Source organism: Sphingobacterium haloxyli (genome assembly GCF_002980525.1).
In the GTDB taxonomy this organism is placed as follows: Bacteria; Bacteroidota; Bacteroidia; order Sphingobacteriales; family Sphingobacteriaceae; genus Sphingobacterium; species Sphingobacterium haloxyli.
The window spans coordinates 115,344-173,014 of the sequence record NZ_PVBQ01000008.1; the positions used below are offsets into that span (position 1 = coordinate 115,344).

The window sequence follows — 57,671 nt, forward strand, 5'->3', positions numbered from 1 at the left end:
TTCCGTATTTCGATTGAATAACGCATAACTCCGGTCAGAAGATGAGGTAGCGATCGTATAGGTATTCCCCTCGTTTGAAACATTTCCTTCTGATTTTATCTGGGCAAAAGCCACTTTTGTATTAAACTTTGCATCCACGGCATTGGGAATGGCTGGATACAGCTTACCGCTCGGCTGTTTTATCAATTTATGCGATATCAATGATCCAGACCAGTGCAACTCGTTATTGCTGTTTACCGTCTGTCCGGTAGAACACCATCCCGATAGGTAACGTGTGGTGCCGTTACTCGCCGTCTTTCCGGCATACAGGTATAATCCATCAAACGTCTCGTGGTGTCCATCCGCATCACGACAAATCCTCCACGGACCATCGGGCGAATCCGAAATCCGATAAAAGGTTTTACGATGCTCATCACGATTAATACGGGAAAACGTTAGGTACCATTGGTTATCCATTTTAAATATATCCGGGCATTCCAATATTTCCGAGTCCGTTTCTATTTCGTGCTTTCCGGGATGGTCAGACGTTGTTGCTACTAAAGGCTCGATGAGTGACCAGTTGCTCAAGTCCGGAGATGTAAAACGTGCAAGTGTCCCTTTACCATCTTTACGGGTCGTAACCAGCATCACATAGCTATTACGCGTTTCGTCCCAATAAACATGGGGATCTCGGAAGTTATTTTGATCATATCCGCCCGGTGCTTGGAAGGCGGCTGCCGGTTGTTTCGTCCAATTTAGCATATCCGATGACGTAGCCATCATCACTTTTTCAGCTGGATTCAGATGGGCATTATGCCCGGTATAAAAGCTATAGTACGTATTATCTTTTTTTATAAAACTCCCCGTGCCTATCCACTCTTCTTGACTTCCTATCGCTCCAGAAGGTATGATTTCTGTAAAACCTTCAAAAGATGCAAAGTCAGCAGATCTTGTCAGATAAATAGGATGATGATTTGCATTTTCATACAGATAGAACAAGTAAAATTTATTGTCATCCGCATTGAAATAAGGCATCGGATCACCCACAAAGCCCTGTTGTGGTTTATAAAACAGCTGATATCCGCCGGCTTCTTGCTTGTTACTGCATGTTATAGACATATCAACCGTGGGGTCGGGTTCTGGATCGGTCGGAGCAGGTATCTCATTGTTTTTGCACCCTGTCAGCAGGTGTACAAAGAATAAAAATGGAAATAGGCCTATCATTGCTTTCATATCGTTATTCTTTAGGAAGTGCTTTCAATTCGTCCCAATACATCTGCTGTGTTTCGAAAGCCAGAGGCGACCCGTTAGGGTGCTCATGCGGCATCACCAGGATATTATTAATGATGGCTGTGCGATTCGCAGGAATTTCAAAAATCAACTCCTGCCATTCACCGAGATGGTCTTCGGAATACCATGCTCTTAACCAATCCTTATTGTTTTCGCCATCAGATTGTATTTCAAGCTGCACATCTCCAGCCACCTGTTTAAGCATCATAATGGAGAAACGGTTATATTCAGCAGGATCGATGTTTACTTTGTTCTCGTTCCAAAGTGCTCCTCCATGCCATCCTTCTCCTGTAACTGCATTTCGCACCATGGAAACACATAAAGGTGAAGCATTGATTCCATCGGTTTTAGGGTTGTTACTTTGGTTTTCAACCGCCGTTCCCAAATCCGCCCATTGGGGGGCAATGTTTTCACCGTTGAAGATGATCAACGGCTGCTTCGGCTCATCTCCTATTATTGCCGTGGCTGTATAGCTGAACGTTTCTCCCATATACGACAACGTATAGGTTACCGGCGAACTGAAATCAACATAGTTTCCTTGTGCCGGAGATATTTCTGCCCCGTCGGTGTATTCTACCATCGGGCTAAGCTGGGTCAGATCGGTACCCTTGGGTAAATAAATGACAATACTGTTATCATTTTGGTTGATCATACCGGTACGGTTCCCGATACGGAAAGCTGTTATTTCGGCTTTGATTTCCTTAACTATTACGCGATACGTCTGGAATACATTTCCATTATACACACGGTATACTACTGGCGAACTAGCAGAAAACTGGAAATTCTGCGCAACTCCGGAAGCTGGCTTTATTGCTGCATTGGCAGGCAAATCGATAACAGGTGCGACAGCGGATAAATCGGTACCCGCTGGAACTAGAACCGTGATTGTTCCGGTTTCGTTATCTACGACGCCATTAACATGGGCTACTTTAAACGCCAGCACATGGACATCAGCATTCAAATCCAGCGAATCGGCTACTTCTTGCTTGCAGGCATTAAAAAGCCCGCCGAGTAGTAGAACCAGTCCTATATTGATGATTATTTTTAACGTGTTCATACGATTTTATTTTTCAAACCCTCTTTTTAATATCCAGGATTCTGTTGGTACAGATACTTACTTAACCTAATCTGTGCTTCGGGAATAGGCAGGTACTCGTGCTTATTCGCTGCAAACTGTGCAGAAGCATAATACGATCGGCGCGACCGTTCCGCATTGTAATAAGCGTTCATAGTCTGCTCGGCTACGCCCCAACGCACCAAATCAAAAAAACGTTCGTTTTCCATAGCCAATTCCAGCCGTCTCTCCCATCGTAGTGCTTCCCGGGCGACTGATTCACTCCAGTTAATATTCACACCGTCTCTATAAGTTTCAATAAGTGTCTTGTCGCTGGTGTAACCTGTGAACTGCATGCTACTTTTTGCACGGGCGCGTATCTCATTGATTAAAGGCAAAGCTTCTTGAGGACGATGTAGTTCGATAAGTGCCTCAGCCCGCATCAATAAGACATCAGCGAAACGAATCAGAATCCGATTTTTGGTATTGGCATAGAAAGGAACCATCGGTACAAAACAATCGCAGTCGGGGTCTACATTTTCTTTTAACGAAGCGTATACAGAATAATCTGCCGGGTTACGATTCCAACTTTCTTCATACAAACGGTCTGTATTGTATTTATAAGGTAAACCCGGGATGGCTACCGTATGGAAAAGTCTTGGATCGTATTTTTCTGTGTTACTATAGTTATCCAATGTATTGTAATTTTCTATTGGTAACCCATTGCCCGTTGTGCGGAAAGCGTTGACCAAACTCTGGCTTGGTTTTTTAAAATCACAACAACCTAACCCCATCGGTACCGAAAGGACATCCGACAGGTTTACCCGTCCGAATTTCGTTCCATCGTCCTTCGAATATTGTACGGAAAATATAGCTTCTTTACCATTTTCATAACTATCGGGCAAAAAATTGAAGGCAAAATCAGCTTCCAGGCTGTAGTCCGAAGACAACACAATTTGCGTGTTTTGCAGTACTTTTTCCAAGTCTGCCGCATCAATTCCTGTGACGGTATTTCGCTCCGGATCACCTTGCCTATATGCTTTATACAAATAAGCTTTTGCTAGGTATGCAGCAGCAGCCGTCTGATTAGCCCTCCCGATCTCCGTTTGTGTCGGAGGTAAATGATCTACAGCATATTGAAAGTCATCAACGATTTTCTGCCAAAGCTCATCGTTCGACAGTTCCCGATTGGACACTGTTTCATAGCTATCGATCGGTGTATTTTCGTCTATATAGGGTACATATTTGAACAGGATTTTAAGCATAAAGTAAAAATGCCCCCGCAAAAAACGGGCTTCTGCTAGTTTTACTTCTTTACCCTCAAAGTCACCAGCTTCGTGTATCGTACGGATTGTCGTATTCGCACGGGAGATGGAAAGGTAACATTGAAACCATAGACGATCCACCTCGCCAAAATTGGTCATGATATTATTGGATACTTCCAAGAAATGAAAAACCTGTATATCCTGCGGACCAGAGCCGCCTTTATAGGCGTCATCTGAGCGGACAGTACCGTAAGGCCATAAGCTAAAAGGTACATCGTAGTGATCGTTTCCCAAAGCCGAGTAGGTCGCCGTAAGCAGCCTATCCACGTCATTTACCTGATCTGAACTAAGCACCCCATTGGGTGTTTCGTCCAGGAAATCGGCACAACCTGTTAACAAACCGGTGGCCAACATCATCGTAACTATTTTATTAAGTGCTCTTTTCATGGTGTAATAATGATTAACGTTTGTCTTCTAAATGATTAAAATATAACATTCAATCCTGCCGTCCAGGTGGTTGGAATAGGGTAACCCCATCCCACGTTTTCAGGATCTACCCCTGTAAATGCTTTTGATTTTACCGTGAACAAATTTTGTCCGGTCACATAGAAGCGTAGACGACTCATGCGCAATCGCGAAACCATGTCAGTGGGAAGCGTATACCCAAAAGACAAATTGCGTAATTTTAAATACGAGCCATTTTCTATATAGTATGTAGAAAGACGGCCTTCGTCGTTGTTATTGGTCGTTTGCAAGGCAGGAATATCGGAACTGCTGTTTTGCGGTGTCCAGGCATTCAACAAGCGCCTTCCCTTATTTGAATTGACATCGTCCACACTCCAGAAATCGGTCTGTTTTTTTAACCAGTTTTCTACATCAATACCTTGTACACCTTGAAAATAAGCAGAGAGATCAAACCCTTTATATTTAAGCGTTGCATTCAAGCTGTACGAAAAATCAGGATGTGGATTCCCTATCCAGGTGCGGTCAAGATCGGTAATTTCGTTGTCCGTATCATACACATTCACATAACGTAAACGTCCGATACCTTTACCTGTCTGGTTAACATGTGCATTCACTTCATCTTGGTTTTGAAAAATACCATCTGTTACGAATCCGTAGAACGAACCCAATGGACGGCCAATAATGTTATCGCCTTGACGGCCACCATACGAGTTTTCCACCGCTTCCGGCAAATGCGTTATCTTATTTTTATAAGCAGAAATAACCCCCGTTAATTCATAGTCCAGGCCAAAAGCCGTCTTATTACGATAACCAGTCGTCACATCAATACCTTTGTTCTCCATGGAAGCACCGTTTGCCCAACGATACCCGCCTTCACCCACCACACCAATATAAGCCGGATTAATCAACATATCCTTGGTGGCTTTCACGTACCAATCAATCGAGCCGAACAGGTTCTGCCCGAAAAGTGAAAAATCAAGACCGATATTGGTTTGTGTGGTTGTCTCCCATTTCAAATCATCGTTTTGGGTCTGGATCTTACGGTATCCCGATGGTAAAATCCCCGATCCGTTTCCTGCCAAGTCATAAGCTGTTCCATTTACGATATCCCAGGTCGGGTCGGCGACACCATATTCCGGTACAAAGAGTGCATAGGTCGCTAAGTTATCGATACCTTGATTTCCGGTCTGACCCCAACCTACCCGTAGCTTTAAGTCAGAAATAAAGCTTTTAGTGCTTTCCATAAAACGCTCTTCTGAAATACGCCAACCTGCTGTTACCGCAGGGAAGGTTGCAAAACGGTTATTTTTTCCGAAGCGTGAAGACCCGTCGTGTCTAACAGTAAAAGAAGCTAGGTAACGATCATCAAATACGTAGTTTACTTTTCCGAAATAAGAAAGCAAAGAAAAACCTGTCGAACCGCCACCTACTGCAGCTGTTCCGGTACTGACGCCTGGCCACATATATTCCGGTGTTTCAATAACGAAAGCGCCTTCTCCGGCGGTATATGCATTAAAGGATATGTCCCGTTGCCTATTCATCTCCATACCACCTAATATATCGAAAACATGCTTCTCTATTGTTTTTCTATAATTCGCGGTATTTGACCAAGTCCATTTCATCCCATGGCTTTGTTCCATGTTGACGCCCGTTCTATTATTGTTCAAAAAACCGGATTGATAGGAAACTTCCATGTGACGTTTATAAAAGTTGCCATAGTCAACACCATAACTGGTTCTTACATGCAAGTCCTTGATAATCTCTAAATTTGCATAGACATTTCCGAAAAGCCGCCAATAATTGTAGGCGTTATTCCGATTGTCGTAAAGCAATCGCATAGGATTATGTCGGTCATTCATCCCTTGAGAAGGGCCTCCCCAACCGATACCATCCACGGTATGCAACGGAATAACGGGCAACGCTTTTAATGAAAGATCCAGTACGTCCCCCGGCACCTGAACTTCTCCCGTATTATTCACCGTGAAGTTTTCTCCTACGACCAGTTTCCCATCAAAAAACTTATAGTCGGTATTCAAACGAGCCGATATGCGTTTAAAATTCGTATGCTTCAGCGTTCCGTTATTATGAAAATACCCCAACGAGAAAAATGAACTGCTTTTGTCGGTTGCTGAACTAAATGAAGCATTATACGATTGAATCAACCCCGGTTTAGACACCTCATCGAACCAATCGGTATCAGAGGCACGCATCGTCTGTCTGCTGTCCAGAAATTTAGATACATAAATATGATCCAACTGCGGCTGACCGTCGGCACTGTTACTCCAATCAAACTGATAACCGATGTTATTACTATTCGGATTGGCTCCGCTGTTCATCATGGCCTGCCACATCGCTTGTCCGTATTCCTGTGCATTGAGTACCTCCATACGGTTATTGAAAAAGGTGCTTGTCGCGAAAGCATCAAAAGTGAGCTTCGGATCACCCGATTTTCCTCGCTTGGTCGTGATAATAATAACGCCATTTGCTGCCCGTGAACCGTAGATGCTCGCAGAAGAGGCATCCTTCAATACTTGTATACTCTCAATATCGTTCGAATTCAACTCATGCATTCCTCCCTGGGTAGGTACGCCGTCAATAACGTATAAAGGGTCTTGACTACTATTTAAGGAGCTAATTCCACGCATGCGTACCGTAGCGGCGCCACTGGGATTACCATCTGCTGTTACGGTCATCCCCGGAACACGTCCTTGTAAAGCTTTAATAGGATTGTTTTCGGGCGCTTTCATCATTTCCGTCACATTCACGACGGAAACCGCTCCGGTCAAATCTTTCTTGCGCTCAGTTTGATAACCCGTAACCACCACTTCTTCCAATCCCTGTTCAATACTGATCAGACGAATTTCCATAAATCTTGCGGCTCCTGTGGCTATGGTTTGCGATTCGTATCCCACATAGGAAACTTCCAGAGAAACGTTACTACCGGTTAGCAACAACGTAAATTCTCCTTTTTCATTCGTTTGTGTTGCCTGCTGCGTTCCCCTGACCACTAAAGATGCACCCACTATGGGCACTTCTGTGCTGCTGTCTGTCACCCTTCCTTGAAGTGTTACCTGCTGTGCAAAGCTGGTAACAGAAAAAAGAACCAAGTACAAAAGCAGGATTGCTCTCTTTTTTGTAAACATATAATCGGTTGCTTGTTAATGAATAAAATATTTAAGTTTATTGTGTGTTTAATATTTGGTATTGTCTAAAGAATTCAACCATACGAACCTATTGATCGTAGGCGCATCGTAACTTGGACATGCTCCTGTACTCTGCGTCACGAAGGCACTTAATGTTGTAGCAAACTCCAACATTTCTTCCGGTGTTACCTGTTTATCCTGGCGGCAGCGCTGCGTTAGAAAGGCGGCCAAAAAAGAATCACCACTACCAATAGTATCTTTCACTTCGACTCTTAATGCGGGAAAATGGTAGGAGAATTTTCCCAACCAGGAATGGTAGATAGCCCCCTTTGCCCCATAGGTTACGATAAGCTCATTAATGCTAAAGGTAGTCATAATGGCTTCTGCTTTTTTGGCGTCAGTATCCGTATCTGGTAATCCCAACCATGTCGCTACAAAACCCAGTTCCTCCTCGTTCATCTTCACCAAATCAGCATAATAGAGTAATTCAAAGATGCGTTCTCTTGTATAATGCGGCGCGCGTAAGTTCACATCCAACACTTTGTAATTCGCTACTTTTATTAAGGTTTGAAGCGTTTGATAACTGATATCATTACGTGTCGATAAGCTACCGAACACGAAAAAATCAGCTTGTCGTACGGCTTCTATTTCTTTTTCTCCTAGCGCAATGTAATCCCAGGCAACAGGAAATACGATTTCATAACGCACATCTCTGTTTTCATCGATATGGACTTCTACTGTCGATGTTGGATAGGTGCTATCTTTTTGGAAAAGCGTTAGGGGAATAGCTAATTCGGCACATAGCGCTATAATATCCTCTCCGTCTGCATCATCACCTACACGTGTAAGCATATGCGTATGGATACCTAGCTTATTTAAATGATAAGCTACATTGAGCGGCGCACCGCCTAGCTTTCGTCCGGTAGGCAAGTTATCCCAAAGCACTTCGCCGAAACAAATACCGTTGATATTTAATCTTTCGTTTTTCATTTATGCTTGCAGTTTATTACTAATGAAATGGCATGGTATTGCTCATATCTTCGAGCGATTTTCCTTTGGTTTCCGGCATCAGCTTCCATACGTATAAAAACTGGAGTACCATGCATCCGGCAAAAATCAAGAACGTATAACCTCCTCCTAGTAATTCGGTAAGTGCAGGAAAACAGAACGTAATGATCGCCGCCATGACCCAATGGGTTAAGCTTCCCAATGTCTGTCCTTTGGCTCGGACATCGTTCGGGAAAATTTCGGATATAAACACCCAAATTACCGCGCCTTGTGAAAAAGCAAAAAAGGCAATAAATAACATGAGATAGATGGTTACTGCCAAGCCCTCTATAACACCGGAGAAAAAAGCATACGATACCATCGATAGGGCCGCAACCATTCCAATAGAGCCGATAAACATCAACTTACGTCGTCCAACCTTATCGATAAAATTGATTGCTAGTAGCGTGAAAATAAAATTGACTAATCCGATTCCAACGGTAGACAACAATGAACTTTGCGCGCCCAATCCTGCCATTTCAAAAACGCGAGGTGCGTAATAAATAATGGCATTAATACCCGATACCTGATTAAATACCGCAAACAGAATCGCCAGTATCACGGGGAAGCGGTTGGCTTTCGAGAACAAACGGCTTTCTCCCTTACCTTGGTTCTTTTGCTGACTTCGTAGTATCAATTCAATATCGTTATCGGCCTGCTCGCCACTTACTTTCTGCATAATAGCCGTCGCTTCCACTTTTTTTCCGCGGTGCAACAATAACCAACGTGGGCTCTCCGGTACGAAGAAAATCAAGATAAAGAAAATAAGCGAGGGAAGTGCCTGTACACCGAGCATCCAACGCCAAGATTCTTCTCCCGTTTGCCCGATAAAATAATTCGACAAGTAAGCAATCAAAATCCCTAAAACGACGTTAAACTGAAATAATCCTACCAGCTTGCCACGTGATCTTGCGGGTGAAATCTCCGATATATAGATAGGTGCCGTTACGGACGACACACCTACACCAATACCACCCAAAAAGCGGAAAAGGATGAACGTATTCCAATCTTGTGCCAATGCGGTGCCAATAGCCGAAAAGAAATAGAGTGCAGCTACCAAAAACAAGGTTGTTTTACGCCCTAATTTATCGGATGGATAAGCGCCCATCGCCGCGCCAGCAACGGTACCTATTAAGGCTATCGCCATGGTCAACCCGTGTTGAAATTCGCTGAGCGACCAGAATAGCTGAACGGCTTTTTCTGCACCGGAAATTACGGCCGTATCAAAGCCAAATAGAAATCCGCCTAAGGCCACTACGAATGACCAGGCTAAAACTGTGTTTTTGTTCATGTTACTTTATTTACAACTGATTAATCCAAAATTAACATGGACTTCATCTTTGTTTAAATAATGGTCAACTTAATTATATCAAATTTGTATCAATAGCGATCTGTTTTCAAGTCGCTATATATCAATAGATTAAAATTCACAAGAATATTTAAGGCTATGAATTTTCTACCGTTTCTTTAGATTATGTTACCTATCTAAACGATCAACAAAGAGTGTATTTTAAACACTAAGATTTGTTCTTTTTGTTAAGAAAAAACAATTTCACGTATATTGTCAAGAAAATTCAAAAACACGGGGATGTCAAAGTTTTATCTTCTTTTTGCTTTCGTGACGCTTCTCGGCTGTCACGCCTGTCAGCCGAATGGAAATAATACGCAGTTCACTATCGCTTTTTCACAATGTATCGGTGACGACGCTTGGCGGGAAACCATGTTGGATGAGATGAAAAGGGAACTTTCTTTTTATCCGGATATCGAATTTATCTACCGCGATGCTGGCGGAGATAATCAAATGCAGATACAGCAAATCAAAGCACTGCTCGAACAGGACATCGATCTGCTCATTGTTTCTCCCAATGAAGCCGAACCATTGACGCCTATTGTCGATTCTGTTTTTCGAAGAAATATCCCTGTGATTGTTACCGACCGCAAAACTTCCTCCGGTTTATACAACGCGTATGTTGGGGCGGACAACCTCGCGATTGGCAAACTAGCCGGACAGTTTATTGTACATGCGCTCGGGGGGGAAGGACAAGTAGGTATCATCACCGGACTGAAAGGTACATCGGCATCCATCGAACGGAAGAGAGGATTACTTAATGCATTAGATAGTGCAGGCATGGTTCGGTTGGGTGTTGAAGTTCAAAGTGATTGGGAAAGACATAACGCCTATACCCAAGCTAAGCAGCATATTGAACAACTTCTTGAGCAAGATATTATTCTGGCTTTTAATGATCAGATGGCTTTTGGTGTCAGTCAGGCGCTTCAAGAAGCGGGTGAAAACAAGAAAAGAATTATCGGTATTGACGCCCTTCCCGGCGAAGGCAATGGATTATCGGAAATTGTTAAAGGAACATTATTCGCTTCGATGCTCTACCCCACTGGTGGTACGGAAGCTATTCGTACAGCGATGGCGATTTTGCAACGTAAACCCTATAAACGGGATAATATACTAGGAACCGTCGTCATCAATCAGGATAACGCAGAGCTCATGATGCTGCAATCTAACAAAATACAGGAACAACAAGAGGATATAGACAAAAGGCAAGAGCTTATTGTTGAACAGAATACAATATACCGAAACCAACAGACGACATTGAATGTCTTGATAGCAAGCTTGGTATTAGCAGTGGTGTTTGGGGGGATCTCGATTATCGTTATCAAAAGTAATTGGGAAAAAAACAAGCATCTCGAAAAACAAAACGAAGAGATACTTTCACAACAGCAACAGATTGTGGAGATGAATGAACAGATACAAGCTACTTCTGAAGCACAAAGCAAGTTCTTCACCAACGTCTCTCACGAGTTTAAAACACCGCTTACGCTTATTCTTGCCCCTATGGAAGAATTGGAAAAAGAAAAAAACTTGTCTTCTGAAGGCGTAGACCAACTGGCACGTATAAAACGGAATGCAAAGAAACTTCAAAACCTCGTTATCGATCTGATTGACATTCACCGTATTGACAAGGCAAAAAGAAAGCTGCAGGCTGCTCCGGTACAGATTGACGCTTTTATCCAACAGGTATTGGCTAGTTTTAAACCGCTGTCACAAAAAAAACGTATATCGTTAAGCTATAGCAGCAAAACGCCTGTCAAAGAAATCTGGATTGATGAATACCTAATGGAGCAAGCGTTTTCCAACCTATTATCAAATGCCTTTAAATTTACTGAAAAGGGCGGAAAAATAAGCGTCGTCGTCGAAGAAAACACCTTTGGGGACTATTTATACATCCGGGTAGTCGATAACGGAAGTGGTATATCGGTTACGGACATAGATTACATCTTTGATAATTTTTATCAAGGCGAGCAACATCTTTCTGGTTCAGGTATTGGATTGGCTTATGTAAAGGAGATTGTCGAACTGCATCACGGGCAAGTGACCGTCAGTAGCAAAGAAGGAATCGGTTCGTCGTTCACGTTACGTTTGCCAACGGGTCATCTACATTTATCAGAAGACGAAAAGAAAGGATTGTCGGACAATACTTCCACGCGACAAATGGAACGTGAGGAGTACATCATAAACATAGAGGAGCTAACGGAGGAAACCGTTTCTTTTTATTCCAGTAAAGCGGCTAATATTCTGGTTGTTGACGACCATCCGGATATTCGTCTATTCTTGAAGGATATTCTTGAAAAAGAATACAATTTGCTGTTCGCCAAAAGCTATGTGGACGCAATTGCAAAAATGGAGAAAAGTTATCCCGATTTGATTGTGAGTGACATTATGTTGCCCGATGGAAGTGGTTTAGAACTGTTAAAAATGATCAAGAATAGTCCGCGGTTTAATAAAACCCCGGTGCTATTGCTAAGTGCACTGGATACCGAAGAGAGTAAAATCGAGGGAATGCGCTTAATGGCGGATGCCTACCTTACCAAACCCTTTAATGTCGAACATCTAAAAGCAGTAATAACCAACCTCATTACCTCCCGACGACAGCTGAAGGATCATTATACCAGCATTTTAGAGCTGAGCGAAACGGCAACGGATATAAAACAACATACTGTACAGGATAAGCGGTTTATGCAAAGTTTAGATATGGTGATTGAGGAACATATCGGGGAAAAATCACTCAGCGTAGAAGATATAGCACATGCGCTGAATATCTCGCGTGTACAATTGTATCGCAAAACCAAGGGGCTATTGAACAGTAGTGTAAACGAATATCTTCTCCAACGTCGTTTAGCCAAATCTAAACATCTTTTATTGGAAGGATTGCATATCAACGAGGTGGCTGAAAAAGTAGGTTTCTCCTCAGCAGCCTATTTCGCAGCGGCTTTCAAAAAACAATTTGGTATTACGCCAACGGCATACAAAAAGGATAAGTTGAAATAATAATGGGTTGACCGCCGGTCAACCCATATTTTATTAAATCATTCCGACGCTACGTTTGATAAAGGAAGTTAAATCTGCACCTTTTAACAGACCACGAGATAACAAGGCCAAATCAAAAGCCTGTTTCGCCAGTTGTGTTCCCTCCTCTTCGGAGCTCTCTAAAATTCGTTTTATCAACGGATGATTTCCATTGACAGTTACCTTATAGTTATCCGGTAATGTGCCGTAGAAGCCCATTCCACCGCCTGTTTTCGCCATATCTTTCATCCGGCGCATAAACTCATCCTCCGTAACAGAAACCGGTAGGCCATCCGCGTGTAGCGCATCGACTTCCACTTTCATATCAGCTCTGGAAATCGCTTTCTCAAAGATTTCCGATGCTTTCTTTGATTCTTCTTCGGATAAAGATAAAGTCTGTGTTTCCTCTTTCTGGATCAATTTGTCCGCGACATCTGCATCTACACGTTTTGCCTGAATTTTTTCGCCGCTTTTTTGTTCCAAATAACCCACGAAATGATTGTCAAGTTGGCCATCCAAAGCCAATACATCATAACCTTTCTCTTTCAAGGACGCGATGAAACCGTCTTGTTGCGAAGGATCATTGGTGTACAAGTATACAATATTACCATCTTTGTCCACTTGAATATCTTTTACTTTTTCGTAGTATTCTTTCAGGGTGAAGGTTTCTCCATCTACATTCGACAGCAGGCAGAAATCGTTCGCTTTTTCCGCAAACTTTTCATCGCTCAGCATACCATATTTGATAAAGAGCGCTATATCGTTCCATTTTTGTTCAAAGTTTTTACGATCAGCCTTGAATATCTCATTCAACTTATCGGCAACTTTCTTCGTGATATAATTGTTAATCTTCTTCACGTTGCTGTCCGCCTGCAGGAAAGAACGGGATACGTTCAATGGGATATCCGGCGAGTCGATAACACCTTGTAGCAACATTAGAAATTCCGGTACAATGTCCTTCACCTCGTCTGTAATGAATACCTGGCGAGAATATAATTGAATTTTATTCCGCTGGATATCCATTTCGTTCTTTATTTTGGGGAAATACAGAATACCCGTTAAGTTAAACGGATAATCGACATTGAGATGTATCCAGAACAGAGGTTCGTCCATTGAATAGGGATACAACTCACGATAAAATGCCAAATAATCTTCATCTTTTAGTTCGGATGGTGCCTTCGTCCATGCCGGTGTTGTATTATTAATAATATTATCAACTTCTACCGATTTATATTTTGGCTTGCCTTCTTCGTCTTCCCCATCGGGCTGTGATTCTGTTTTTGTTCCAAACCGTACAGGAACGGGTAAGAAACGCGCATATTTATTCAAAATCTCGCTCAGACGACCTTCATTCAAAAACTCTTGTGATTCTTCATTGATATGGAGAATCACGTCGGTACCGCGTTCTGTGCGGGTGCCCTCGCTTATTTCGTAAGAGGTACTTCCGTCACACGTCCAGTGTGCTGGAGCAGCTCCCTCTTGATGAGATAACGACTGAATTTCGACTTTGTCCGCTACCATAAAAGCGGAATAGAACCCGAGACCGAAACGACCGATGATCTCGTTAGCATCGTTCGCCTCTTTAAATTTCTCCATAAACTCTGTAGCACCCGAAAATGCTATTTGGTTAATGTATTTCTTGATCTCCTCCGCTGTCATACCAATACCACGATCGGAGATGGTAATCGTTTTGGCGTTTTCGTCGAATTTCACGTCGATGGTCAGATCACCCAGCTCACCTTGAAACTGCCCTAAAGAGGATAATCTCTTTATTTTTTGAGAAGCATCAACGGCGTTGGAGACCAACTCGCGTAAAAAGATTTCATTATCGGAATAAAGAAACTTCTTAATCACCGGAAAAATATTCTCGGTGTGGATCGAAATACTACCTTTTTCTTGCATATATTACTTAGTTTTTGTCTATAAAAAATCAATTACAATCATATCAAGGAGCATTCCATTTGTCTTTTTTAGGACAGGATGACAGTTATCGAAAGAAAAAATGTAATTTAGACAGTCGAACGATATGGATACGCGAACAGTTGATAAAACGCCCCTTTATGAAGCTTCTATTTATTTCTTCTATTTTGATGACTATATTTGTCTTTAATAACCCTCAACAGTATAAACAAATGACGTACGATACAACCGGTAGCATAATACGCTATAACCCTGCCTTAGATACTATTATCGACAGCTCTGCAAGGGCAGAAATCATCGCCGAGGGCTTTGAATGGAGCGAAGGACCATTATGGGTAGAAAGTGAGCGAATGTTGTTGTTCTCGGACGTGCCCGCCAATACGATTTACAAGTGGACAGCTGAAAATGGAAGCGAAGTTTATTTAAAACCTAGCGGTGATACGGGTGATAATCCTAATCGACGTAAGGAGCCGGGCAGCAATGGGTTATTATTAGATGATTTCGGAAACCTGGTGTTGTGCCAACATGGTAACCGGCAACTTGCCCGGATGAACGCTCCATTGCGGCAACCCCAAGTTGCTTTCCAGACATTGGCAGATACATATAATGGTAAACGGTTGAGTAGTCCCAATGATGCGGTGTACAATAAGGAAGGTGTGTTATTTTTCACAGACCCGCCTTATGGATTGCCCACACAGCGTGATGATGACCCCGAAAAGGAAATCGCTTTTAACGGCGTATATAAAGTAAAACAAGGTGGTGAAATCATATTACTGACCGATAAGATTAGCAAACCCAATGGTATTGCCTTCTTCCCGGGCGAACAAAAGCTATTGATTGGTAATTCCGATCCGAGTGCGGCCGATTGGTATATATTGGATTTGGCTGATACTGTTGTAACGCCAAAATTATTTTACAGCGCTACCAATGAACGTGATGGTTTACCTGGATTGCCAGATGGATTAAAGATTGCCAGCAATGGAATTGTATATGCAAGTGGACCAGGTGGCGTGTGGATATTCGACAGCACGTCCAACGTACTTGGTAAAATAGCATTGGATGAGGCTGCTTCCAATGTAGCTTTGTCTTCTGATGAGAAAACACTGTATATAACGAATACTGGAAAGGTGTTACGTGTTAGACTAAAATAACACCTTTCTAGCGGTTTATTGACAGCTCTTAAAGGGTTAATATACCTCGAAAACCGCGTGCAGCATAATAAGATTCTGCGCCGTTATGGTAAATAAATACCTGACCGTATCGCCAATCTCCGAAAATAGCACCACCTTTTTCTCGGATGGCGGGTGGTGTCAATACCCAACTGGAAGTTTTCGCGTCAAACTTTCCAAGTGTCTGCAGTGCGCGGTACTGTTCCTCTGTTAAAAGATCGATACCCATCTCAGCAGCCATCCCAACGGCGCTATGTTTGGGTTTGTGTTCTTTTCTGGATTCCAATGCTTCTTGATCGTAGCAAACACTCCGCCGCCCTTTTGGACTCTCGGCAACGCAATCACAAAAAACATATTCGTCCGCTTCTTTCTTGTAATCTATTACATCTGGTTCGCCGCCCGTTTCTTCCATTTGATACAGCGACCATAGCTTTTTTGGACTTGCAACGAGTTTTTCCTGTATCTTTGCCCAATCCAAATCAGGATGGCGGTTTCTGTTTTCTTCAAATCGTGTTTTCAAGGCGTCAAGAAACTTGTCTGTTTGTTCCTGCGATAGTTTTGTCTTATTACTCATGGTGTAGCGCTGTTTGATTGAGAAAAACGAATATACAATAATTCTGTTTTTTGCTGAAATAGAAAAAGCCGGTCTTCGAAAAAACCGGCTTTATTTTCATTAGTCTTGTTTGAACTTAGAGCTGTTTGCTCAATTTCTCTACTAAAACAGATTTCGGCACAGCCCCGATCTGCTTGTCGACAATTTCACCGTTTTTGAAGAATAATAAAGCAGGGATATTGCGAATACCATACTTCACGGAAATGTCGGGGTTGTTATCGACATTTACTTTTCCGACTACAGCTTGTCCGTCATACTCTGAGGCGATTTCATCTACTATGGGGCCAACCATACGACAAGGGCCACACCATTCTGCCCAAAAATCGATTAAAACAGGTTTATCTGATTTAAGAACAAGCTCTTCAAAATTGCTGTCTGTAATTTCTAATGCCATAATATTTAATTTTTTGATTTCTCTAAGTAATTAAGCAAAGATAGAAATTTGACGAAAGATAATCGTCATTTGCTCTTCACAAAAATTTTTATAGGCTATCAATTTAATCTATAGTTTACCCCTTCGAATTTCTCTAAACCGTCTAAAAAGTCGTTTGTAAGATTTATTTTCAACGATTTGGCAGGCATCTCGATAGCTAGCTCGTCCTGCATATCCAAAATTTTAAATTTCAGCTGGCAATTACATTCCGTGCCTTCTACTTTTGTTGATTCAACTAAGGTATGCATTTGCTGCACAAACTGGTCATTCAAAAGATGAAGGGGACATTGTATGGTAAATGACTTGGCCATTTTGTCCCTTAAATCGGAAAGCAGCTGCATATTCTTTAATTCAAAACCCCAATTACCGGCCTGCCTAAAACGTTCTTGTACCAATCCCCTTATCTGCACAAAGAAACCTTCTTGCAGATATCCTCGGAACTTGACGTAATCTTCTCCAAACACCATAATCTCAAATGAATCGCTATAGTCCTCTATAATAAATGAGCCAAACGGCTTACCGGACTTCGCTACTCTATGGTTCGCTGCCGCAATAATGCCACCAACAACTACTTCCTTGTTTTTAATCCGATTAAACTCCAACAATACTTCGTCCTCTACTTCACTTGCTTTGACCTTGTTTATCAATTGGAGGTCTATCACCCTATTATGGCAAAAATGTTTTATTTCAAACTTATAATTATCCAATGGATGGCTGGTCAAGTAGATCCCGATAACGTCTTTTTCATATTTGAGTTTCTCGATAAGCCCCCAAGCTGGGCAAGGCGCCAATACCGGTTCAGGCAGTTCTGTTGCCGCCGATCCACCAAAGAGACTGGCTTGCGCCGAGTTTTCGTTTTCTTTTACCCGGTGGCCGTATTTGATGGCTTTCTCTAAACCCGTCGAGCTGTCACCGTCGACATGGAAATACTGTGCTCTATGGGTATTGGTAAAACTATCAAACCCTCCAGCATACGCTAAGCTCTCGAAAGCCTTCTTATTTGCCGCACGCAAATCCACACGTTTGGCGAGGTCAAATACGGATTTGTATTTACCATCTTTTTCACGGGTTTGAACGATAGTATCCACCGCTCCGGCTCCCACCCCTTTCACCGCTCCCATTCCGAAACGAATCGCGCCTTGGTCGTTCACCGTAAATTTATAATACGATTCGTTCACATCGGGACCTAGTACTTGAAGCCCCATTCGTCGGCATTCCTCCATGAAGAATGTCACCGTTTTAATATCATTCATGTTGTTGGACAACACTGCTGCCATATATTCTGCCGGATAGTGCGCTTTGAGATAAGCCGTTTGATAAGCCACCCAAGCGTAACAGGTAGAATGCGACTTATTGAAAGCATAAGACGCGAAGGCTTCCCAGTCTGTCCAGATTTTTTCCAATACCTTCGGATTATGCCCATTTGCAGCCGCTTGTTCGACAAACTTAGGCTTCATTTTATCCAACACCGCCCGTTGCTTCTTACCCATCGCCTTACGCAAAACATCGGCATCACCCTTAGAAAAGCCAGCTAGTTTTTGCGACAAAAGCATCACCTGCTCTTGATATACGGTGATACCGTATGTTTCTTTCAAGTATTCCTCACAGGCTTCCAAATCATAGGTAATGGGCTCTATTCCATGTTTTCGTTTGACGAATGACGGAATGTATTCCATCGGTCCCGGGCGATATAATGCATTCATGGCAATCAAGTCGGCAAATACTGTCGGCTTCAATTCTTTCATGTACTTCTGCATCCCCGGAGACTCGTATTGAAACACGCCTACCGTTTCTCCACGTTGAAATAGCTCGTACGTCAATAAATCGTCAATGGGGAATTTATCGGGATCGAGTTCAACACCATGACGTAATTTCACGTTGGCAACGGTATCCTTAATCAACGTAAGCGTCTTTAGCCCCAAGAAGTCCATCTTCAATAGACCGGCGCTCTCTACTACAGAGTTATCAAATTGGGTGACATACAGGTCGGAATCTTTTGCCAACGATACTGGTACAAATTTGGTGATATCATCCGGTGTAATGATTACCCCGCAAGCATGGATTCCCGTATTTCGCATAGACCCTTCTAGAACACGTGCCTGCTTAATGGTTTCTGCTTCTAACCCTGCACCGTCAGCCAACGATTTTAAACGATTGACCGCTTCCAATTCCTCCGAGCGCAACACCTCTTTCATCGCCTTCTCATCCATCGAGAAAATTTTATTCAACTTGAGGTTGGGTATGAGTTTTGCAATCTCGTTAGCATCTTGCAACGGTAAATCAAGCACGCGTGCGGTGTCCCGAATAGAAGACTTTGCTGCCATGGTACCATATGTGATGATCTGAGCGACCTGGGATGCGCCATACTTATCAATAACATATTGCATCACCCGGCTTCGGCCTTCATCATCAAAGTCGATATCAATATCGGGCATGGAAACGCGGTCTGGATTCAGGAAACGCTCGAAAAGCAAATCGTATTCGATCGGATCTAAATTGGTTATTTTCAAACAATAGGCAACAGCGGAACCCGCTGCTGAACCACGACCTGGCCCCACAGAAACGCCCATTTTTCGGGCAGCATCAATAAAATCATGTACAATAAGAAAATAACCCGGGTATCCTGTTCTTTCAATGGTTTCCAGCTCGAAATCAAGACGATCGCGAATACTGTCGGTAATCTCTCCATAACGCTCTTTCGCGCCTTCGTATGTCAAATGACGCAAATAGGCATTTTCACCTCGCTTACCACCATCCAAGTCGTCCTCAACGTGCTGAAACTTCTCTGGAATAACAAATTTTGGTAAAAGGACATCTCTATGCAAAGAATAAACTTCAATCTTATCTAAGACTTCCTGTATGTTGATGATGGCCTCGGGTACGTCTGCAAACGCCTGCTTCATTTCCGCTGCAGACTTAAAATAGTATTCCTGATTAGGCAGCCCGAATCGGAAACCGCGCCCTCTACCCTTTGGCGTTGACAATTTTTCTCCGTCTTTCACACATAGTAGAATATCATGGGCGTGTGCATTGTCTTTGCTGACATAATAGGTGTTATTTGTCGCGATCAGCTTGACATCGTGTTTCCGGGCAAGTTCAATAAGCGTTTGGTTCACCCTGTCTTCATCTTCTTGTCCATGTCGCATCAGTTCGATATAGAAATCGCCTCCAAACTGTTGTTTCCACCAAAGTAGAGCCTCTTCTGCCTGTGCTTCACCTATATTCAGCACTTTGCTCGGTATCTCTCCATAGAGATTACCCGAAAGCACCATCAGATCCTCTTTATATTGTTCAATGACCGATCGGTCTATACGCGGGACATAATAGAAGCCTTCCGTATAGGCAATCGACGCCATCTTTGCTAAGTTATGATAGCCTTTTAGATTCTTTGCTAAAACGACAATTTGATAGCCGTTATCTTTCCTTGATTTATCTGTTCGGTCTTCGCACACATAAAACTCGCAGCCCACGATTGGTTTAATCGTCCTACCAACTGGTACCTCTCCTCGTTCTAACGCCTCTGCATTTTTCGCTTCGATTTCTTTATTATATCCGAGCACCGTATTCACGAAGTGAAAGGCCCCCATCATATTACCGTTGTCCGTAAGGGCCACTGCTGGCATATTATCCTTCGCAGCAGCGTTTACCAAAGCTGGGATAGAAATGGTCGATTGTAATACAGAAAACTGCGAGTGATTATGTAGATGGGCAAACTCCGCCTGGTCCAGCGCTTTCTTAAGCTCCTCGTCAATAACAGTTGTAGGCTCATCTGTTTTTTGGGCGGCGCGAATAGCTTCCGATGCGGCTTTTAAGTTGATATGTTTTAACCCAAACGGCGTAATGGGATCGGGATTATATTGTTTAAATTCAACAAAATACCCCGTATCTACCTGTAGTTCTTCCGGAGTAAATACCTCCTGTCTAACGAGTTCAAAAAAACAACGCGTCGTTGCCTCCACATCGGCCGTTGCATTGTGTGCTTCAGCGAAAGGAACGCCGAATAGGTAGTTATGAAGCTCGGTAAGGTTCGGGAGTTTGTAGCGCCCGCCTCGGCCCCCCGGAAGTTTCAACAATTCTGCAGTGACCTCTGTACAGGTGTCCAACACCGGCATACTAGCTAAGGGAGAGTTGACCGCATAACGATAAAACTCGCTTCCCATAATATTGATATCAAAACCGACATTCTGTCCAACAACAAACTTTGCCTTCGCTAACGCCGCGTTAAATTTGGTCAATACGTCAACCAGCGGAACACCTTCTTTTTCAGCTAACTCCGTGGATATACCATGAATTTTTTCGGAATCGTAAGGGATATTAAAACCATCGGGTTTAATCAGATAATCCTGATGCTCAATAAGACTCCCCCTTTCATCATGCAACTGCCATGCTATCTGTATACACCGCGGCCAATTGTCCGTATCGGTGATGGGCGCATCCCAACGCTTCGGTAAACCTGTAGTTTCGGTATCAAAAATTATATACATCAAAATCCCTTTCTCTTCTCAACAAAATTATAAAATAAACGGATGGAATCACGTTGTTTGAAACAAAACATTTTGCGTATTTTGTTTGGAATATAATTTGACGAAGATAGATCATGAAGAAATTTTTGAAAATTCTACTGTTTATTAGCATACTCGTTATCGTTGGCTGGTTTTTAGTTGTACGGTACGGCGGTGGCCCGACATCAGAAAGCAAACATCAACTGCTCATTGAGCGTATCGAAGCTATGGGTAAGCTGGAGTTGGTAAAATATCGGTTCAGCGACGTATTGGAACATAAAAATGTTACGGCGTATCTGCCGGATGCAAGTGTCCTTCTGATCGTTAAAGCTGACGCGGTCGGCTGTATAGACCTGACAAAGCTCGCCTCTCACGATATCGAAGTTATTCGTGACTCCGTGTCTATCAGGTTGCCCGCCCCGGAGATCTGTTATGTTAAAATAGATCACGAGGCTTCGAAAGTATATGACACAAAAATGGCTTTCTTCCGTGAGGCAACCTTGGTGGATGAGGCTTTCAAAAGTGCTGAGAGGGAAATTTATAAAGAGGTACGAAATTCGGATATTTTACGACAGACAAAAAATAACGCGATTCATGTGTTCAGGCCTTTGCTTGAAGGACTAGGTTTTTCTAAGATAAACCTATCGTTTGAATAAAATAATACGCCACACGAATGTTAAAAAATGTTAAAGGATCTGTGATAAATAATAGTTTGTATTGTTCAACGTTATAAGAGTATAATTTCATAATTTAGGTTAATAATTGGTTTGGTAAAATCCTGAGGCTCCCCGCTTCAGGATTTTTTATTTTTAATTTATAGCTTTAGCAAACAAAAAGAAGACCTCCATCCGGGCGGATAGAGGTCTCACTAACCAATTATAACTTGCCGCCATGCTCTAGCGGACTGAATTATGAACTGCTAATATAGCAAGAAAATTCAACCATCCAAAATAATTCTCTACATATTTTGCGTGTATGAAACTAGCTTCGACAGATCACCCTTTAAAAATTACACTTTTTCGAATTTTTGTTGCCGGACCACTAAAACCAGCTCTTCATCCAATGCTAGATAACCATATTCATAGACAAAAAAATACACCTGCCCTTTGGCATTACTAAATTGATTGGTAAAGAAATCAAAATCGAATCCTTTAGAAAGAAGTTTTTCACGAGAGACTTTTTGCATCTTTTCTTTGCCTAGTATCTTACCGAGAACTTGCCGGTTACGCTTCAATGTGTCGTTAATTTTTCGCACAAAACTGTTCGGAAGACTATTTCGTCTATTGTTGTAAGCATTCCGACAGGCGTCATGGCAAAAGCGTTTATCCGACCGCCCAACGACAGGCTCGCCACAAGTCAAACACATACGTTTTTCCATATTTTACATAATTCTTTTATTGTACAAACGTTTGTAAACGCTTATAAACGTTTATAAACGCTTATAATTGGTTAACTACCGGCTAGTATAAACCAGCTTTCGCAACTTTGAATTGTCAACAGCGAATACCATTGACACTATAAATGTAAAATATCTAAAGTGGATTTACAACTAAAATTTCAATATTATGAGTACATTAATCAATGCAGTACAGCTTATCGGACGCTTGGGAGCCGATGTAGAGATGAAAACAACGACAAACGGGACCAAAGTTTCCAACGTGCGTTTGGCCACAAACGAGTATTCCAAAAACAGTCAAGGAGAGTGGGTAGAAACCACCTATTGGCATAGTTTGGTATTTTGGGGAAAACTCGCGGAGAAACTAGAAAGAAGAGGGAAAAAGGGTACCCGCTTATTGGTGCAAGGCTCGCTGTTATATCGTGACTACATCGATGTCAATAATATCAAAAGAGAAGTTACGGATATCCGCGTGCACCAATTTATTGTACTGGATAGTCAGGCAGCCAATACATCGTTGTTGGAAGTTTCTTCGGATGCCGAAGAGGATACTGACCACCTCCCTTAAAACGGTCGCGGGTGCCAACCATACGTGAAAGGCACCCGCGTCTATTTTTTGCCCACCCTTATGACAGATAAATCCCGAAATTAGAATCAGCTATTAAAGCCGACGTAGAAAAGGATTTCGTTAAAAATCCCAGCCCGCAGCTTTCGCTATTTTTTTGGGGATATCGGTGTTCTCCATCTTATGTGTAAATCGCTCAGCTCCTGCTCCAATAGCAAATATGGGGATATACGCTGCTGAATGTCCCCCTGATGCCCAGCTCACCGAACCTTTTTTGTTTAATATTTTAATCGCCTCACTTGCCAATTTATCATCGTTAGCATATAAACTTTTTGACTTTTCCGTTTCGTGGCGTACGAAGCTCTTCTCATATATTGCAACAAGCATGTTTTCCTCATCTTCGCTCACTGCTACATCGGCAAAAAGGCCTACATTTTCCATTAAGACATTTTTTACTTCGTCCCAACGCACATCTTTCTTAGCCGCTCTCAAATCAGCTAACAATTTAGACAACATGCCCTGCGATACCCGTTGATTTGCTAGTAGTTTTGTGTTCAGACGGCTCCCTCCATTGCCGACGGCGATGCCTCCCGTCTCGTGGTCAGCCGTTACGACGATTAGTGTTTCCTCTGGATACTTTTCGTAGAATGCATAAGCCCGCTTTACTGCTTCATTGAAATCCAATACCTCTCGTACGGTTGTCGTAGCGTCATTCGCATGCGAAGACCAGTCTATTTTCCCACCCTCAACCATCAAGAAGAATCCCTGGTCATTATTTTTCGTTAATGATTCTATAGCCGCGTCGGTTATCTGCGCCAAGTTTAAATCGTTGTCTTTCTGGTCTATTGCGTATTTCAACGATGAATGGTCGCCGTCTTCTACATTCATCAAAATTATCTTGTCGGCTGCTAGCTTGGCCTTGTTATAGCCCTCCCAGCCGTAAGCCAATGTATATCCAGCTTTTTCAAACTTCGGAAATAAAGAAGGAGCATCTTCTTTTTGCGAGTTTTTGTTCGGACTTAAGAAACCTGATCCTCCAAAAAAGTCGAAATCTGACTTTATCAGCTCTTCCGCTATTTCATAATACTGGTTACGACTAGGTTGATGGGCATAGAATGAGGCTGGCGTAGCATGATCTATACTCACAGACGTCGTAATTCCCACTTTAAGTCCTGCTTCTTTAGCCGTGTAAGCAATACTCTTATATGGTGTGTTCGCCGCACTGTCCATCCCCACTACGCCGTTTTTCGTTTTTTTGCCTACTGCCAATGCTGTACCTCCGGCAGCCGAATCGGTCACACCGTGCGATAAAGAATAAGAGGTAGCAAATGTAGCATAAGGAAAGGTGGAAAATACGAGTGGGAAAACGGTATTCCGATCTTCTTGCGCGGCTAGAAAAACCTCGGTTAGATTAATCTGGTTCAATCCCATTCCGTCGCCAATCATAAAAAAAATATACTTGGGCTTCTGTTGTGCTGACGCACCGAATACGACAAATAAAAAAAGGTAAAGTACGAAAGAAATTTTCTTCATTTTTCGGAGTTTAGACTAACAAAAATAAAACAATATAAAGTCTATATTAAAATTAAGTAAGTGATGAAATTAAAATAAATAATCAAATAATGCCAAATCCTATCCAACAAGTTACAAAGGTTTGCTGAAAACGTTATTTTTGCAGATATGACATTACAACAGAATGAAATGATTGTTCAGGATTTCGAAAAATACATGCGAGATACCTTACAGCGCAATATACCTTTCACACTAGAAAATTTTACGGCCTTTGCGACATCCTTAATTAATTTTTATGGTGGCAGCAATTTAATCTCAACATCCGAAAGAAGAGAAGCGGCTCTCGTCCTCGTTCGTTCTTTTAATGCAGGCGTAGGCAACCGTATCACCCAGGAGGATCTCGGGCAAATAGCTGATTTGATAATTTCGGATTCCACGATTGATTATTCGCTATTAAACCCGATTTTTTCACTATAATAGCGTTGGGGACTAGAAAGAAATTTGCACATAAAAATGATTTTACGTAGATTTGGCCAATCTCAAAGAAGGGGGATTAGCTCAGCTGGCTAGAGCGTTTGGCTGGCAGCCAAAAGGTCATCGGTTCGACTCCGATATTCTCCACATACAAAAAAGGACAAGGTCTAAAGCTTTGTCCTTTTTTATTCTTGAATCGTCCACACCAATTTATCAGTAGTATATCCTGAGCGCTTGGCGTAAGCTAGATATTTTTCTTTGATATCCTCAGGCATTGTCTTATCACGCGAGAGCATCCACATATAGTCAAGATTTTCACCGAAGACTAGAGCATAACGATAATCATCATCAACCATCACTACATTATATCCCGAGTAGAATGGCCCGAAAAAAGATACTTTCAAAGCCCCCTCTTCTTGACTTCTGACAAATTTTGCCTTGCCAATACTTTGCTTATATCGATCTTTTACCATATCATAACCTTGATTATTGACCCGAATACTGGCATCGTCGTTCAGCGCATAGGACGCTGAAACATTTTTAAGATTTTTCTCCCAGTGAAAATCCATCCGTGCAATCTCGAACCACTCTCCTAGATACTTTTCTTTTTGGAAGCCTTGCACTACGGCTACATTGGATTTTACGGGTTTTAACAAGTTATATAATGTTGTGCCCGCGGCTACGGCGGTTAGCAACAATAATGATTTTTTCCTGTCCATATACACTAAACCGGAAAACGCAATAAAAGTTTGGTTAATAATTAATAGTTTTGAAGAACTTTCATGAGATATCTATGGAGGTTTGTTAGCAAGCATTGGCAGTAACATTTTCAGCGAAAAATATTGTACTCAAAAGAAGAAGCAAAGAAACTAAAAGAGCAGTTTTGGACTAATTTCGGTCGATTTATGTCTTTGGTTCCAAATGAAGAGGGAATAAAAATAAATTGGGTTAATTATAAAACAACCATTAAACATCTTTATTTTCGGATGGAAGCGGACAATAAAACGGCAAGCATCTATATTGAAATCAGCCATCCGGACGAAGGGATAAGGGAGCTGATGCTTACACAGTTCCAGGAATACGAAAAGATACTGCATGCTGAACTCGAAGAAGAATGGATTTGGAACAAAAACCATTATGATGAATATGGCAAAAACACCGCTCGTATCGGAATAGAGCTCGACAAAAAGGTCTCTGTTTTTAAAACGGAAGACTGGCCTACTTTAATCCGTTTTTTCAAACCGCGTATGATCGCCTTGGACCGTTTTTGGAGCAATGCAAAATACGGCTTTGAGCTATTTAAATAGCATCCTTATTATGGTATCGTTGTGCGATCATGGTAACGATCAATATCTGAAGGGCGTGGAATATCATTAACGGTAGAAAATATAGACCTGCGCTAGGAGAATGAGCGAATAGAAATTTTCCGAATACAGAACCGTGGGTCAATGATTTTTTAGACCCGCAGAATAAAGCCGTTATCTGGTCTTCCCTATTGAACTTAAAGACGTATTTACTTAGTAAATAGATCATCCCATAAAGAAGCACAAATAACAAAACCACACCCACAAAAATCCATAGAAGATAAAGCTTTCCCGTGCTTTCAAACACGCCGCTTACAAATGATTCAGCAAAGCTGCTGTACACAATAAGCAGAATAATCGATTTATCAAAAATCCCTAACTGCCGGTTATATTTCGATGCCCATTTGCCAAAATAGCGCTGCAGTACCAATCCCCCGATAACCGGGATGATAATTTCCTTTATTAAACCCCAGTATACATCGCCGACGACATCAACCTGTTCAAAATTTAGAAAAAACTGCATCCATAATGGTGTTACGACCACACCAATTAACCCCGATATACTTGCGTTAAAGATGGCGGCAGGAATATTTCCTCGCGCAATAGAAACCATTACAACCGAAGAAGATACTGTAGACGGCAAGGCTGCCAAAAAGAAAAAAGAAAGCCAAAAATCATGCTGTAATTCGTTCTGAACCAAAGGATAAAAAGGTATTACAAGCAAAGGAAATAAGACAAATGTCGCACCTTGTATCAAAAGGTGAAGCTTCCAATTGCTCAATCCTGTTTTTAACTGCTGAAAGCTCAATTTTAGCCCGTAAAAGAAGAAAATAAGGGACACACCGACGCTCGTTATCCATTCTAGTATTTTCCCTTCCTGCCAGAGATACAGTTGGGGAAAGAAATAGGCAATAATAATAAAACAGAGCAGGGCAACGATAAAGCTGTCAAAATTCAATTTCATATAGGCTGGACATAAATGAAGCAGAGACGCAATGTACTGCGTCTCTACCGGTATTTCACTATATTTTCACGAAAAAGCCGCTATGAAGACAATTTACCCAAAGCCTCTTTTATGCGTCGCAAAGCTTCTTTCAAAGCCTCGTCTGAAGCTGCGTACGAAAGACGAATGTAATTGTTATTACCGAAAGAGTCGCCTCCAACAGTCGCCACATGTCCTTCATTTAGCAGATAGAGTGCCAAATCTGAAGAGTCTTTGATTACATTTCCGTTTGCATCTTTTTTCCCAAAAAACGAACTAATTTCAGGAAAGAAATAGAACGCGCCCTCCGGAAGATTCGTCTTCACTCCTGGAATATCATTTAATAAATCATACACCAATTGACGTCTGCGCAGAAATGCTTCTTTCATTTCATTTACACTTTCCAGTCCGTCATGGTAAGCAGTAATACCGGCGCGTTGCGCGATGGAACAAGTTCCTGAGGTCGTTTGGCCTTGTAGTTTATCGTTGGCAGCAGCAATTTCTTTATTAGCGGCTATATATCCTAAACGCCAGCCTGTCATGGCAAAGGCTTTGGAAAAGCCATTTACGATTATTACGCGTTCACGGACGGACTCAAACTGAGCGATGGATTCGTGTTTGTCGACGAAATTAATATGCTCATAAATCTCATCTGACAAAATGAAAATATTTGGGTATTTTTCGAAAACCTTCACCAATGCAGCTAATTCGTCCTTGCTATAAACGGAACCTGTTGGGTTACAAGGGGATGAAAACATAAACAACTTAGTTCTCGGCGTAATAGCTGCCTCCAACTGCTCGGGTGTAATTTTGAAGTCCGAGTCGATATCCGTATCAATAAATACGGACTTTCCTTCTGCCAACACGACCATTTCCGAATAAGAAACCCAATATGGTGTAGGGATAATAACCTCATCACCCGGATTAATTAAAGTTAAAATAACGTTAGATAATGATTGCTTAGCGCCGGTAGAGACCACAATCTGTGACGGCTCATATTCCAAACCGTTTTCATTTTTCAATTTATTAACAATAGCTTGGCGGAGTTCTGGATAACCCGGTACCGGAGAATAACGTGTATAATTCTCATCTAGCGCTTTTTTTGCCGCATCTTTTACGTTATCTGGTGTATTAAAGTCTGGTTCTCCTACACTTAAACTAATAACGTTGATTCCTTTAGAAGCTAATTCGCGCCCTAGTTTAGTCATTTTTAGGGTCGCTGATTCGGATAAATTATTAATCCTATTTGATAGATATGATGTCGTACTCATGATAGTACAAACGTAAATAAAATGCTTTGCATTCACGAATACCTAAATAGAAAATTTCATGAGTAATTCATTTTTATATACCGATTCGATTTATTGCATATAAAAATGAATTTATTTAGGTTTGTCTACATATGGATTCGCGTAGAAAGTTTTTAAAGAAGATAGGAGCCGGTTCACTCCTACTAGGCTTGCCTCCTATTTATGCCCAACAGATAAAAGTGCCTTCGAGAGAGGTAAACAAACCTATTGTTCTGTCTACCTGGGACTTTGGGTTGAAAGCGAACGCTGAAGCCTGGAAAGTTCTTTCTACAGCGGGGCGGGCTCTAGATGCCGTAGAACAAGGGGTACGTTACACGGAAGCCGATCCTACCGAGCGTAGCGTAGGCTATGGCGGACGTCCGGACAGAGACGGTAAGGTGACGTTGGATGCCTGTATTATGGATGAAAATGCGAATATTGGCTCAGTAGCTGCGCTCGAACAGATTAAACATCCCATATCTGTCGCTCGGGCGGTGATGGAGAGAACCCCGCACGTTATGTTAGTGGGTGATGGTGCGCTACAGTTTGCCCAGGAACAGGGATTCCCGCTTGAAAACCTGTTGACAGAAGCGTCAGAAAAGGAATGGCGCGAATGGCTCAAAACAGCGAAGTATGAACCGGTTGTCAATATAGAAAATCACGATACCATTGGTATGATTGCGTTAGACGAACAGGGCAATCTTTCAGGAGCTTGCACAACTAGTGGCATGGCTTTTAAAATGCATGGACGGGTTGGCGACTCTCCTATTATTGGAGCCGGATTATATGTCGACAACGAAGTGGGCGCTGCTACAGCCACCGGGCATGGCGAAGAGGTTATCCGTACAGTTGGATCGCATTTGGTCGTCGAGTTAATGCGTCAAGGGCATACACCTCAACAAGCTTGTGAAGAAGCAGTAAAACGAATCATCAAGTTTACAGAAAGTCGAAAAAAAACCTTAGCTAACATACAAGTTGGATTTATTGCACTGAATAAACAAGGGGAATATGGAGCGTATTGTATACATGGTGGTTTTAACTACGCGAAATGTGATAAGGCGGGAAACCAGCTTATTTCCTCTCCACATTATCTTATATAGAAATGCCAAAAATAGAAATTGCCTGTTTTAATTTAGAAGCAACCGGGATAGCCCAACAACACGGAGCTGACCGCGTAGAATTTTGTGCAGATATGTCACTAGGCGGAACAACCCCCAATTTGCGAGAAACAGAAATTGCTCGTCGCGCATTACACATCAACCTCCATGTGATGATACGACCTCGAGGCGGAAATTTTGTGTACACGGCACATGAATTTGCACAAATGAGAAAAGCCATAACCTTATATAACAACCTAGGTGTAGATGGTTTTGTGTTTGGGGTACTTGATGCCATGGGGAACATAGATAAACAGCGGAACAGTGCTTTAGTTGAATTAGCCGGAGAAAAACCCTGTACTTTTCACAGGGCGTTTGATGAAGTTACAGATAGCGTGCAGGCACTAGAAGATATTATTGCTTGCGGCTTTAATACCGTACTTACCTCGGGCTGCGCGTCGAATGTAGATTTGGGACAAGAGGAATTGAAGCGGCTGGTACAACAGGCTCGTGGTCGCATTGTCGTTATGCCCGGTGGAGGTTTGCGTTCCACCAATATCGGTCGCGTCTGGCAAGAGACGGGTGCCGAGTATTTTCATTCATCAGCTATTACTGATGGCTCAGAAACAGCGGTCGCTACAGAAGTACAGGCGTTAGTGAAAGCAGTTAAATTGTAGGTTCTACGCCTAGGAAATGTGGAAGCTACACAAGATATTGCAAGCCTATACGTAAGCCATAACCGATTGCGATCCCGGCAACAAAACTAGCTAAGGTACCTACGAGGATGTATTCGGTAAATTTTGTGTCCTTAGCATTTGTTAAATCACCGAAACGAAAGATGGATTTTGCTCCCAAAAGAAAGCCTATGCCCGATAGAAAGCCTACCTGTATAAAAAAGACGATTAGCAATCGTTCCATAATACCAATTAGCATTCCCGCATCTACAAGCGATTTTGTCGGTTTAGAGGCTACATCAACTTCAGAGGTCCACTTGCTGAAGAAAACGCGTAACATAATTGGACTAACAAACGCAGTAAGGACAAAAGCCAAAACGTATAATAGGTTTTTTGGAGAAAACAAAGTTCCCCAATCGATAGATAAACCATATTGATACAGTATAACGGCAACCAGTGAGAGGATATGCAACGTTTGATCAGCTATAAATAATAAAAACGCCCGTTTGGGAAACCTTTTCTCGAAATAAATCTTGCCACTATCAATCAATAGATGCGCACAGCTTATAAATAATATAACTTGCCATTGGTCAGGTAGTTCTGGTATGAAGAGCAATACCAGCAGCATTGTGTGCGTTGCAACATGTATCAGCAGATAACCGATGTGCTCTCTGCGTTTCTGCACCCAACTCTTAGGCTGTAGTACAAAATCACCTATAAAATGAGCCAACAATAGCTTTAAAAATAAAATGCTCATAACGCTAACATTTCTTTCGTACAGTGATCTAAGGCCCGTTGTATTTTAGTATAACTCGCTTTCTGCAATTCAGTGCTGACTTGACTTTGATATTTTTTGTCCAATATTTTAGCCAGTTCAGCTTGGTTGGCATCCTCATTTAGGAACGCTGCTTTCACTGTCTCTGCGATATTGGATGTCCAACGCGTCGTTAGTTCCGCTACTAACGGTAATATGACATTGCATACTGCGTCAAGCTTAGGATAAGCAGATTTAAAAGAAATGGTTTCTTTTTTCAGCTCCTCGAAAGCTTCTCCAGAATAAATAAGTGCAGAGCCAAAAGAGTTTTTGATATGCGGAGCATCATATTCTGTCGTTCCAATGCCAATTCCCATACGCACATCTAAATCAAGGGCCAACATCGCAGCCTTTATATATAACGCAGCCTTTAGCACATTTTGGATAGTTAGTTCCGCTTGAAAGCTATCTCCTCGGAAAATATCAAATTTATTAGCGTATAGACCTATAGCTTCTTCCAATGCTGGCATCCATATTTTCGGATCTGCAGAACGTGATTTAACTATATCACCCGATATTACTGCTATCATATAACGTCTTTTACCCAAAGATAAGTATCCGATACGATATCAGCAAAATTAGTGATAAATAAAATTATCATCAAAATCAATGATAATTTAAAATATCACCAAAAAGAGTGATATAGACAATTATACGACAATATTGATAATTTTGCCCTTTACAAAAATGAGCCTTTTTACTGCTTTTCCGTCCAAATACCGCTGTATATCTGCATTCGCCAGCACCGTTTCTTCAACAGCTTTAGGATCCAAATCTAAAGCCAATGGCAGGTTCATCTTCATTTTCCCATTAATAGAAACTGGATAAGCAAATTCCGATTCGATTAAATAATCAGGATTAAAAGTAGGATATGATGCATAGGAAATCATACCTGCTTCATTCCCCAACAATGCCCACAACTCTTCCGTGATATGCGGGGCATACGGGTGAAGCACAACGATGAGGTCCTGTAATATTTTTCGCTTGTTGCATTTCAAATCAGTCAACTCATTCACACAGATCATAGAAGCCGAAACAGACGTGTTAAACGAGAAGCGCTCAATATCTTCTTCTACCTTCTTGATGATTTTATGCAGTGCTTTATATTCCGCTTTGGTGGGTTCTTCTTCCGAGACTACAAAATTTCCTTGCGCATCGTGGAATAAACGCCATACCTTACGTAAAAATTTATATACACCCTCAATACCATTTGTATTCCAAGGCTTTGACTGCTCCAACGGACCTAAGAACATTTCATAAAGACGGAGCGTATCAGCACCGTAGGTCTCTATAATGTCGTCGGGATTAACAACGTTGAACTTAGATTTTGACATCTTCTCGACCTCCGTGCCGCAAACATATTTACCATTTTCCAAGACAAATTCAGCCGCTGCAAAATCCGGACGAAATGCCTTGAATTTCTCTGTATCAAGCACGTCGTTGTAAACGATATTAACATCAACGTGCAATGGAATGGTATTGTACTTATCTTTCAGACCGAGCGAAACAAAAACATTTGTTCCTTTACCTTCTTCATCAAGCACGCGATATACAAAGTTAGAACGTCCTTGAATCATCCCTTGGTTAATCAGTTTTTTAAACGGCTCTTCTTCCTGGTGAAACCCGAGATCTTTCAGTACCTTATTCCAAAACCTGGCGTAGAGCAAATGACCCGTAGCATGCTCGGATCCACCGATATATAAATCTACAGCCTTCCAATAATCTACAGCCTCCCTAGACGCAAATGATTCCTTATTAGTGGAATCCATATAACGGAACCAATACCAGGAAGAACCTGCCCAGCCCGGCATTGTACTCAACTCGTAGTCGTATTTTCCTTGATACTTCCATCCTTCGGCTCTGCCCAACGGAGGTTCGCCTGTTTCGGTAGGCAAGTATTTATCCACTTCTGGTAATAACAAGGGTAACTCCTTCTCCTCAATTAAATGAGGAAGACCATCTTTAAAGTAAACAGGTACAGGCTCACCCCAATAACGCTGGCGACCAAAGATAGCATCGCGCATCCGGTAGTTTATCTTTGCCCTACCTAATCCGAGCTCTTCCAAACGCTTGATCAAAGCTGGTACGGCTTCGTTGTAGGTCATACCGTTGATAAAATCAGAATGGATGTAGCGTCCTTCTTTTGTTGGATCAGCTTCTTCCTCGATATTCTGTGCATCGGAAATCGGAATAATCGGTAGATCAAAATGCCTCGCAAAAATATAATCCCGTTGATCTCCAGATGGCACAGCCATTACAGCTCCTGTCCCATACCCTGCCAAAACATAGTCCGCAATCCAAATCGGCACATTTTCTCCGGTCAATGGATGTGACGCATATGAACCTGTAAAAGCACCCGATACTGTTTTGGCATCCGCCATACGGTCTAATTCCGACTTTTTAGCAGTCTTCTCTTTATAGAATTCGATTTCAGAACGTTGTGGATCTGTAGTTAAAGCATCAACTAACTCATGTTCGGGTGCTAAAACGATAAAAGAGACGCCAAATATGGTGTCCACCCGCGTGGTGAATACATCGATATCTGTATCCAACTGGGGCAACGGGAATTTCACCGATGCTCCTACGGATTTACCTATCCAATTACGCTGCATCTCCACTAACGGTTCCGGCCAATCAACCGTATCCAATCCGCGTAGCAAACGATCGGCATACGCTGTTATACGCATCGACCACTGCATCATTTTTTTCTGTTCTACAGGGTATCCTCCTCGTTCTGATACACCATTGATGACTTCATCATTAGCTAATACAGTGCCTAGAGCGGCACACCAGTTCACCGTGCTCTCCCGCAAATAAGCCAATCTATATTTTAGCAATTCGCGTTGTTGTTTCGCCTCGGAAAAACCATTCCATTCGGCAGCAGAAAAGATCAATACATCCTCATCACTAACAGCATCAATACCTTCAGAACCTGAGGTTTGAAATAGCTCTATTAAACGATCAATGGACTCCGCTTTATCTGTTTCATTGTTATACCACGCATTGAACAACTGCATGAAAATCCACTGCGTCCATTTGTAATAATCGGGCTCCGATGTGCGTACCTCCCTAGACCAATCGTAGGAAAAACCAATGTTATCCAATTGCTCTCTATACCGCTTGATATTCGCTTCTGTCGTAACAGACGGATGTTGTCCTGTTTGGATAGCGTACTGTTCAGCAGGCAATCCAAACGAATCATAACCCATCGGATGCAACACATTAAAACCCTTTAATCTTTTATATCTGGAATAAATATCAGAAGCGATATAACCAAGCGGATGTCCTACGTGCAGCCCCGCACCGGAAGGGTACGGAAACATATCCAACACATAATATTTGGGCTTATCTGTCGTGTTAGCAGGCTTAAATGTACCATTTTCAGCCCAAAACTGTTGCCACTTTTTTTCTAGCGATTGATGATTGTATTCCATAATAATATGTTGCTAATCTGAAAGAGATGCGAAAATAGCTATTTTACGTCAATTTAGATATAAAAGTTTCAGAATAGACAATAAATTGTGCGTATCAGGTGTTAAATGTCTAGACGTTTAAGCAAATTATTCCAACGAATTGTTTCTTAAATGCACATTATTATTTACTTTCGCATCATATATTAGATTAAGAAGAGTGTATGTCGACTTACGAAGAAGGTTCACCTAGGAAGAAAACCAAGTCTGTTTATGTGTCAACGGTCATTAGTATCGCCTTAGTGCTACTCATGACAGGATTATTGGGTTTGATTCTGGTGCATGCTAAAAACCTATCAAAATACGTCAAAGAAAATATTGTCCTCAATATCATTGTAAACGATAATGTAAATGAGGGGGATGTCTTGGCGATGCAAAAGGATCTTGAAAAAGACCCCTACGTACTGCGCACCGAGTATATTAGCAAGGAGTTGGCTGCAAAAAACCTGAAAGAAGATCTGGGCGAGGATTTCGTGGAATATTTGGGACACAATCCGCTATTGCCCTCTATTGACGTATACTTGAAGGAACAATATGCTAACACAGACAGCATACAAACGTTTATTCAGAAATCCGCCAAAAACAGTCGGGTGAAAGAAGTGATCTATCAAGAATCGCTTATTGATATGGTCAATAAAAACATCCGTATTATCGGTATCGTGGTATTAGGGTTCACCATTGTTCTATTGATCATTGCAGTAGCACTTATCAATAACACCATTCGTTTAGCCATCTATTCACAAAGGTTCCTTATCAAGAGTATGCAACTTATCGGTGCGACAAAGAACTTCATACGTAAACCTTATCTCCTGTATGGTATATTTCACGGTTTACTAGGCGCTATGATAGCTATCCTATTATTGATATTTACCTTGCAATTCGCCCAAAAACAAATTCCTGATTTAGTATTTCTACGCAATTGGTACGAGTTTGGTGCGATTTTCCTTATCGTGGTCGCTTTGGGAATTGTGATTTCCGGTTTTAGTACTTACTTCGCCGTCACAAAATATCTAAGAGCTAAATCACATAGTCTGTACAGGTAGTCATGCATTATGTTATGAGTGATAAGAGCGTTAAACTGTAAATGTATATTAAATCACGAACAAAGAAATATGTCAGAAAAAAAACAACACCATACTTCACAGCCAAAATCCGGCTTTGTTTTTGAAAAAATAAACTATCAACTGTTTGCTGCTAGTGTCCTCGTGGTTGTGCTAGGTTTCATCCTCATGACAGGGACCGAAGATATTTACAGCTTTACCAAGATAACGTTAGCCCCCTTGGTGATTGTCCTTGGATTCGCCTTGGGCTTTGTTGCTATTTTATACAAACCAAAAAACAAAAAATAATTAAGAATGACCTATTTTCAGGCGATTGTCTTGGCAATCATTGAAGGATTAACGGAATTTTTACCTGTTTCCTCGACGGGTCATATAATTATCGGAACGGCATTAATGGGGATGGAACCCTCTCCTTTTGTTAAGCTATTTACCATCGTTATACAGCTCGGCACCATTCTTTCTGTTTTAGTTTTATATTACCGGCGGTTCTTCAGATCGCTAGATTTCTATTATAAGCTGGCCGTAGCCGCTATTCCTGCTTCGGTCCTCGGTCTAGCGCTCAACGATTTTATTGACGCTCTTCTAGAAAGTCCACTAATGGTTGCAGTGATGCTGGTTGTGGGCGGCATTATCTTATTATTTGTGGACAAATGGTTCAACAGGCCACAAATTGATAATTCAGACAATATCTCCTATAAACAGGCATTTATTATCGGCTGGTATCAATGCTTGGCGCTGATTCCAGGAACATCACGCTCGGCAAGCACCATTGTTGGCGGAATGACCCAGGCACTTACACGTAAAGCCGCTGCCGAGTTTTCTTTCTTTCTGGCCATCCCGATGATGTTAGGAGCCTCAGTTGTCAAACTCTATAAATTTATTAACGAAGGACATGTTTTTACCGGTGAAGAAATAAACCTGCTCATTGTTGGTAACGTGGTCGGTTTTATTGTTGCTATTATCGCTATTAAAAGCTTTATCAGCGTATTAACCAAATACGGTTTTAAAGCTTTTGGATGGTATCGTATCATCGTCGGGCTTACGATTATTGGATTACTACTGAGTGGACACAGTCTGGAAATTATATAAATGACAAACGCAGAAGAAACCGTATCTTCCCCATTCGATTTTGCAGGAGGCGAGGTTCTATTGGTTGACAAGCCTTTGGAATGGACAAGCTTTGACGTGGTTGGAAAGCTCCGCAATAGCATGAAACCTCAAAAAATTAAAGTAGGACACGCAGGTACGCTCGATCCCCTGGCAACAGGATTATTGATTATCTGTACAGGTAAATTCACGAAAAGAATAGACTCCTTCCAAGCGGAAGACAAAGAGTATACCGGTGTCATTACGTTAGGCGCAACGACACCTTCCTACGATTTGGAGACAGCTGTTGACCAAACATTTGACTATACACATCTCAACGATGCAGATATACACAAAACAACCCTACAATTCCTGGGCGCACTTGAGCAGTATCCTCCTGCTCACTCCGCAATCAAAATAAAAGGCGAACGCGTGTACGAAAAAGCTCGCCGGGGCGAAGAAGTTGAGTTGAAAGCACGGCACATCACTATTAACAGTTTTGAGATAGAGAAAATTGAAATGCCAGACGTGCATTTTAGGATCAGTTGCTCCAAAGGCACCTATATCCGCTCCATCGCACACGATTTTGGCAAGGCTTTAGGAATAGGCGCACATCTCAGTCAGCTCAGAAGAACCAAAAGCGGCAATTTTCATGTAGATGACGCTTGGAATTTGCAGGATTTAATTGAAAAAATTAAATTACACAGGACAACGATTCAACAGCAATAGACAAACAACTAATCATAGATCGTGAAGATATATAAAAGTTTAGATGAGTTCGAACCACTTTCGAATGCAGTTGTAACCATCGGTACATTTGACGGCGTGCATATTGGCCATCAAAAAATCTTATCCAAACTAAGGGAATGTGCAGCAGAAAGAAATGGCGAAACTATCTTGCTGACCTTTTTTCCGCACCCTCGTCTAATTATCAATCCGAATGACGATAATTTGCGTCTTATTAATGATATAGAAGAGAAAACGCATCGTCTAGCCTTATCCGGAATTGACCACCTAATCATTACGCCCTTTACGCGAGACTTTTCTAATCAATCACCAGAAGAATACATCAGCAACGTTTTAGTTGGTCGGCTAGGTACAAAACAGATCGTGATTGGATACGATCATCATTTCGGCAAAGACAGACAGGGTTCTATCAAAGACCTGAAAGAGTTGGCCGACATATATGATTATGCTGTTGAGCAGATTCCAGAACAAGATATTGAAGATGTTGCCGTGTCGTCTACCAAAATACGTGAATCCTTAATCAAAGGAGACATTGAAGCCGCCAATAAATATTTAGGCTACACATTTGAATTAACGGGCACGGTCGTTCGTGGCGACCAAATCGGTCGAGAAATCGGTTTCCCGACAGCCAACCTCAATGTACACGAGGCCCATAAACTGATCCCTGCTTATGGGATCTATGCCGTGGAGGTAGAAATTTATGCTAACATGTCTACCGTTCATACTGGCGAGTACGTAGCTCCGCAGCCTGATCGTATAGCCAAAGGAATGGCGTATATTGGTACCCGCCCAACGGTGGATGGCATGAACCGAAAAATTGAAATTAATTTATTGGATTTTAAAGATGATATATATGGTACCACACTGCGCGTGAAGTTCCTCAAATTTATTCGTCATGACCAGTGGTTTGATTCCCTGGAAGCGATGCAAAGCCAAATTAGGGAAGACGAAAGAAAAATTCGAGCATACTTTGGAACGTGATTTAAATCTCCGCTGGATAATACACCTGACCTAGATCATGTAACATCGTTAAATCGACGGGTTTCGGAAACACACCATACACAGCCGATCCGGAACCAGACATGGAAGCGTACATAGCTCCTTGCTCATAAAGCGCTAATTTGATTTCTCTTATCAAGGGATATTTGTCAAAGACGCCCTCTTCAAAGTCATTCTTAACATAGAACTTCCAGTCTTGAACAGGAAGATGCAGCACTTCCCTCAAGTCCTCTTTGGCAGGACTGGGTGTAACCTGTTGATAAGCAGCTGCAGTGGCAATATTTACGGGAGGCTTGACAAGTACCAAAAACTTATCCGACAGATCTATCGGAATAGGAAATAAATCTGTTCCGATTCCTTCGGCATAAGATGGTCTATTTTGAATAAAAAAGGGACAATCAGCCCCTAGTTTTGCGGCTTCATTTTCTAACTGTAGTGTCGAAAGCCCAATTTTAAACTTTTCATTGAGCATTTTTAATACGAATGCGCCATCTGAGGAACCTCCACCAAGTCCAGCTCCGTAAGGAATCTGTTTATGTAAATGGATATGTACGGGAGGTATACTAAACCTTTCTGAAAGTAAATGATATGCTCTTAAACACAGATTATTATCTTCTACTGGTAAATGTAAACCGGTAATTTCCAATGTGGTGTTTAAATCAGCGCCGACAGCGGTGATTTCTATAATATCATATAACGGAAACGGATAAAAGACGGATTCCACTAAATGATAACCATCAGCACGCTTGCCGACGATGTTTAATCCAATATTGATTTTAGCGTTAGCAAATGAAATCATAATGCAATGATACTTATTCTTCTTCTTTTTCCCCGTGAAAAAGAAGCAAAAACCTCGCCGCTTCGAATGTTTTACATTTGGGGATAGTGCTAAGAACGGGTTTGTACAGTTGTAAAACATTCGGATGCGGCATTTTAATATTAAGGGGAGGTCCTTGCAATTGTATGATCCTATTCTTAACCTTCTTCATTAAAAGCCACCGCCACGGCTTGGGCGACACAAAATCGTACTAAAAAAACCTTTGTTTAATCTTGGCAGCAGGGTCCAAGGCAACTCTTGTTAGAAAGCGCTTGAGTTTGTAACTTGCGGTCATTGCAAAGGTATTGTATGATGATTCGCACCATAAGTTTGTTATTTTGTTTACTTCTAGGCGTTTGCTGTTATGGACAATATATTTCGTCTATTGGAAGTCCGTATGTTCAGAATTATACCAAATCGCAATATAAGGCTGGAAATCAGAATTGGAGTGTTGATCAGGGAGCCGATGGCGTCATATATACCGCTAATGGCGACGGAATCATCGCATTCGATGGGGCTTATTGGGAAACGTACCCCCTGAAAAACAAAATGGGCGCGCGAAGTGTAAAAGTAGCGAAAGATGGCAGGATATACACTGGAGGCAAACAGGAATTTGGATATTTTGAGAAAGAGAAGGGCAAGCTGCGGTATTATTCGCTGACCCATTTAGTAGAGCCAGACATTATACAGAACGACGAAATATGGAAAATTCTCTTCGTCGGTGATTCCGTCATCTTTCAATCATTCTCCAAATTTTATCTTTTGCACGAGAATAAAATAACAACGCACTATGGAAACGGGGAACCCTTTCTTTTTGCACATCAGGCAGGAGACCGCATTTGGGTAGAAAAGATTCCGGGCGGACTACATGCTTGGGAAGGCAGCGGTTTTACACCCTTAAAAACGCGTTTGAATAATGTGCTGGTGTTTCTCCCTTTCGATATAAACCATATACTTGTCGGAATAGCAAAAGAAGGGCTTTTTCTGTTAACCGAAGATGGAGAAGTTTCGCCTTGGCATCCCGAGTCCCAACTAAATCAACTTCTCAAAGAAGCGCAGATAAATAATGGCGTCAAGATAGATGACAATACATTTGCATTCGGTACGATAAAAAGTGGTATTTTCATTGCCGATAAATCGGGGAAAATACTTCAGCATATCCACAAACGCAATGGCCTTCAAAACAATACCGTACTCAGCATGGTATTGGATAAACAGGGAAATTTATGGGCAGGATTGGACAACGGCGTAGATCGAATTGAGATCAACTCCCCCTTTTATTATTACAACGATATCTTCGGAGCGTTGGGCACCGTATATGCTATCAAGGTGTTTCAAGACCGAATATACCTTGGAACCAATCAAGGCTTATTTTATAGCCCTTGGACGGCAGACAGCCATCTGCAACAACTCCAGTTTCGATTTATCCCCGATTCACAAGGGCAGGTTTGGTCGCTTGAGATACTCAATAACCAGCTCATTTGTGGCCATAATGACGGTACGTTTTTAGTCAAGGGTAATCGAATAGAGCGTATATCACGTTGGACCGGTGGTTGGCAGAACATCCAGCTTAGACCTAACGCACCTTTTTTCATCCAAGGAAATTATACTGGAATCGCTTTATTTGAAGACCGGCAGGGTTGGCAGTTACATCACAGATTTGAAGAACCGAAACAGGCGGTCTTCAAACTTTACCCTTGGGATAATATGACATTTTGGGCGGTACTAAACAATAGTATTAGGCTCTTAGAGCTGTCTACAGCGCAACCAACCATACGAACTTTAAAGACTTTTTCTTTTACGGCAGATTTCCCGAACGTCCGACGGATCACGCCGGCGGATATTAGGGGCAATACAATTTTCGCTACCGATAAGGGCATTTTTACTTATGATAAGGTACTAGATAAATTCGCTGCGTACGACGACTTAAACCATTCGCTCGGCTCTTTTGCAAATCCAACCAAGATAAAGCAACGGGACGACACAACGTATATCTTTATCAATAACGGCCGGTTTGCTTTGGTCGAATGGAAAGATAATGTTATCCGAATTGATTCTTCCACTTTTAATGGGCTGGAAAACATGGTCATGAAAGATTACGAAAATGTTGAATTTGCAGCAGACCGTTTTCTTTTCGCATTGGACAATGGATTTGTCGCCTATAATCCGTATTTTAGACATAACGTTGCTATTGAAAGACCAATCATTAAAGGATTACAGGACATTTCCATGATGAGCAGTGATTCAGTTAGCTACCTAGAAATCGAGAAATCGATTCCGTACAAAAACAATAATATCCGTGTAATATTCTCTTCTCCATGGTATTCTAGTATCGCCTTGAAATATCAGTATCAATTGGAAGGGTATCAAAATAAGTGGTCAAACTCCTCCGAAATACCGTATATCGACTTTACAAATCTTTCTTGGGGAACCTACACGTTTAAGGTAAGGGCAATAGCCGCTGACGGACGGATGTCCAGTGTCAGCCAGGTCACATTCGCCATCAAAGCGCCATTTTATCTGCAATGGCCAGCATTTCTACTATACATCATTAGTCTGGGTATAGTCTTCATCATTGTGCGACGTCGTATTATTGATAAGATAAAACAGGATAAGCTTCAGTTAAGGCAGAAACTTCGCCGGCGCCAAGAAGAACTATTACGTCGCGAAGCCGAACAGAATGAGAAGAAACTCATGCAGTTAAAAAATGAGCAATTGGAACTAAAATTGAGTCAAAAAAGCAGGGAGCTCGCAAACGTCGCTGCTAATATTGTCTACAAAAATGAATTATTGCACAATCTGCAAGACGAGCTTTTCAAACTGAAAGACAAGAACGGTAATAAACTCTCGGTTGACCAGTTACAAAAGGTAAACAAACTTATGGATAACGCGCGCAGTGATGAGCGCGACTGGGATATATTTGAAAAAAGTTTTAATGAATCGCACGAGAACTTCTTTAAAAAATTAAAAGCAGATTACCCTTCCTTATCCCCCAATGATCTAAAACTATGCGCGTATCTTCGGCTCAACATGTCTAGCAAAGACATTGCGTCCTTGCTCAATATAACTACCCGGGGCGTGGAGGTCAGGCGGTACCGTTTGCGTAAGAAGTTTGAGCTTCCAACGCATAAAAATTTAACGGAGTTCCTACTCGAACACTAAAAAACTACGTCATTATTACTACAAATAAATAGTGTACAACATACACCCACGCCGAATTCATGTGCAGGCACCATCACGATTTAACAACCTTTATTACAGCCAAATAGATAAAGATAGAATGCAACTTGTAGCAGATATACAACAATGAAGTAGTAATGTGAAACCGCTTTATTTTGCCATAGAACTAATACACCACATCTTTGTTAAGATTATAAACACTGTGTTACGATAACCTGTTATTGTGTCATAATTACAAACGTTAACAAACTAGTTTTATGAGGAAGTTATGTATACTTTTTTTGTTTTTAGCCTCCACCCTATCCTACGGATATGCGCAGGTTAAAACGGTAACCGGAACGGTAAAAGACAGCCAGTCTTTAATTGGTCTTCCGGGAGTCACCATTTCTAAACCAGATGGAACAGGGACCCAGACAGATGCCGCTGGACGATTCTCTGTCGAAGTCGGACCAGCAGATTCTCTAACTTTTCGCTTTATTGGTTACACACCACAGTCGGTTATGGTCGGTGACCAAGAAACATTGGATGTTTTCCTGATTAGCGAAGATCAAGCTCTAGAAGAGGTTGTGGTTATTGGTTATGGAACCCAAAAGAAAGCCGACTTGACGGGATCCATTAGCTCCCTTGGGGCAGATGAAATCATCAAGCAACCCGCTATGTCCGCCATGCAATCCGTGCAGGGTAAGGCTGCGGGACTGAATATTGTCGCATCAGAAGCACCGGGTTCTGCTCCAAATGTTATTATCCGTGGCTTAGGTACCGCCCTAGGAGGAAGAAATCCATTATATATCGTTGACGGTATGCCTGTTGCAGACATCAACAACATTAACCCAGCGGACATTGAATCGATGGATGTATTAAAAGATGCTTCTTCGGCATCTATATACGGTCTTCGCGCTGCCAATGGTGTTATTATTATCACTACAAAAAGAGGGAAGGCAGGATTCTTTCAAATTAGCTACGATAGTTATTCCGGAATCAAAAACGTTCTCAACCGCGTCAAAATGGCTAACGGCAATCAATTTGCGACATACGTAAATGAACACCTCTCAGCGTTGGGACAGGATTACTCCATCGCAGAAAATGGACAACACTATGAAACAGATTGGTACGATGAAATATTGAAAGCAGGTACTGTCTTCAATAATGCGGTTAATTTATCCGGCGGGTCTGAGAACATAGACTACTACTTAAGCTTCAATAACTTTACCGAAAATGGTATCATCGACGGCAATAAATTCGTCCGTAATACAATAAGAAACAATAACACTTATAAATTCCTAGACGAGCGCTTAAAGTTTCACCAGACATTGAATTTAACATTCACTGATAATGACATCAAACCCAATGGGGCATTTAATTCAGCCTATCGCCAAACCCCCATTACACCAGTATGGTATGAAAATGGCCGTGCCGGTCGTCCGATATTAAACGGTGCAACTGGGCTTATGGATTATACAGGATCCGAGAGCCACGTATTAAACTCTATCGGCAACCCAGTTTACGATATAATGATGCATAATGAAATGCAAAAATCCACAACTATACAAGGCGGTTTCGAAGGCGAGTTTCAAATCACTGATTATTTGAAGATAAATTCAAGAGTTGGAGCCACTAAATATTATTTCAGAGGACGTAATTTTACAGATACTAGAACCAACTGGCTAAATGGACATCCCACACGTACGGAAGCCGAGTTTGAACAATTTCGCTCCGACAATCCGGAATCTGCATCTTACGCCTATAACCGACTTGGTGTACAACAGGAAGAAACATTCAGATGGGTATGGGAAAACTTCCTTACTTTTCAGAAAAGCTTTGGCGCTCATAATCTAGAAGCTATTCTAGGGATGTCCAGAGAAAGGTTTGGTGCCGGAAACAGGATGGAAGGTGTTGGGTATGATTTACCTGAAAAAGAACAATACTGGAGCATTAACCTTGCTAATAGCGCGCCTAACTCTCCTTACCCTCGTACAATTAACCATAGAAGATTTACACCCCGCGCACTCGCATCCTATTTCGGGCGTGTACAATATAACTATGACAGCCGCTATTACTTTACCGCAACCATTCGAAGGGACGGTACAAGCGCATTTAGAGAGTCTGGCAACTATTGGGGGACTTTCCCTTCCTTTGGGGCTGCCTGGACCCTTAGTAATGAACCGTTTATGGCAGATGCAACCTGGGTGGACTTCCTGAAAATCAGGACCAACTGGGGGATGTTAGGAAATCAGGATATTCCGCTTAATGTGTCCCAAATCATCACATCGCCGGGTACCGATGGCGGCGCTGCGGAAAATACTTCCAATTATGTGTTTGGTCCCAGCCAGGAATTAGTTTACGGCGCGGCTTTTGGTACACCAGTCTTACCTGTAGGTTGGGAAATAACACACGAAACAGGAGTAGGTCTTGATTTTGGATTTCTAAACAATAATTTGACGGGCTCAATTGACTACTATCACAAACTGAATACCAATGTTATTTTGAATGTGGTACCTACTCTTTCATCTCCTTTTCAACAAAACTTTTATGCGCACGGCGGTAAAGTATTGAATCAAGGTATTGAAATGGTCGTAAACTGGAATAAGGCTATCAATGAAAACTTCTCCTACAACATCGGCGCTAATTATGCGTATAACGAGAATGAGGTTACGGAAGTCGAACCGGCATACGATAGGGCGATTGGCGGAAGTTTAGCAAATGGTCAGATTACCAAACAACTTCGTGTAGGACAACCGATTTATGGCTGGTGGATGTGGGAAGCTGATGGCGTGTGGCAGAACGAGCAAGAAATCGCTGAAAACGCTAAATATGGTGATCCTATTCCGGGTCATTTACGTTATAAAGATCAAGATGGGGACGGCGCGATCGACAACAGGGACAAGGTTTTCTTTGGTTCTTATCTTCCAACTTCAACTTATGGTATCAACCTTGGTGTCAACTATAAAGCTATTGATTTTTCGATCTATGGTTATGGGGTAGCCGGCAATATGATTTACAATGCATTAAAAGGCACCCGAATTGATGGCGGCGAAAATATTGCGGAACAAACGTTTAAGGAACGTTGGACTGGAAACGGTTCCACCAATATACATCCAGGTGCGGCACGCGATTCCTATGCTTCCAGCTACTATTTAGAGTCCGGAAGTTACTTCAGAATTAACAACATCACTTTAGGGTATACTTTTGAGAGGTTATACTCCAATAGTTCTAATCTTAGAGTCTATTTATCAGCACAGAATCCGTTTATGTTTACAAAATACTCGGGATTCTCTCCCGAAATTGCAACAGATGACGGAGCTCCTAGTGCTACCACAGGAATCGAGCTATCCGCCTATCCCACTACCCGAAACTTTCTTTTTGGTCTCAGTCTTCAATTTTAACATAAAATGTGGATTATCATGAAAATCAATAAATTAAATATTACATTACTACTTGCTGCTGGTTTGCTGATGCAGGGGTGCACAAAGGAATTTTTAGACGTTCCATCTAACGAAATAGTAGAAGCGGAAGACGGTTATGAAATATTTGAACCTGAGGGTTTTATTACCGGCGTATACGGTATGTTTACCAGTTTTAATTACGGTTTTGCCTATCTCGGGATAACGGAAATCATATCGGACAATGCCGACAAAGGCTCCGCTCCCACCGATAGTGGAACAGACAAAGATGTGCTGGATAATTTGACCTTTAATGTCACGACCCCATCTTTTCGTTCCCTTTGGGAGCATTGGTATAAATCTATTGGTCGTGCATCTATAGCCATAGAGTATACCGAAGACTACGAAATGACCAATGAAGAACTAAAAAACAGGTTGATTGCTGAGGCGAGATTTCTACGCGCATTAAACTATTTTTTCCTTGTAAGAGGTTGGGGAGAAATCCCTATTCAAGAAATTGACCTCATTGAACGGAAACCTGTTTCCGAAGTGTATGCATATATAGAAGCCGATTTACAATTTGCTATCAATCATCTCCCATTGAAGTCAGAATATCCAGCAAGAGATCTTGGTCGTGCGACCAAAGGAGCTGCTCAAGGATTATTGGCCAAAGTATACCTGTATCAGGAAAAATGGCAAGATGCTGTATCGATGGCAGAAGCCGTGCTTAATTCGGGCGAATATGCTTTGGAGCCGGATTATGCCACCATCTGGCGGGCATCGACCGAAAACGGACCAGAGTCACTTTTTGAATTTCAAGCCCGGGGACAGCAAATAGCTCACGGGGTTCACCAATATTCTCAGACCCAGGGTGCACGCGGAGGACAGAATGGTTGGGGATGGGGCTTTAATACACCGTCTCAGAATCTTTTAAATGCCTTCAATGAAGAAGGTGATGAGATTCGACGAGATGCAACTATTATCTTCCGTGGGGAAACGCTGTACGACGGCAGGGTTGTCGGACAAGACGTGGAAAACGCCATGTATAACGAAAAAGCATATTCTTCCGCAAATGCTGGAGCAGATGACACCGATAAAAATATTCGATACCTCAGGCTTGGCGAAATATATCTTATTTTGGCAGAAGCCGCAAACGAAATGGGAGATGTAGGCAAAGCTCGCGAAAATCTCAATATCATTCGCGATCGGGTAAATTTAGAAGAAGTTACCTCTACCGATCAGCCAGAGCTTCGGGAACTGATATGGAAAGAAAGACGCTTAGAGCTTGCATTTGAACACGACCGCTGGTTTGATCTGGTTCGTACAAAACGAGCATCACAAGCGATGGAAGCCAATGGAAAACGCTTCCAAGAGCGTCATTATCTCTTTCCTGTACCAGATGAGCAGCTCATCCAAACACCGGAAATGACTCAAAATCCAGGTTGGTAAGTTTAAATTCATCTCGTAACATTTGACAATGAAATACATTTATTTAATAACTACACTCTGTACAACGTTCATCAATTGTACCTCGCCAACCACAACAGAAAACGACACCAGCGCAGAGACCGAGATTCCAGACAAAACCCTATCCGACGATTCCTTAATAAACCTCGTCCAAGAACAAACGTTCCAATATTTCTGGGATGGTGCTGAGCCTAACTCCGGTTTAGCCAGAGAGCGTATCCACATCGACGGTGAATATCCTAAAAACGATCAAAACGTAGTCACTATTGGCGGAAGTGGTTTCGGGCTCATGGCGATTTTAGTGGGAATCCATAATGAATTCGTCACCCAAGAAGAAGGATTGGCACGTATAGAAAAAGCATTGAATTTTTTAGATACGATCGAACGCTTCCAAGGTGCCTGGTCACATTGGTATTTCGGTGATACTGGTGAACCGAAAGCATTTAGTGAAAATGACGACGGAGGCGATATTGTCGAAACAGCATTTATGGCGCAGGCGCTTGTATGTATCCGCGAATTTTATAAAAACGGCAGCGATGAGGAGAAGAAAATGGCGGCTAAAGCCGATGAATTATGGAAGGGCATCAACTGGGATTTTTACCGAAACGGGAAAGACGTGCTTTTCTGGCACTGGAGTCCTAAGCACGGTTGGGGCATGAATCACGCTATTCAAGGATTCGATGAATGCATGATTGCCTACATTTTGGGCGCGTCGTCTCCCACACATGCCATTCCAGCAGACGCGTATCACAAAGGTTGGACCCGCGAGGGTAAGATTAAATCATCGGTAACGAAATACGATATTCCCACTATACTAAAACACAACTCCAAAGAAGGTGAAGTCGGACCACTATTCTGGTCGCATTATTCGTTTTTAGGTCTAAACCCCAATGGATTGTCTGACCAATATGCTAGTTATCAGGATGTAGTGACCAATCATACGAAAATCCATATCGCCTATGCAGCGGACAATCCGAAACAATTTAAAGGTTACGGGGCCGACAAAGGTTGGGGCTGGACAGCAAGTTATTCGACCAATGGCTATAATGCTCACCATCCGGATAATGATCCGACCGGAGTCATCTCCCCTACGGCAGCGATCTCTTCCATACCCTATACGCCAAAGGAAAGCATCAGCTTCATGCGCTACTTAAAAGATAGCATTGGCGATAAGGTATGGGGCAAATACGGATTTTATGACGCCTATAGCGAAACAGAAGATTGGTATCCGCAACGTTATCTTGCCATTGATCAAGGTCCCATCGTCGTGATGATTCAGAACTATAAGGATGCTTTCATCTGGAATCTCTTCATGGGTGCACCGGATGTAAAAGAAGGTTTACAAAAGCTAGGGTTTTCAACACCCTAACGACAGCACAAATTAATTATATCATGTTAAAAAAGACGGAAATAAAACCTATTATAGCACTGTGCGTAACACTGATGACAACGCTATGTATATATGGACAAAAGTTGGAACAACGTCCGAATGTCATATTTATCATGAGCGACGATCATGCGGAGCAAGCTATCAGTGCATACGGCCATCCTATTTCCCAAAAGGCACCTACTCCCCATATCGATCGGATAGCTCAGGAAGGTGCCCTATTCGTGAATAATTATTGTAGCAATTCTATTTGTGGTCCGAGCCGAGCGGCGATATTAACGGGTAAACACAGCCATAAAAACGGATTTATGCGGAATGGGAACAAGGGTTTCGATGGCACCCAAGAAACACTGCCAAAAATCCTGCAGCAAAACGGTTATCAAACAGCTGTCATAGGTAAATGGCATCTCATTTCGAAACCGACGGGCTTCGACCATTGGGAAATACTGAACGACCAGGGAGATTATTACAACCCCTACTTCATCACTGCACAGGATACCGTTCGCCGTATGGGCTACGTTACCGATCTAATTACTGATCTGACAAAAGAATGGTTAGCTAATCGCGATCAAAACAAACCATTTTTTTTAATGATGCATCATAAAGCACCCCATCGCAATTGGGTACCAGCCGAACGGCACTACAAACTTTATGAAAACACGATCTTTCCGGTGCCTGAGACCTACTTTGATGACTACGAAGGTCGGTATGCCGCTTCACAACAGGAAATGAATATTTATCGCGACATGTACGAAGGACACGATCTGAAGATGGTGGACGGTATCGATTCAGAAACTTTACTATACGATCCTTGGCCCCATGCCTTTTTAGAGACTATGACAACGGCAGAACGGGAACGCTTTTTTTCGGCTTACAGCGATCGTAACAATGACTACTATACGACGGAGCGCACCGAAAAAGAAAAAGCGGTCTGGAAATTTCAACGGTATATGCAAGATTATTTTGCCACGGTCAAATCAGTAGATGAAAGTGTGGGAGAAATCATGGATTACCTCAAAGCCAGCGGATTGGACAAGAACACAATTATCATCTATACGTCCGACCAAGGCTTTTACCTCGGCGAACATGGATGGTTCGATAAGCGGTTTATGTATGAGGAATCGTTTTGTATGCCACTGCTGATGGCTCATCCGGGGTACATCCAACCCGGTACAAAAGTAGACGGCCTGACACAAAATATCGACTTTGCTCCTACGCTATTGGATATGTGCCATATCGATATTCCAAATGATATGCAGGGTCTGTCTTTCAAAAAGCTTGTACGAGAAAACAAAACACCCAAAAACTGGCGAAAATCACTTTATTATCACTACTACGAATATCCTGGATTCCACAGCGTCCGCGTGCACTACGGCGTCAAAATGGAACGCTATAAATTGATGCACTTCCCCAAGGAAAATCTTTGGGAATTATACGATTTGAAGAAGGATCCCACTGAAACGAATAATATCTATGGGACAAAGATAGCCGAAAAAATAACCCCTCAACTTAAGCAGGAATTATTAATGCTACAAACCAAATATGATGTCGACGAAAAATATAAATAAGAAAAATAACATACTCCAAGGAACAAAGAGGCTGCTCCTAACTTTATTTTCGATGGCACTCTTTACGACTGCGTACTCGCAGCAAATGCGTGCAGACACCTATTGCAATCCGCTCAATTTGGATTACACTTACATGATCTACAATTCGCACCGCGATATATCCTATCGATCTGGTGCTGACCCCGCTGTTGTAGAATTCAGAGGCGAGTATTACATGTTCGTTACTCGATCGATGGGCTACTGGCATTCTACAGATTTGCAAAACTGGCATTTCGTTACACCCGAAAACTGGTACTTCGAAGGGTCTAATGCGCCTGCAGCCCACAACTACAAAGACTCTGTGTTATATGTCACCGGAAATCCATCCGGACACATGAGTGTGCTTTATACGGATAACCCGAAGAAAGGTAATTGGAAGGCCGTTCCGGGGATTATCAATAACCTGCAGGATCCCAACTTATTTATCGACGACGACGGACAAGCCTATATGTTTTGGGGTTCATCAAACAAATTCCCGATCCGAGGACGCAAGCTAGATAAAAATAAACGTTTTATCGCAGACTCTGTCATTGTGGAACTTTTTAACCTTGAGCCAGAAAAACATGGCTGGGAGCGCTTTGGCGAAAATCACACGGATACGGTACTAGGCGGATATATTGAAGGCCCGTGGCTTACGAAGCATCGTGGCAAGTATTATATGCAGTACGCAGCTCCCGGAACACAATTTAACGTTTATGGTGACGGCGTATATGTAGCCGATCGGCCGCTAGGACCCTATACCTATCAAGTACATAACCCCGTTTCGTATAAACCAGGCGGCTATATGAATGGTGCAGGGCACGGTAGTACCGTACTAGGGCCCGGTGGTCATTACTGGCATTTTGCGACGATGGACTACTCGGTCAATATGACATGGGAACGACGCTTATGTATGTTTCCCACATTCTTTGATGAAGACGGAATTATGTATACAGATACCTATTTTGGCGATTATCCCCGTTATGCTCCTTCCGTGCCCAATCAGGGTGGGCGATTTAGAGGTTGGATGTTATTGTCTTATAATAAACCTGTTAGTGTATCATCCATGCAGAAAGATTATGATAAAGCAGCATTAACTGATGAAGTAGCCAAAACATCGTGGCTGGCCGAAAGCAACGATGATAAACAATGGGTTATTATCGACCTAGAAAAGCAGGCAGCTATGTATGCTATACAAATTAACTACGCCGATTACCAATCCGATATGTACGGTAGAATCGAGGGACTCAGACATCGATATACTATCGAAGGCTCTCTTGACGGTGAAAAATGGTTCCTTATCATCGACAAAAGTAAGAGCTTTAGCGATACACCCAACGATTATGTCGAACTGGAATCGCCCGTATCTACTCGCTATGTGCGATACAAAAACATCGAAGTCCCTACCCCGCACCTAGCAATGTCTGAAATTCGTGTTTTTGGTCTAGGGACAGGGAAAAAGCCCACAAAAGTTAAAAATTTTCGTTTAGATAGACGCCCCGACAGACGTGACATTGCCATCAACTGGGCAAAACAACAAAATGTTCAAGGTTATAACGTCAGATGGGGTATCGCACCGGATAAATTGTACAGTTCTTGGATGGTCTACGGAGACGACAATCTAGTGTTAAAATCATTGAACACCGACCAAACGTATTATTTTGCTATAGAAGCATTTAATGAAAATGGCGTTTCCGATTTATCCGGCATACAAGAAATAGAATAAATAAAATATATGGACAGGCTCTCACCCATAAAGAAAATAAATACATGAAAAGAATAGCAATATGGATGCTCAATATCGCGATAACCTGTGGCATAGGTGTGAATGCCCAAACCGATACTAAAATGAACCAGTTCATTTCAGAACTCATGAGCAAGATGACGGTAGAGGAAAAAATAGGACAGATGAATCTTGTTACCGGAGGCGAGGCTGTTACGGGATCAGTCGTATCTACCGGTGTAGAAACCAAAATTAAGGCAGGCGAAATCGGAGGAATCTTTAGTATGTCTTCACCGGCCAAAATCAGAGCTGCACAAGAATTAGCCGTTGAACAATCACGCTTGGGCATCCCTATTATTTTCGGCATGGACGTCATTCACGGATACAAAACCATGTTCCCAATTCCACTAGGTTTGGCTGCCACTTGGGATATGGAACTTATCCGTGAGTCCGCACGTATCGCTGCTGTAGAAGCCAGCGCAGACGGGCTTAACTGGACATTCTCGCCCATGGTAGACATTTCCCGAGATCCGCGGTGGGGACGAATATCGGAAGGAAGTGGTGAAGACACCTATCTCAGTGCGCGCATCGCAGCAGAGATGGTTAAAGGCTATCAAGGCGACGACCTAACAGCTCACAATACCTTGATGGCTTGTGTTAAACACTTTGCTCTCTACGGTGCCGCCGAAGCAGGAAGAGATTACCATACAACCGATATGAGCTTGCACCGTATGTACAACGAGTATTTCCCTCCTTACAAAGCCGCCATCGATGCAGGCGCAGGAACTGTCATGACATCCTTTAACGACATTAATGGCGTACCTGCCACGGCAAACAAATGGCTGATGACCGACGTTTTACGCAATCAGTGGGGATTCAACGGAATGGTTGTTACCGACTATACCGCAATCAATGAACTGATTGATCACGGCCTGGGCAATTTGCAGACGGTATCTGCATTATCCCTGAAAGCCGGTGTACATATGGACATGGTAGGCGAAGGATTTCTTACTACCTTAAAGAAATCGCTAAACGAAGGAAAGGTGACCATAGTGGAAATTGATGAAGCTTGCAAATTGATATTGGAAACCAAATATAAATTGGGACTTTTTGACGATCCTTTTCGTTACTGCGATGATGAGCGCGCAAAGAAAGATATCCTCACGACAGCGCATTTGGCAAAAGCACGGGAAATAGCAGGCAAATCATTTGTGCTTCTAAAAAATGAAAATAATACCCTCCCACTGAAAAAAAATGGTACAGTTGCTTTAATCGGACCGTTGTCAAACACCGGGGCTAATATGCCCGGAACCTGGAGTGTAAGCGCCGACCTAGAGAATACGCCTAGTCTATTGGAAGGTATGCAAACCGCTTTGGGTGATAAAGTAAAAATCGTACAGCATTTGGGTGCCAACCTCCTATCGGATGCAGCGTATCAAGAACGCGCCACCATGTTCGGCCGCGCGATACCTAGAGACGAGCGGCCGGAAGCGGAAATCATTGCCGAAGCGCTCCAAGTGACTGAGTCTGCGGATGTAATTGTGGCGGCACTTGGCGAGTCCTCGGAAATGAGTGGCGAGAGTTCCAGCCGCACGGACTTAAATATTCCGAACACGCAAAAAAGATTATTGGAAGCCTTGATAAAAACAGGTAAACCCGTCGTGCTGGTTTTGTTTGCAGGCAGACCTTTAACATTAACATGGGAGAACGAACACGTTCCAGCTATACTAAATGTTTGGTTTGGTGGAACAGAAACCGGCAAGGCCGTGGCTGACGTCCTCTTTGGCGATGTGAATCCTTCGGGGAAACTACCCGCTACCTTTCCCCAGAATGTCGGTCAAATCCCCTTATATTATAGTGCTAAAAACACGGGCCGTCCGCTGGCAGAAGGAGCTTGGTTTGAAAAATTTCGTTCTAATTACCTAGACGTCACTAACGAACCGTTATATCCCTTTGGCTATGGTTTAAGCTATACGACATTTACTTACGGCGATATCCAGTTAGACAAAAACAGCATGAAAGCTGACGAAAAGATTATCGCCACCGTTAAGGTTACCAATAATGGCCATTACGATGGCGAGGAAGTTGTACAGCTTTACGTTCGCGATCTGGTCGGTTCCATTACCCGTCCAGTGAAGGAGCTTAAAGGTTTTCAGAAGATTTTCCTTAAAAAGGGCGAAAGTCGGGATGTCACCTTTGAAATTAGTGTCGAGGACTTAAAATTCTATAACAATGAACTCGAATTTGTTGCAGAACCCGGAGATTTTAAGTTGTTTATCGGCACGAACTCCAGCGATGTGAAGGAAGCAAATTTTTCACTGCTTTAATAGCAACCCGAGCCATACACACCACTATAATTTCTGTCATCATCATGAACGGAACAAATAGTAACACTAATTTTCTTTTTGGGTTATTCGTTTTTTCGTACTTTTACCTACTTTCAAAGTAAAACAACTGTATCAAAATAAAGCTATTTTATTTAAATGAGCGAAGACACAAATTTTGCAGACGGAAATCCAGATCAAAACACAGAAAATCAAGAACACGAGTTAAGTTCGACAACGATACCGCTATCGGGCTTGTACGAAAATTGGTTTTTGGATTATGCTTCTTATGTTATTCTAGACCGTGCAGTACCGCATATCAACGATGGCTTTAAACCGGTGCAGCGTCGTATCCTTCATTCCTTAAAAGAAATGGACGACGGGCGTTACAACAAGGCGGCGAACGTAATCGGAAATACCATGAAATACCACCCCCATGGGGATGCGTCCATTGGCGACGCTATGGTACAGCTCGGACAGAAAGATTTACTGATTGATTGTCAGGGAAACTGGGGCGATCCGATTACCGGTGACTCCGCAGCTGCACCGCGCTATATTGAGGGCCGCTTGTCTAAATTTGCAAACGAAGTGGCGTTCAATCCAGATACGACCGAATGGCAATTAAGCTATGACGGCCGAAACAAGGAACCCGTTACCTTGCCTGTAAAATTCCCTCTCCTATTAGCGCAGGGAGCAGAAGGTATCGCAGTGGGACTGGCAACCAAAATCATGCCTCACAATTTTATCGAGTTGATCGATGGTTCTATACAGGTGCTGAAAGGGGAGCGTCCTAATTTATTTCCAGATTTCCCGACGGGCGGTTTTGCCGATGTCTCCAATTATAATGAAGGACGGCGTGGCGGAAAAATCCGGGTTCGTGCTAAAATTGAAGAACGGGATAAAAAAACCTTAGCGATTACGGAAATTCCGTATGGCTCCACCACAGGCGGGCTAATAGAAAGTGTCGTTACGGCTAACGAAAAGGGTAAGATAAAGATTAAAAAAATCGAAGATAATACCGCTGAAAATGTTGAAATTATTGTGCATTTGGCATCGGGCATTTCTCCAGATGTAACGATAGACGCCCTTTACGCTTTCACAGCATGCGAAACATCGATTTCGCCGAATACCTGTGTCATCATCGATAACAAGCCACACTTTATGAGTGTGAATGACATCTTGATCGAGAACACGAAACAAACGAAAGCGCTTTTGAAACTGGAGCTTGAAATTAAGCTCCATGAATTGCAAGAGAAAATATTTTTCAGCTCACTGCTTAAGATTTTCATTCAAGAAGGCATGTACAAACATTCCAATTATGAAAATGCAGGTGACTTCGAAACGGTTGTCAAGGTATTAAACAGCCTTTTCGAACCGTTCTTTGCGCAATTTTACCGTGCTATAACACCTGAGGATTATAAAAAGCTTATCGATAAACCGATGAGTAGTATCACGCGCTTTGATGTGAAGAAAGCAGACGAGCAGATGAAAGCGTTAGAGGACGATATCAAAGTGGTTAAAAAGAACCTGCGAAACTTAACTGAATTTACGATCGATTGGTACGAACGCCTACGCAGCAAATACGCCAAAGGCCGGGAGCGTAAGACCGAAATCCGTATTTTCGACAGAGTGGAAGCCTCACAAGTTGCACTTGCCAATGCCAAACTTTATGTGAACCGCGTGGAAGGCTTTATCGGAACGGGTATGCGCAAAGACGAACTTGTATCGGAATGTTCCGATATTGACGATATTATAGTCTTCCGTGCAGATGGCAAGTATTCTGTAACGAAAGTACAAGACAAAGTCTTCGTTGGAAAGGACATTATACACGTCGCCGTCTTCAAAAAAGGTGACGACCGTACCATCTATAATGCTATCTACAAAGATGGTGCGACTGGAACGAGCTATACCAAACGCTTTGCGGTCACCGCTGTAACACGCGATAAAGAATATGACATAAGCAAGGGAACCAAAGGTTCTAAAGTTCTTTACTTTACGGCGAATCCGAATGGAGAAGCCGAAATTGTCAACATACAACTCAAGCCACATTCGAAATTGCGTAAACTCAGCTTCGATCTTGATTTTGCAGAAATTGCTATCAAGGGACGGGGCTCCCAAGGGAATATTGTTTCCAAATACCCTATAAAAAAGGTGATATTTAAAAACGCCGGTGTTTCCACACTTGCTGGACGAAAAATATGGTTTGACGACGTCCTTCGCCGTCTGAATGCAGACGAACGCGGCCGTTATCTAGGTGAGTTTGACGGCGACGACAAAATACTGCTGGTGTATCCAGATGGCTCCTATGAGTTCTCTAGTTTCGATCTGAGTAACCACTTTGACAGTAATGTCCTGCGGATGGAAAAATTTATGTCGGAACATGTGTACACAGCCGTTCATCAAGATGGTAAGTCGGGAACATACTATGTAAAACGGTTTAAGTTTGACGACCAACCGATAGGCAAACGCATATCGTTTATCAACGAAGCTCCTGGCTCTAAGCTGATCTTACTGACAAACGGTACGGAACCCGTAGTTCGTGTCGACTTGTTGAAAGGAAAAGCCCAGACACCGGAGACGCTAGAACAGCCGCTGAACGAGGTTATAGACGTCAAAGGCATGCGCGCACAAGGTAACCGGCTTTCGTTCCATACCGTTAGAAAAGTTAAATTGCTTACCGAAGAAGTCGATCTTACCGAAAAAGCAGAACAGAAAGCAGGTGACCACACGCTTTCTTCAACGGATACAGCTGAAACAGAAACCATCGAAGACACTGTAAAACAAAATAATGCAGACAATATGGCTACGGCAGAAAAAAATAAAGAGGCGGCTGTTGCACAGGACGATCAGAGTGATAACGTAGGCTTCGAGATCACAAATCCTGACGACGTTAATCTCGAGGATTCGGGACAGACATCGTTGTTCTAAACTTGTTAAGTTTCTTAACATATATCAATGAGTACAAACAATATTCGAATGATATTTGTATTGCTTAAATACAGTAATAAAAAACAAAAAATAGATTTATGGCCGAATGGAATTTAGACAAAGCGCATAGCGAGCTTGAATTCAAAGTAAAACATATGATGATATCCAA

At 42.3% G+C, this 57,671-nt stretch carries 41 protein-coding genes and 1 tRNA gene (2 of these 42 cut by a window edge); 23 read left to right on the plus strand and 19 right to left on the minus strand.

Annotation, left to right across the window (positions count from 1 at the left end; genetic code table 11):
* The 6 genes in view from C5745_RS11935 to C5745_RS11960 are tightly spaced (at most 48 nt apart) and all read right to left on the minus strand, a layout consistent with a single transcriptional unit that may run on beyond the window.
* Window positions 1-1,212 carry the 5' portion of a glycoside hydrolase family 32 protein gene (locus C5745_RS11935; RefSeq protein ID WP_105717237.1) on the minus strand. Its footprint begins 384 nt before the window's first position, so only the first 1,212 of its 1,596 coding nucleotides appear in the window; the start codon lies at window positions 1,210-1,212; its stop codon lies off the left edge, out of view.
* 4 nt (window positions 1,213-1,216) lie between these two features.
* The gene (locus tag C5745_RS11940; protein WP_105717238.1) at window positions 1,217-2,326 is read right to left on the minus strand and encodes a hypothetical protein; all 1,110 of its coding nucleotides are present in this window, start codon (window positions 2,324-2,326) and stop codon (window positions 1,217-1,219) included.
* Window positions 2,327-2,352: 26 nt separating this feature from the next.
* The gene (locus C5745_RS11945) at window positions 2,353-4,035 is read right to left on the minus strand and encodes a RagB/SusD family nutrient uptake outer membrane protein (protein WP_105717239.1); all 1,683 of its coding nucleotides are present in this window, start codon (window positions 4,033-4,035) and stop codon (window positions 2,353-2,355) included.
* Between the two features lie 35 nt (window positions 4,036-4,070).
* On the minus strand, window positions 4,071-7,196 hold the full coding sequence (locus C5745_RS11950; RefSeq protein WP_105717240.1) for a SusC/RagA family TonB-linked outer membrane protein: 3,126 nt from the start codon (window positions 7,194-7,196) through the stop codon (window positions 4,071-4,073).
* Window positions 7,197-7,244: 48 nt separating this feature from the next.
* The gene (locus C5745_RS11955; protein ID WP_105717241.1) at window positions 7,245-8,186 is read right to left on the minus strand and encodes a carbohydrate kinase family protein; all 942 of its coding nucleotides are present in this window, start codon (window positions 8,184-8,186) and stop codon (window positions 7,245-7,247) included.
* 19 nt (window positions 8,187-8,205) lie between these two features.
* Window positions 8,206-9,534, minus strand: coding sequence for a sugar porter family MFS transporter (locus C5745_RS11960; RefSeq protein WP_105717242.1), 1,329 nt, complete (start codon window positions 9,532-9,534; stop codon window positions 8,206-8,208).
* 297 nt (window positions 9,535-9,831) lie between these two features.
* Here C5745_RS11960 and C5745_RS11965 point away from each other — a divergent pair, with 297 nt between their 5' ends.
* Complete coding sequence (locus C5745_RS11965) at window positions 9,832-12,585, plus strand: substrate-binding domain-containing protein (protein WP_105717243.1); 2,754 nt, start codon at window positions 9,832-9,834, stop codon at window positions 12,583-12,585.
* Between the two features lie 33 nt (window positions 12,586-12,618).
* On the opposite strand, the gene htpG is transcribed toward C5745_RS11965, so the two are convergent.
* Complete coding sequence (gene htpG, locus C5745_RS11970) at window positions 12,619-14,505, minus strand: molecular chaperone HtpG (RefSeq protein WP_105717244.1); 1,887 nt, start codon at window positions 14,503-14,505, stop codon at window positions 12,619-12,621.
* A gap of 158 nt (window positions 14,506-14,663) precedes the next feature.
* Between htpG and C5745_RS11975 the strand changes: the two genes are divergently transcribed.
* The gene (locus tag C5745_RS11975) at window positions 14,664-15,674 is read left to right on the plus strand and encodes an SMP-30/gluconolactonase/LRE family protein (RefSeq protein ID WP_207795791.1); all 1,011 of its coding nucleotides are present in this window, start codon (window positions 14,664-14,666) and stop codon (window positions 15,672-15,674) included.
* A gap of 28 nt (window positions 15,675-15,702) precedes the next feature.
* Here the strand turns inward: C5745_RS11975 and C5745_RS11980 are convergent, their stop codons facing one another.
* The 3 genes from C5745_RS11980 to dnaE all read right to left on the minus strand — a co-directional run bounded on the left by C5745_RS11980 (window position 15,703) and on the right by dnaE (window position 21,222).
* Entirely contained in the window at window positions 15,703-16,266 is a 564-nt protein-coding gene (locus C5745_RS11980) for a DUF4256 domain-containing protein (protein ID WP_105717245.1), read from the minus strand.
* A gap of 115 nt (window positions 16,267-16,381) precedes the next feature.
* Window positions 16,382-16,699 (minus strand): thioredoxin, encoded by a 318-nt coding sequence (gene trxA, locus C5745_RS11985; protein WP_105717246.1) that lies wholly within the window; start codon window positions 16,697-16,699, stop codon window positions 16,382-16,384.
* Between the two features lie 98 nt (window positions 16,700-16,797).
* A complete protein-coding gene (gene dnaE, locus C5745_RS11990; RefSeq protein ID WP_105717247.1) occupies window positions 16,798-21,222 on the minus strand; it encodes a DNA polymerase III subunit alpha in 4,425 nt (1,474 codons plus the stop codon).
* A 113-nt stretch (window positions 21,223-21,335) separates the two neighbouring features.
* Between dnaE and C5745_RS11995 the strand changes: the two genes are divergently transcribed.
* Window positions 21,336-21,896 carry a DUF4230 domain-containing protein gene (locus C5745_RS11995; RefSeq protein WP_105717248.1) on the plus strand — a complete coding sequence of 187 codons (561 nt, stop codon included), beginning with the start codon at window positions 21,336-21,338 and terminating at the stop codon, window positions 21,894-21,896.
* A gap of 353 nt (window positions 21,897-22,249) precedes the next feature.
* Here the strand turns inward: C5745_RS11995 and C5745_RS12000 are convergent, their stop codons facing one another.
* Window positions 22,250-22,618: a hypothetical protein gene (locus tag C5745_RS12000; protein WP_105717249.1), complete on the minus strand. Its 369-nt coding sequence runs from the start codon at window positions 22,616-22,618 to the stop codon at window positions 22,250-22,252.
* A 187-nt stretch (window positions 22,619-22,805) separates the two neighbouring features.
* Between C5745_RS12000 and C5745_RS12005 the strand changes: the two genes are divergently transcribed.
* Window positions 22,806-23,204, plus strand: a complete 399-nt coding sequence (locus C5745_RS12005; protein ID WP_105717250.1) for a single-stranded DNA-binding protein — start codon at window positions 22,806-22,808, stop codon at window positions 23,202-23,204.
* A 120-nt stretch (window positions 23,205-23,324) separates the two neighbouring features.
* On the opposite strand, the gene C5745_RS12010 is transcribed toward C5745_RS12005, so the two are convergent.
* Window positions 23,325-24,734, minus strand: coding sequence for an alkaline phosphatase (locus C5745_RS12010; protein ID WP_105717251.1), 1,410 nt, complete (start codon window positions 24,732-24,734; stop codon window positions 23,325-23,327).
* 147 nt (window positions 24,735-24,881) lie between these two features.
* On the opposite strand from C5745_RS12010, the gene C5745_RS12015 reads away from it, so the two are divergent.
* Together C5745_RS12015 and C5745_RS12020 are read left to right on the plus strand one after the other, a co-directional pair.
* Window positions 24,882-25,190, plus strand: a complete 309-nt coding sequence (locus C5745_RS12015) for a hypothetical protein (RefSeq protein WP_105717252.1) — start codon at window positions 24,882-24,884, stop codon at window positions 25,188-25,190.
* 70 nt (window positions 25,191-25,260) lie between these two features.
* Window positions 25,261-25,334: transfer RNA gene (locus C5745_RS12020), tRNA-Ala, on the plus strand.
* A gap of 38 nt (window positions 25,335-25,372) precedes the next feature.
* Here the strand turns inward: C5745_RS12020 and C5745_RS12025 are convergent.
* Window positions 25,373-25,906, minus strand: a complete 534-nt coding sequence (locus C5745_RS12025) for a lipocalin family protein (RefSeq protein ID WP_105717253.1) — start codon at window positions 25,904-25,906, stop codon at window positions 25,373-25,375.
* A 123-nt stretch (window positions 25,907-26,029) separates the two neighbouring features.
* Here C5745_RS12025 and C5745_RS12030 point away from each other — a divergent pair, with 123 nt between their 5' ends.
* On the plus strand, window positions 26,030-26,494 hold the full coding sequence (locus C5745_RS12030) for a DUF4268 domain-containing protein (protein WP_105717254.1): 465 nt from the start codon (window positions 26,030-26,032) through the stop codon (window positions 26,492-26,494).
* Here C5745_RS12030 and C5745_RS12035 read toward each other — a convergent pair.
* On the minus strand, window positions 26,487-27,455 hold the full coding sequence (locus C5745_RS12035) for a bile acid:sodium symporter family protein (protein WP_105717255.1): 969 nt from the start codon (window positions 27,453-27,455) through the stop codon (window positions 26,487-26,489). The genes C5745_RS12030 and C5745_RS12035 overlap by 8 nt on opposite strands.
* 80 nt (window positions 27,456-27,535) lie before the next feature.
* Complete coding sequence (locus C5745_RS12040; RefSeq protein WP_105717256.1) at window positions 27,536-28,681, minus strand: pyridoxal phosphate-dependent aminotransferase; 1,146 nt, start codon at window positions 28,679-28,681, stop codon at window positions 27,536-27,538.
* A 194-nt stretch (window positions 28,682-28,875) separates the two neighbouring features.
* On the opposite strand from C5745_RS12040, the gene C5745_RS12045 reads away from it, so the two are divergent.
* Together C5745_RS12045 and C5745_RS12050 are read left to right on the plus strand one after the other, a co-directional pair.
* A complete protein-coding gene (locus C5745_RS12045) occupies window positions 28,876-29,862 on the plus strand; it encodes an isoaspartyl peptidase/L-asparaginase family protein (protein ID WP_105717257.1) in 987 nt (328 codons plus the stop codon).
* Between the two features lie 2 nt (window positions 29,863-29,864).
* Window positions 29,865-30,536, plus strand: coding sequence for a copper homeostasis protein CutC (locus C5745_RS12050; protein ID WP_105717258.1), 672 nt, complete (start codon window positions 29,865-29,867; stop codon window positions 30,534-30,536).
* A gap of 25 nt (window positions 30,537-30,561) precedes the next feature.
* On the opposite strand, the gene C5745_RS12055 is transcribed toward C5745_RS12050, so the two are convergent.
* The 3 genes from C5745_RS12055 to leuS all read right to left on the minus strand — a co-directional run bounded on the left by C5745_RS12055 (window position 30,562) and on the right by leuS (window position 34,781).
* Window positions 30,562-31,290 (minus strand): DUF3307 domain-containing protein, encoded by a 729-nt coding sequence (locus C5745_RS12055; RefSeq protein WP_105717259.1) that lies wholly within the window; start codon window positions 31,288-31,290, stop codon window positions 30,562-30,564.
* Complete coding sequence (locus C5745_RS12060; RefSeq protein WP_105717260.1) at window positions 31,287-31,877, minus strand: hypothetical protein; 591 nt, start codon at window positions 31,875-31,877, stop codon at window positions 31,287-31,289. Before C5745_RS12060 ends, C5745_RS12055 begins: the two co-directional genes overlap by 4 nt.
* A 120-nt stretch (window positions 31,878-31,997) precedes the next feature.
* Window positions 31,998-34,781, minus strand: a complete 2,784-nt coding sequence (gene leuS / locus C5745_RS12065) for a leucine--tRNA ligase (RefSeq protein ID WP_105717261.1) — start codon at window positions 34,779-34,781, stop codon at window positions 31,998-32,000.
* 200 nt (window positions 34,782-34,981) lie between these two features.
* Here leuS and C5745_RS12070 point away from each other — a divergent pair, with 200 nt between their 5' ends.
* The 5 genes from C5745_RS12070 to C5745_RS12090 all read left to right on the plus strand — a co-directional run bounded on the left by C5745_RS12070 (window position 34,982) and on the right by C5745_RS12090 (window position 38,692).
* Complete coding sequence (locus C5745_RS12070) at window positions 34,982-35,860, plus strand: cell division protein FtsX (RefSeq protein ID WP_105717262.1); 879 nt, start codon at window positions 34,982-34,984, stop codon at window positions 35,858-35,860.
* 69 nt (window positions 35,861-35,929) lie between these two features.
* On the plus strand, window positions 35,930-36,166 hold the full coding sequence (locus C5745_RS12075; RefSeq protein ID WP_105717263.1) for a DUF3098 domain-containing protein: 237 nt from the start codon (window positions 35,930-35,932) through the stop codon (window positions 36,164-36,166).
* A 6-nt stretch (window positions 36,167-36,172) separates the two neighbouring features.
* The gene (locus C5745_RS12080) at window positions 36,173-36,967 is read left to right on the plus strand and encodes an undecaprenyl-diphosphate phosphatase (protein WP_105717264.1); all 795 of its coding nucleotides are present in this window, start codon (window positions 36,173-36,175) and stop codon (window positions 36,965-36,967) included.
* Complete coding sequence (gene truB, locus C5745_RS12085) at window positions 36,968-37,693, plus strand: tRNA pseudouridine(55) synthase TruB (RefSeq protein ID WP_105717265.1); 726 nt, start codon at window positions 36,968-36,970, stop codon at window positions 37,691-37,693.
* A 21-nt stretch (window positions 37,694-37,714) separates the two neighbouring features.
* A complete protein-coding gene (locus C5745_RS12090) occupies window positions 37,715-38,692 on the plus strand; it encodes a bifunctional riboflavin kinase/FAD synthetase (protein ID WP_105717266.1) in 978 nt (325 codons plus the stop codon).
* 1 nt (window position 38,693) lies between these two features.
* Here the strand turns inward: C5745_RS12090 and ispE are convergent, their stop codons facing one another.
* Window positions 38,694-39,509: a 4-(cytidine 5'-diphospho)-2-C-methyl-D-erythritol kinase gene (gene ispE / locus C5745_RS12095; RefSeq protein ID WP_105717267.1), complete on the minus strand. Its 816-nt coding sequence runs from the start codon at window positions 39,507-39,509 to the stop codon at window positions 38,694-38,696.
* A 327-nt stretch (window positions 39,510-39,836) separates the two neighbouring features.
* On the opposite strand from ispE, the gene C5745_RS12100 reads away from it, so the two are divergent.
* The 9 genes from C5745_RS12100 to C5745_RS12140 all read left to right on the plus strand — a co-directional run.
* Entirely contained in the window at window positions 39,837-42,689 is a 2,853-nt protein-coding gene (locus C5745_RS12100) for a triple tyrosine motif-containing protein (RefSeq protein ID WP_105717268.1), read from the plus strand.
* A 275-nt stretch (window positions 42,690-42,964) separates the two neighbouring features.
* The gene (locus C5745_RS12105) at window positions 42,965-46,090 is read left to right on the plus strand and encodes a SusC/RagA family TonB-linked outer membrane protein (RefSeq protein ID WP_105717269.1); all 3,126 of its coding nucleotides are present in this window, start codon (window positions 42,965-42,967) and stop codon (window positions 46,088-46,090) included.
* Window positions 46,091-46,108: 18 nt separating this feature from the next.
* Complete coding sequence (locus C5745_RS12110; protein WP_105717330.1) at window positions 46,109-47,536, plus strand: RagB/SusD family nutrient uptake outer membrane protein; 1,428 nt, start codon at window positions 46,109-46,111, stop codon at window positions 47,534-47,536.
* A gap of 28 nt (window positions 47,537-47,564) precedes the next feature.
* The gene (locus C5745_RS12115; RefSeq protein ID WP_105717270.1) at window positions 47,565-48,923 is read left to right on the plus strand and encodes a glucoamylase family protein; all 1,359 of its coding nucleotides are present in this window, start codon (window positions 47,565-47,567) and stop codon (window positions 48,921-48,923) included.
* Between the two features lie 23 nt (window positions 48,924-48,946).
* Complete coding sequence (locus tag C5745_RS12120; RefSeq protein WP_105717271.1) at window positions 48,947-50,509, plus strand: sulfatase family protein; 1,563 nt, start codon at window positions 48,947-48,949, stop codon at window positions 50,507-50,509.
* Complete coding sequence (locus C5745_RS12125; protein ID WP_243403332.1) at window positions 50,484-52,253, plus strand: family 43 glycosylhydrolase; 1,770 nt, start codon at window positions 50,484-50,486, stop codon at window positions 52,251-52,253. Before C5745_RS12120 ends, C5745_RS12125 begins: the two co-directional genes overlap by 26 nt.
* Before the next feature lie 65 nt (window positions 52,254-52,318).
* On the plus strand, window positions 52,319-54,577 hold the full coding sequence (gene bglX, locus C5745_RS12130) for a beta-glucosidase BglX (RefSeq protein WP_243403340.1): 2,259 nt from the start codon (window positions 52,319-52,321) through the stop codon (window positions 54,575-54,577).
* Window positions 54,578-54,733: 156 nt separating this feature from the next.
* Window positions 54,734-57,502 (plus strand): DNA gyrase/topoisomerase IV subunit A, encoded by a 2,769-nt coding sequence (locus C5745_RS12135; protein WP_105717274.1) that lies wholly within the window; start codon window positions 54,734-54,736, stop codon window positions 57,500-57,502.
* 98 nt (window positions 57,503-57,600) lie between these two features.
* A protein-coding gene (locus C5745_RS12140; protein WP_105717275.1) for a YceI family protein crosses the window boundary here: on the plus strand, window positions 57,601-57,671 show its beginning. 454 nt of this gene lie beyond the right edge of the window; only the first 71 of its 525 coding nucleotides appear in the window; its start codon is at window positions 57,601-57,603; the stop codon falls past the right edge of the window.

What these genes read in the sequence shown, in the direction of transcription:
- leuS (WP_105717261.1), bottom strand. Translation starts at nt 34,781, where the DNA reads ATGGAATACAATCATCAATCGCTAGAAAAAAAGTGGCAACAGTTTTGG.
- truB (WP_105717265.1), top strand. Translation starts at nt 36,968, where the DNA reads ATGACAAACGCAGAAGAAACCGTATCTTCCCCATTCGATTTTGCAGGA.
- htpG (WP_105717244.1), bottom strand. Translation starts at nt 14,505, where the DNA reads ATGCAAGAAAAAGGTAGTATTTCGATCCACACCGAGAATATTTTTCCG.
- C5745_RS12105 (WP_105717269.1), top strand. Translation starts at nt 42,965, where the DNA reads ATGAGGAAGTTATGTATACTTTTTTTGTTTTTAGCCTCCACCCTATCC.
- C5745_RS12025 (WP_105717253.1), bottom strand. Translation starts at nt 25,906, where the DNA reads ATGGACAGGAAAAAATCATTATTGTTGCTAACCGCCGTAGCCGCGGGC.
- dnaE (WP_105717247.1), bottom strand. Translation starts at nt 21,222, where the DNA reads ATGTATATAATTTTTGATACCGAAACTACAGGTTTACCGAAGCGTTGG.
- C5745_RS12035 (WP_105717255.1), bottom strand. Translation starts at nt 27,455, where the DNA reads ATGAAATTGAATTTTGACAGCTTTATCGTTGCCCTGCTCTGTTTTATT.
- C5745_RS11940 (WP_105717238.1), bottom strand. Translation starts at nt 2,326, where the DNA reads ATGAACACGTTAAAAATAATCATCAATATAGGACTGGTTCTACTACTC.
- C5745_RS11950 (WP_105717240.1), bottom strand. Translation starts at nt 7,196, where the DNA reads ATGTTTACAAAAAAGAGAGCAATCCTGCTTTTGTACTTGGTTCTTTTT.
- C5745_RS11980 (WP_105717245.1), bottom strand. Translation starts at nt 16,266, where the DNA reads ATGAGTAATAAGACAAAACTATCGCAGGAACAAACAGACAAGTTTCTT.
- trxA (WP_105717246.1), bottom strand. Translation starts at nt 16,699, where the DNA reads ATGGCATTAGAAATTACAGACAGCAATTTTGAAGAGCTTGTTCTTAAA.
- bglX (WP_243403340.1), top strand. Translation starts at nt 52,319, where the DNA reads ATGCTCAATATCGCGATAACCTGTGGCATAGGTGTGAATGCCCAAACC.
- C5745_RS12125 (WP_243403332.1), top strand. Translation starts at nt 50,484, where the DNA reads ATGATGTCGACGAAAAATATAAATAAGAAAAATAACATACTCCAAGGA.
- ispE (WP_105717267.1), bottom strand. Translation starts at nt 39,509, where the DNA reads ATGATTTCATTTGCTAACGCTAAAATCAATATTGGATTAAACATCGTC.
- C5745_RS12040 (WP_105717256.1), bottom strand. Translation starts at nt 28,681, where the DNA reads ATGACTAAACTAGGGCGCGAATTAGCTTCTAAAGGAATCAACGTTATT.
- C5745_RS12005 (WP_105717250.1), top strand. Translation starts at nt 22,806, where the DNA reads ATGAGTACATTAATCAATGCAGTACAGCTTATCGGACGCTTGGGAGCC.
- C5745_RS12010 (WP_105717251.1), bottom strand. Translation starts at nt 24,734, where the DNA reads ATGAAGAAAATTTCTTTCGTACTTTACCTTTTTTTATTTGTCGTATTC.
- C5745_RS12115 (WP_105717270.1), top strand. Translation starts at nt 47,565, where the DNA reads ATGAAATACATTTATTTAATAACTACACTCTGTACAACGTTCATCAAT.
- C5745_RS12135 (WP_105717274.1), top strand. Translation starts at nt 54,734, where the DNA reads ATGAGCGAAGACACAAATTTTGCAGACGGAAATCCAGATCAAAACACA.
- C5745_RS12050 (WP_105717258.1), top strand. Translation starts at nt 29,865, where the DNA reads ATGCCAAAAATAGAAATTGCCTGTTTTAATTTAGAAGCAACCGGGATA.
- C5745_RS12075 (WP_105717263.1), top strand. Translation starts at nt 35,930, where the DNA reads ATGTCAGAAAAAAAACAACACCATACTTCACAGCCAAAATCCGGCTTT.
- C5745_RS11995 (WP_105717248.1), top strand. Translation starts at nt 21,336, where the DNA reads ATGAAGAAATTTTTGAAAATTCTACTGTTTATTAGCATACTCGTTATC.
- C5745_RS12100 (WP_105717268.1), top strand. Translation starts at nt 39,837, where the DNA reads ATGATGATTCGCACCATAAGTTTGTTATTTTGTTTACTTCTAGGCGTT.
- C5745_RS12070 (WP_105717262.1), top strand. Translation starts at nt 34,982, where the DNA reads ATGTCGACTTACGAAGAAGGTTCACCTAGGAAGAAAACCAAGTCTGTT.
- C5745_RS11965 (WP_105717243.1), top strand. Translation starts at nt 9,832, where the DNA reads ATGTCAAAGTTTTATCTTCTTTTTGCTTTCGTGACGCTTCTCGGCTGT.
- C5745_RS12000 (WP_105717249.1), bottom strand. Translation starts at nt 22,618, where the DNA reads ATGGAAAAACGTATGTGTTTGACTTGTGGCGAGCCTGTCGTTGGGCGG.
- C5745_RS11975 (WP_207795791.1), top strand. Translation starts at nt 14,664, where the DNA reads ATGAAGCTTCTATTTATTTCTTCTATTTTGATGACTATATTTGTCTTT.
- C5745_RS11955 (WP_105717241.1), bottom strand. Translation starts at nt 8,186, where the DNA reads ATGAAAAACGAAAGATTAAATATCAACGGTATTTGTTTCGGCGAAGTG.
- C5745_RS12055 (WP_105717259.1), bottom strand. Translation starts at nt 31,290, where the DNA reads ATGAGCATTTTATTTTTAAAGCTATTGTTGGCTCATTTTATAGGTGAT.
- C5745_RS12120 (WP_105717271.1), top strand. Translation starts at nt 48,947, where the DNA reads ATGTTAAAAAAGACGGAAATAAAACCTATTATAGCACTGTGCGTAACA.
- C5745_RS11945 (WP_105717239.1), bottom strand. Translation starts at nt 4,035, where the DNA reads ATGAAAAGAGCACTTAATAAAATAGTTACGATGATGTTGGCCACCGGT.
- C5745_RS12015 (WP_105717252.1), top strand. Translation starts at nt 24,882, where the DNA reads ATGACATTACAACAGAATGAAATGATTGTTCAGGATTTCGAAAAATAC.
- C5745_RS11960 (WP_105717242.1), bottom strand. Translation starts at nt 9,534, where the DNA reads ATGAACAAAAACACAGTTTTAGCCTGGTCATTCGTAGTGGCCTTAGGC.
- C5745_RS12110 (WP_105717330.1), top strand. Translation starts at nt 46,109, where the DNA reads ATGAAAATCAATAAATTAAATATTACATTACTACTTGCTGCTGGTTTG.
- C5745_RS12080 (WP_105717264.1), top strand. Translation starts at nt 36,173, where the DNA reads ATGACCTATTTTCAGGCGATTGTCTTGGCAATCATTGAAGGATTAACG.
- C5745_RS12045 (WP_105717257.1), top strand. Translation starts at nt 28,876, where the DNA reads ATGGATTCGCGTAGAAAGTTTTTAAAGAAGATAGGAGCCGGTTCACTC.
- C5745_RS12060 (WP_105717260.1), bottom strand. Translation starts at nt 31,877, where the DNA reads ATGATAGCAGTAATATCGGGTGATATAGTTAAATCACGTTCTGCAGAT.